The sequence below is a fragment of the Polynucleobacter sp. UB-Piko-W3 genome (assembly GCF_018881635.1).
Lineage (GTDB): Bacteria > Pseudomonadota > Gammaproteobacteria > Burkholderiales > Burkholderiaceae > Polynucleobacter.
Map to the genome: position 1 here is coordinate 862,967 of NZ_JACVPY010000002.1, position 56,962 is coordinate 919,928.

Here is a 56,962-nt window from a genome sequence, read left to right on the forward strand (position 1 = left end):
AAACCACTCCTGGCCAGCGCAGTACATCAGAAATACTGAGCTCTCGAGCATTTGCAAAGGTTTCCTGTGCCTTGGCTTGCATGATCTTGAGGGCTTCTAAGCGATCCTGATTTAAGGCCCCTAGGGCTTGGGGATTGGCTTTGGCAGCACCGCCACTATTATTAATCCGCCAGGCCGCTCTAAACTCGACTTTTCCCCGAGAAAGACTCTGGGTCACCATCTCCCGCAAAACAGGCTCAGCCCCTCGGCATTCGTCTGGAAGACGAAATCCCAAATCCAGAAAGCGGCTATTAACAGCCCGACATTCCACCTGCAGATCAGCAACTACACCAGCTCCTAGGGATACTTGGCGAGAAGCGCTGCCATAACCAGTCATGCTCGATATCATAGGGACATTGTAGATTCTTTATTTGTTCCAACCCAAACCTTTAGGCAAAATTTGATGAGCACCCAATCTATCACCCGTCCAAGCGGCCGCAAGCCAAAAGACCTGCGCCCTGTCACGATTTCCAGAGCCTTTACTAAACATGCTGAAGGTTCTGTCCTGATCGCCTTTGGGGATACCAAGGTACTGTGTACTGCCAGCATTCTAGATAAGGTGCCGCCACATAAAAGAGGTTCGGGTGAAGGCTGGGTTACTGCTGAATATGGCATGCTTCCCCGCTCTACTCATACTCGTAGTGATCGAGAGGCAGCGCGCGGCAAACAATCTGGTCGCACACAAGAAATTCAGCGCCTCATTGGCCGTGCAATGCGCAGCATCTTCAATCTGGAAATTTTGGGTGAGCGCACAATTCATTTAGATTGTGATGTCTTGCAAGCCGATGGTGGTACGCGCACTGCTGCAATTACTGGTGCTTACGTTGCAGCGCGAGATGCAGTCAATCATTTACTCAAAAGTGGAGTCCTGACTCAAGACCCGATCATTGATAGCGTTGCCGCTATCTCGGTTGGTATTTATCAAGGCACTCCCGTATTAGATCTAGATTACCCAGAGGACTCCTCTTGCGATACAGATATGAATGTCGTCATGACTGGCAAAGGCGGCATGATTGAAGTTCAAGGCACTGCAGAAGGCCCAGCATTCTCGAGGCCTGAACTCAATGCCCTTCTCGACTTAGCTGAACAAGGTATTGGGGAGCTAACCCAGCTACAAATAGAAGCACTAAAGTAAGTAATATTTTGGGGTTCATTGGTTAATGCAAAAGCTCGTTCTTGCCTCTAATAATGCTGGGAAGGTAAAAGAATTTCAGGCTCTCTTGGCGCCATTGAATTTTGAAGTCATCCCACAAGGAGTGCTTGGCATTCCTGCAGCGCAAGAACCCCATCACACTTTTGTTGAGAATGCCCTTGCTAAAGCGCGTCACGCAAGTAGCGCCAGCGGTTTACCCGCTTTAGCAGATGACTCTGGTATTTGCGCTCATGCCTTATATGGTAGGCCTGGAGTGTACTCTGCTCGCTATGCTGGTGAGCATGCCAATGATCTCGCCAATAATCAAAAGCTTATATCTGAATTAAGCAATCAATCCGATCGCAGCGCACATTATGTTTGCGCTCTGGTACTAGTCAATAGTGCTGATGACCCAAACCCGCTCATTGTTGAGTCTAGCTGGTATGGCGTGATTGTGGATGAAGCAAAAGGAATGAATGGCTTTGGCTATGACCCACATTTTTTCCTTCCCGAACTCAATCTGACCGCTGCAGAGCTCGATCCTACTCAAAAGAATTTAATCAGTCATCGTGGTCAAGCGCTACGCGAACTCATTAGCCAATTACAGTTGCACTCTTCATGACCGTGATCAATCCAATTGCACTAACCGCCTTGCCGCCTCTGGCGTTATATATTCACTTTCCGTGGTGTGAAAAGAAGTGCCCCTATTGCGACTTTAATTCACATCAAATTAAAGATGCCACAAATCTTGTAGGCGGCTTTGATGAGCAGCGTTATATCAATGCTCTCATTGCTGATCTTGAAACTGAGCTGCCTAATACTTGGGGGCGCCAAGTACACAGTATCTTCATTGGTGGCGGCACACCTAGTCTCTTATCTGCTGCAGGCATGGATCAGTTACTCTGCGCTGTACGTGCCAGAGTTAATCTAGAGCCGGATGCAGAGATCACCATGGAGGCTAATCCTGGTTCGGTTGAGGCGGATAAATTGGCTGGCTTTGCTAAAGCTGGGATCAATCGGGTTTCATTAGGCATTCAGAGTTTTCAAGATGAACAGCTCAAAGCTTTAGGGCGAATTCACAATGGGGCTGAAGCAAAACGTGCAGTCCAAATTGCATTGGATCACTTTCAGTCCGTTAATTTAGACCTAATGTATGGCTTACCCAATCAAAGCCTTGCTGCAGCAAGATCGGATATAGAGACTGCCCTTTCTTTTAAGACCCCTCACCTCTCTCTTTACAACCTCACGCTCGAGCCCAATACCTACTTTGCGAGCTTTCCTCCCAAGTTGCCAAGTGATGATGAGGTCGATGCCATTTTTGAGCAAAATTTAGAACTCCTCACCAAAGCAGGCTATCAGCGTTATGAAGTCTCTGCTTATGCCAAGAAAGATCAGGAATGTAAACACAACCTAAACTACTGGCGCTTTGGCGATTACATCGGCATTGGTGCTGGTGCCCATGGGAAGATTTCATATCCGGGGAAAATTACTCGCCAAGTGCGAGAACGTCATCCAGAGACCTATATGCAGGCCATAGAGACTAAAGGCAATGCCCTAATTGAGTCCCGTGACATTGCCTCCAAAGATCTCCCCTTTGAATTTATGCTCAATACTCTAAGACTGACTAATGGTGTTGATACCAATACCTTTAGCGAGCGCACTGGCTTACCTTTAAGTGTCATTAGCAAAGGACTGGAAGTAGCGAGTAAAAAAGGTTTGTTAGATGAGAACCCAAGTAAACTCAAAGCAACTCCTTTGGGTCTGCGCTACCTCAACAATTTACAAGAAATGTTCTTAGAGTAGCTTGCTGCTTTCTTTGGCTGCAGCTTATTGCTGGTTGATTTATTTACCAGTCCAAACAGGTGGCTCACCCTTTAAGAAGGAAGCGACACCGTTTTTAAAATCCGTACTGCCGTACGTTTCTCGAATCAGATCTTCGCAATCTGGCAGTTGGTTGGCAATGATTCTAGCCATAATGAGTTTGCTGGCTTTTTGAGTAATGGGCGCCAGCTTGGACAAGCGCTCTGCTAACGCATCCGCTTCTTTGCCAAGCTGTTCAGCATCGTAAGTGGCTAATAAGTAGCCTTGGGCCTTAAGTTCGCTTGCTGGAATCATTTCAGCCAAGAGCAGCATACGCCTTACGATATTCATACCCATATGAGCGACTAGCCAAGCGATATTACCGGGATAGAGGCAATTGCCAAGAGTTCTGGCGATCGGCACACCAAACTTGGCATCGGGCGTGGCAATCTTAAAATCGCAACAGGTCGCAATGGCAAGACCGCCGCCCACAGCCATCCCATCAATTACGGCAACCGTGGGGATCGGCAGTGTTGCTAGAGGATTTAAATAATCATGAATGGCTGCTTCATAGCGCACGCCATCTTCGCCATCCTGAAAACTCGTAAATTGCGCAATGTCACTACCAGAGACAAAAGACTTGCCGCCAGCACCACGGAAGATAGCCACCCGAATGTCAGGGTTCTTGGCAATATCCTGACAGATTGATTTCAGGCTTTCATACATGGCTACCGTCATGGCATTACGCGCAGCCACATGATCGAAGGTAACGTACGCAATCTTGCCGCGCAACTCAAGAACTACTTGCGCAACCTTACCCTCTGGATCTTTTTGTGTCATGTAGAAAACTTATTCAGCCTTAATGTTTAAGCTCTTGACTAAGCGCTGGTATTTAGCGAGCTCACCAGTCAAAAAGAGGCTAAATGCAGCAGGCGTTGCAGGACCCTCAGGTTGCAATCCCTGTGAATCCAATGTCTTTTTGATTTGGGGATCTGCCATCGCCGCTTTTACTGCTTGATCGATCTTGTTTACTACCGCTGGATCCATGCCTTTAGGTCCCATGATGGAGTACCAGTTAGTCACATCAAATCCAGTAATGCCGACTTCATTAAAAGTGGGTACGTTCGGCAGAATCGATAAACGCTTAGGAGTAGAAATCGCCAATGCTTTTAAGCTGCCCTCTTTGATCTGCTGCAAGTTTGGCGGCAAGGTATCAAAGTTCATTGTGATCTGGCCACCAAGCAAATCAATAATGGCTTGGCCACTACCCTTATATGGGACATGATTAATTTGAATACCAGCAATCTTGCCAAATAGCGCGCCAGCTAAATGCTGTGTACTACCGATACCAGATGAACCGTAGGTCATCTGCCCTGGATTAGATTTAGCAAGCGAAATTAATTGCGCTACTGAGTTCACTGGCAATGATGATTTAACAACCAATACGTTTGGCACATAACCTAAATAGGTAATGGGTGTGAAATCAGTTGCAGGATTGTAAGGAACGCTGCTTAAAACAAATGGTGCAATCGCATTGGAGTTAGAGTGGCCAACTAACAAGGTATAACCGTCTGGATTGGCTTTAGCGATCTGATCTGCAGCGATTGTCCCCGCAGCTCCAGACTTGTTTTCAACGATCACGCTCTGACCTAAAATCTCGCCCATCTTCGGTGCGATCGCTCTAGCCACAATATCCGTGCCGCCACCTGGAGCAAAACCCACAATCAGTCGAATTGGTTTGTTTGGGAAGGCTTGCTGAGCGAGCGCAAAAAATGATACACAACTCAGTGTTACAGCAATCAGGCTACGGAGTGCCCATTTTGGCAATTGAATCAACATACAGTCTCCAAATCTTGTTTTAGTTGTCTTTGATACTATTAGATAATCATTCTAATCATATAAAAACAAGCGAGACAATGAGCAAAACACCTATCCACCCTTCTTTGAAGGGGGCACCCAGACCTTTACCCCTAGCTGGGGTACGGGTACTAGATGTTAGTCAAGTCATGGCTGGTCCTTACTGCTGCATGCTCCTGGCTGACTTAGGTGCCGATGTCATCAAGATAGAGCCTCCGGGCACAGGTGATCAAACCCGAGGGGCCATGGGCTTCAAGATGAAGGGTTCAGATAGCATGGGCTTTTTGAACATGAACCGCAATAAGCGCAGCCTCACTCTTAATCTTAAAACCGAGGCTGGCAAAAAGGTCTTTTTTGAATTGGTGAAGACGGCAGATATTTTGGTAGAAAACTATCGCCCTGGTGTCATGAAAAAACTGGGGATTGATTACCCCTCTCTTCAACCGATCAATCCTGGATTAGTCTATGCCAGCATCTCGGGTTTTGGGCAAACGGGTCCTTGGGCAGATCGGCCTGGTTTTGATTTAATGGCGCAAGCCATGTCGGGTGTGATGAGTGTGACTGGCTATCCTGATAGTCCACCAGTTAAAGCCGGTGTTCCAGTAGCTGATATTGGCTGCGCGCTCTTTGCGATCTACGGAATTTTGTCTGCCTACATTGGTAAAACTAAAAGTGGTGAAGGGCAATTTATTGATGCATCTCTATTTGACTCTGCTTTAGCATTCTCAATCTGGGATACCGCTCAATACTGGGGTACTGGGGTGGAGCCCTACAAACTAGGTACTGCCAATCACATGAGCGCACCCTATCAGGCGATGAAGGCTTCCGATGGCTACTTCGTGATGGGTGCTACCAATCAAAAGTTGTGGAAATTACTCTGCGACAAAATTGGCCGTCCAGAATTATTTGAAGATGCCCGCTTCAAAACAAATCCCCTACGCCTAGCGAATCGATTAGAGCTCGCTACTGAACTTGAGAAAACCTTTGTCACTAGAACGAGTTACGAATGGGTAGATGATTTACTGGCCGCAGGCATTCCGGCTGGTCCCATTAATACTTATCCAGAGGCATTTGATAGTGAACATGGTCGCCATCGCAACATGCGGATGGAAATTGATCACCCGATTGAAGGAACCGTTCCCAATATTGGATTTGCAGTCAAGATGATGGGAACACCCCAGCAGGTACGCAAGCATCCACCCTTACTGGGCGAACACACTAGCGAAGTTCTTGCTGAACTTGGAATCGCTGGCGAGGAATTAAAGGCACTAGAGGCTGGAGGTGCGTTTACACCATAAACTATTCGGCCCCTCTGATATAAAGTAAAAGCTCTAAAGACAAATATCGCTCGAGAAATACTCGAAGTTACCCTCGGCAAGGCATTGCTAAGAACTTATTTTTTTGAAACCAGCAAGTGAGTCAAAATTTCACCGAGGCCCTTGCACTCCATTAAGCCGCCATCTTCCAAGACATATTCATTCTTGATAGCTTCATAGGTTACTGGCGATACCTGCACCCTACCGGGCTTAGAAGTAGATTCCATCCTGCTTGCAGTATTAACGGTATTGCCCCATAAATCGTATGAAAATTTTGTGTAGCCAATAACCCCGGCAACTACTGGGCCAGAATTCAAACCAATTCGCATATCCAACTCTTTGCCATTTTCTTGGTTAAATGCTTTCAGATCCTCAAACATACCCAAGGCTAATTCAGCACAGAGCAGAGCATGATCAGGCCTTGGAATCGGAAGACCGGCAACCGCCATATAAGCGTCACCAATAGTTTTGATTTTTTCCACACCTAAGCTATCAGCACGCTTATCAAAACGACTAAATAAGTCATTGAGTAACTTCACTAAATCTGTAGCGCTGGTTTGGGAAGACATTTTGGTAAATCCTACTAAATCACTAAATAAAATAGTGACGTCAGGGTAGCTACCCGAGATATTCTTCTCACCTCGTTTTAAACGCTCCGCAATAGGCCTTGGCAGAATATTGAGCATTAATTTTTCAGTCTTTAATTGCTCAACCTCTAGCAATTCCTTTTCTTGATTGAGCAATGCCATATTTTTCTGCTCAAGATCACGTAAACGCTTTTTTTCTAGCGAAGAAAAGATACGAGCGCGCAGAAGAATTGGGTCAAAAGGCTTTGGTAGATAGTCTTCAGCGCCTATTTCAATACATTTAATGGTCTTATCAAACTGCTCTGCCCCAGAAATAACAATGATTGGCAAGGATTTATAGGTCTCGTCCGACTTAAGCTCGGTTAATACTCCCAGACCGTCTAATTCTGGCATCTCCATATCCAGCAACATTAAGTCAATTGACTTAGATCGGACGATTGCAACTGCCTCTACCCCATCTGCAGCCTCTAAAATATTATTGAATCCAAGTGAATTTAATTCACGGATCAAAATTCTTCTTAGAGTACGACTGTCATCAACCACGAGAATGCAAAATTGAGAAAATGCAGGATCGATTGCAGACCCCGAAGGCGAATGAGATTCAGCAAGGGGGTTTGATTGTTCCATAAAAATCCTTTGGTGATTAATTCACTTTGTAATACGAAATTTTTTCTAAGGGCATCAATTTATATGAATCATTCATATAAATTGACTCTGAGGCACCTAGAATAAGAATACCGTTATCGTTATTAAGTTGCTTATGCATCTTATCTAGAACTTTATTTTTCGTATCTTGATTGAAGTAGATCAACACATTTCTGAGCATAATCAAATCAAACTTTGGATAAAATGGCCAAACACCAACTAAGTTATGAGGCAAGAAATTGATCATTGTCCTAATAGATGGGTTTATTTGGTAGGAGTCTTGTGTAGGTTTTGTAAAGTATTTATCCAGATAATATTGATCAAGGCCACGCTTAGCTTCAGTTGTACTATAAATTCCCGAGCGTGCTTTCTCTAAAATCAAGTCGGAAATATCGGTTGCCTGAATGAGAAGATTCCAGTCGTACAGCTCAGGAAAAGATTCGCGCAACATTATGGCTACACTGTAAGCCTCCTGCCCCGCCGAAACCGCTGAATTCCAAATGCGTAAAGTTTTCTCTTTCCTTCGACTAGCAATCAGTAACGGCAGAATATGATTTTTTAACCCCTCAAATACATGCTTATCTCGAAAAAATGAGGTTTCATTTGTAGTGAGCGACTCAAATGCTTGCCAATGCAAGGGGCCAATAGGAGTTTGAACAAGTGTCTTAATAAATGCATAAACATCTTGGTGACCCATTTTCTTACTTAAAGGCAAAAGACGAGACTCTATTAAATACTGTTTCGTATCATCTAATGCAATGCCAGTATGCTCTTCTAGAATTGCATAAAAGTTGGGTAGATATTCCTTTGACATGCTAGCGAGAAACTTCAACTCTTCTAGTTCTGAATGCAATTTCATCAGCAATCTTATCAATGGGCAGCACCGAGTCTGCGATTCCAGCTTGAACAATTGCTCCTGGCATTCCCCAAATCACACTTGTCTCTTCATCTTGTGCTACTACTTGACCAAATTTTGATTTGATAACTTGAGCGCCCTTAAGACCGTCATATCCCATGCCAGTTAAAACAACCCCTAATAAGTTACTGCCATATATGTCTGCAGCACTTCTAAATAATGGGTCTACTGCCGGCCTACAAGAATTTTCAGGGGGATCAGTGTTTAAGTTAATGATCGTATTTATGCCTGATTTAGATAAAACCATATGAAAACCACCTGGGGCAATATAGGCCATTCCAGGAACTGCTACCTCGCCATCCTCCCCCTCTTTAACAGTCATCAAACTAGTAGCACTTAGTCGAGCAGCCAATAAAGCAGTGAAGGTTGGAGGCATATGCTGGACAATAAACACTGGTACTTTAAGAGATGCCGAAAATTTTCCAAATACTTGCATTAATGCCATTGGCCCGCCCGTTGACACACCAATACAAACTGCAGTTGCAGGTCTAACTGGCAAAGATGTCCGAGCCTCTTGTTTTGTAACGGAATGAGGCGATGCGTATTGATTTCTTTCAACAATTGATGGCGATGGTGTGCCAGAGGCCTCATTTTGCCTAACAGAAGGAGGCTTGCGAAGTCTAGCGCGTCGTGAAAGACCGATTATCTTTGGAATCAGCTCAGTCTCTAAAACTTTGAAGGCGCCTTCGATGCTGCCAGCGGAAGTTGTAGGCTTTCCCACATAGTCACTAGCACCTGCGGTGAGGGCCATTACTGCTGCCTGCGCACCTTTATGCGTTAGGGTGCTAAACATGATAATTGGGAGAAAACGATTTTCTTTACGAATTTCCTTAAGCGCTGTTAAGCCATCCATTACTGGCATTTCTATATCCAGCGTTAAGACATCGGGCTTTAAATTTCTGACGGAGTCAATTGCCTGCAAACCATTAGTTGCAAAACCAATCACCTCAATAGAAGTTTCCTTCTCTAATGCGCTAATAATAATTTTTCGCATTACTGCAGAATCATCAACAACCAATACTCGAATTTTTGATTCCGCTTGATCCATTATGTGAATTTCTGACTTAAGCCAGAGCGGTCTCGATGCCAGAAATAATCTTATGAGGATCTAATATTAATAATAATTTTTGAGGCAATTTATGAACCCCAACAATTAACTCCCTAGAGGCTGCGGATATATTACTTGGCGGCTCTTCAAAACTAGTTTGGTCAAGCTCTAAAATATCACTCACATCATCAACGAGGAGTCCAAATAGAGTGCCTTGATCTTGAAAAAATAGGCTAATAGTCGTATCGGAATGTACTACCGAATTCAAACCCAAGCGCTTACGCATATCAATTGCCGTAACAATTTGCCCGCGCAAATTAATAAAACCGGACACGCCAATAGGACCCAAAGGTACTGGAGTAACCTCTAAGCCTTTGGTTAATTCAATAACATCGGATGTTAAAATGCCGAAATAGAGACCGTCGACATAAAAGGTTGAGTAGGCTTGGACGGAGCTCATTAGACAGCTCTCTCCACAGGTATGCTCGGGTTAATTTTCTCAGGACTATTAACAAAGCTTGGTTTTTCAAAATTGCTTAAGCCACTCAAGTTCAATATCTCTTCAACATTGAGGATGCTAACAACCGTTTCATTAACAATTGAACTTCCAACAATCCCTCGCTGAGGCGGTGAAATCATAATAATTTCAGATGGAACCGAAACTATGTCATGAATTTGCTTAACTACAAACCCTATTGGTTGTCCCTCATGGTAATGAACAACAACGGAGATTGACTCATCTCCATATAAACCCTTTTGAGAGGCTCCCTCTACATAATGAGATAACCAAATCAATTTCATGATTTGATCTCCATACAGAATAACCTCTTGATTGCCGCGATGCTCTATTCGCGATGCAGGAAATGTCTCAAGTCTATCAACATAATCTAATGGAATAGCAATACGCTCAAGATCTAATAAATCAAACAACAGCATGGTTTGACCGCTATCCACTCCTTCAACATCAACCGAAACATTCTCTTCAAACTGCTTATCAAGAAGTTTAGATACAAGTCCTGACCGAATTGCAAGTCCACCAATATCCAAAATCATCGCTACCCTACCGTCACCTAATATTGTTGCTCCACTATAAGTAGGGGTTCCTTTAAGTAATGGTCCAAGAGGCTTAACGACAACCTCTTGCATAAATAGAACCTCGTCAACTACAAGTCCAAAGCTAATTCCAGCGGCTTGAACAACAACGATATTTAGAATTGCATCTTGACCTGGTAAGGAATCGCTCAATCGCAATTCACGGTTTAAAAAAAGCAAGGGGATAAGTTGGTTTCGTAAACGAAAAACTGGTACACCATAGAAGTCTTCCAGACCTGTAACGCCCTCTTTAGGTTCGTGCCGAACCATTTCAAATAAATTATTTTGTGGAATAGCAAATCGCTGACCCATGCACCGAACAAAAACTGCCGGCATGATAGCTAGGGTTAGGGGTATTCGCAACCGTAACTTGGTGCCCTTAGGGGAGCTTGAGATATCAACTGAGCCACCAATTTTTTGAACGTTAGTCCTAACAACGTCCATTCCAACACCGCGACCTGATAGGTTTGTAATTTTTTCTTTGGTTGAAAATCCTGGCAAGTAAATAAAATCGATAATTTCCCGATCGGATAATTTAGAAAGCTTTTCTTGTGACACTAGTCCTTTTTCAAGAGCTTTTTTTCCAACCAAGCTAATATCAATTCCAGCACCATCATCAGTAATTTCAATTACTACCATGCCGTTTTCATGCATGGACTTCAGAGTCACAGTGCCAAGCTCTCGCTTACCACTAGCCAAACGAACTGAAGGCAACTCAATGCCATGATCAACACTATTACGAATGATGTGAACCAGAGGATCACGGATTCCTTCTAACAAAGTTCTATCTAATTCGGTCTCTGCACCAATTTGAACTAACTCTACTTTTTTACCGCACTCTTGGGATATATCACGTACCAATCTTGGAAACTTAGCCCATACCTGACTTATTGGCTGCATTCGGGTCTTCATCATGCGCTCTTGAAGTTCCAAGGTAACCATATCAATGGTTCGCACGGTGCTTGTAAAGTTAGCATCACCACCACTATTCATTGCAAAGGATAAAAGACGATTTCTAGCCAATACCATCTCACTGACTAAGTTCATTAATTTATCAAGGAGCTCAACGCTAACCTTTACGGGAGCAACAATTTCTCCAGACTTAACATTATCACTTGTGGAAACATCGGTAGTATTTGAATCGAGCTCAAGAGCCGGTAATTCTGGAGTAAATACTTCGACTTCTTGGGGCTTAACTTTCTCTTGAGGTGCCGCTTCTTGAATAACGGCTTGAAGAGGCGGAGTATTTGTTGAGCTATCATTTGCATCAGACTTGGAATGAAGGGGGGGGGCTCCTTCGGTCAACGACTTCAAATTTGCGATCAAATTAGAATCATCGCCAACAGATTCAATGCGAGACTTCTCTATACCAGCAACAATTTCTCTCAATCGATCGGAGGTCTCTAATAATGCATCCGTCATATCTGCATTCAAGATGAGAGCGCCATCACGGATTTTACTTAGCAAAGATTCGCCCGCATGCGCAACCTTTTCAAGCCGATGAAAAGCAAAAAAGCCGCTACTTCCCTTTAGGGTATGCATTGCCCTAAAAATATTCCCAACTAACTTTTTATCGTCCGGGGTTTGCTCCAGCTGAACAAAATCCAAATCAAGCTGATCGAAAATTTCTTGAGCCTCAATCAGAAACTCGGTCAAAATTTGGTCGTTGTTATCCATAAATTAAAGGCTATGATCTGATGGCAATCCAGTCATGACTGAATCTTGTCCTTACACTAGACTTTGAACGCATTCACTAAAGCTTGTAATTCTGAAGCCATTCTTGATAAATCTAATGCAGCCTGTTTAGAATTTGCAGCGCCCTCCGTTGTACTTCTAGAAACAGAAGATACAGAGCTAACATTTTTTGCAATTTCATTACTTCCCATGGCGGCCTCAGACACATTCCTACCAATTTCATTAGCAGTAGCAGCTTGCTCCTCAACGGCACTAGCAATAATTCCAGATATATCGTTGATTTTATTAATCGTATCGGCAATCGATGCAATTGAGGTAATAGCCCCCTGAACATCACTTTGAATAGCGCCAATCTTGCCGCCAATTTCTTCAGTAGCACGAGATGTTTGGCGCGCAAGTTCTTTCACTTCATTAGCCACAACTGCAAATCCTTTTCCTGCTTCACCTGCACGCGCAGACTCAATAGTGGCATTTAATGCTAATAAGTTAGTTTGTTCTGCAATGGACGAGATAACCTTAAGTACAGTACCAATTTCTTGGCTGCTTACGCCTAATTTGGCCATCGTTTCGTTAGTAGTTTTTGCCTCTACAACAGCTTGTGTGGCAACTGCTGATGCTTCAATCGCATTTGATGAGATTTCACGGATGCTAACACTTAACTCCTCCACACCTGTTGCGACAGTTTGCATATTGCTACTAACTTGAGTAGCCGCAGAAGCAGCTGTTCCTGCTTGTGCATTTGTTTCTTCGGCATTAGAACTCATTTGAACACTGACAGCCGACAACTCTTCTGAAGCAGCAGAAAGACTCGTTGCATTTTGAGAAATCGACTTAAACGCTTCACGTAAATTGTGCTGCATCATCTCTAATGCCTTAGCCATGCGGCCGATTTCATTGCTGTAATCAGTATCACTTATCGTGGTGTTGAGCCTTTTATCAGCTAATGCTGCCAAAGAACTATTAAGCCTATCGATTGGACTATTAATTGATTTACTGACAAATAAAATAGCAAAAATAGAAATCATCACTGAAACCAACAGCAAAATTCCGACCGTCCATTTTATGGTGTTGACATCAGAGATTTCCTGATCCATAGACTTTCTTGCGGTATCTTTTTTCTGCTTCGTTATTTCTTTTACTTCATTTTTAATTTTCGTTGCAGGGTCTCTAAAAGCTTTGTCAGAAGTTAGACGGTAGGCTTGATTAAACCCATCTCTTCCTGCAGCGAGAGTAATAGCCGTATCTACTTCCTTGAAAAAAGCTTCTACTTCTGGGCGTAGGTTGTGAACTCGCGCTCTCACTTCTGGGTTACGAATAGTGCCCTCTACCTCGCGTATATATTCAAGGATCTCTTCTTTAGCTTTACCAAGTGCTGGAAGATTTCGTTTTAACGTTTCCTGATCTTTTTGATCATACGCCATGATCACACGATTAAGATTTCGCTCTACAATCTGCAAGTCCTTATCAATTTGGCTCAAATAGTAAACGCCAAATAGATCTTTTTGATATAAGTCTTCTGCACCTTTCAATAATGTGCCAAAGGAAATCAGGGATGTAACAGAGATAACTAACATGCAAGCAATAACAGAAACAAAGCCAATAATGAGCTTTGTTCGAATTTCAAGCTTTTCAAATGATTTCGCCAATGACACGTTACTCTCCTTGTATATTAATTTTTATAGTGAAACTTTTTTACGCTACCATATTAATGAGTAGCATTTATTAATTGCCATCATAAACATAGTTCAGATGCTATGTTTATAAGATGCACTTTTTTGGTGATCCTTTGAAAATAGATCGTTCTGCTAATAAGCCAACTTTAGGGTTTTCCCTGCCGGAGATTGAAAGTTTCTTCTGTCGGTCACCCGGTATTGATACTGATTTTTTTACATTCATTACCGATTTACTTAATAGGCCTCCTTGGAACGAACTAATTGACCCATCGGCTTTCTATCGAACAATTTGCCTTGAGCTTGCTCAAGAGGTACAAAACCATAATAAGAGTATGGGATTATCTGAGCCCGCCTATCACAATCGAAGTCACTTCCAAGATGTGTGTATGTCACTTACTTTATTACTTAGTCAAAACGTAAGCAGCCAAAATATCTCAAGTGATTGGTATTTTCAATCAGATGATCTCTGGACGCTTCTATTGTGTGCAATTGGGCATGACTTTGGGCATGATGGGTCAATTAATAAATCGCCACAGGAACTAGAAAAGCGTAGTCTTGAAAAAATTAACGAGGTATTGAAGGCATGCAACCTGTCTTCTAGAAAGCTTCAAGACGTTATGAGAAGAATGGAGCCAATTATTTTGGCAACTGATCCAGCATTTTTTAATACTTTGGCAAATAAATTTTCTTCCAATCTTTTAAAATTTAACAAAACTGATTGTATGTGCATGCTTATGGTTGAGTCAGATCTGTTAGCAAGCGCTCTTCCAAATTACGGATACACATTAAGTGGATTGCTCGCCAAAGAGTGGAAAAAGAGTAACCCAAAAGCTGCTGATCTTGTTGCAAGCAATGATGGTAGGACTGGCTTTTTGAACTATATCCGTTTCATTAGTCCGCATTCAAATATGTTGGGAATGGAAGAGATTCGAAGAGAATCAATAAAACAACTTCAGAAAAAATAATGCCTGAAATTCAAAAAGAAGCTTCGATTGCTACTATCCCCTTTTTTAAAAGCCTGCCCGCATCAGATTTATTTGCAATCTTAGGTATCACTACAACGAAAAAAGTAGAAGCCGGTGAAAATTTATTTAGTCAAGATGATCCATCTGACGGTCTCTATGTTCTTTTATCTGGCAAGTTAGAGGTTTACATCTTTAGCGGGTTTTCTGGAGGCGCTCCTAAGGTTCTTGCTCAATTAAATCCCGGCCAATGCGTTGGTGAAATGGGCCTACTGGATGGACAAAACCGCTCAGCTTCGGTAAAGGTTCTCGAAGGCGGAGAGGTTATGTTTGTTCCGACAGTGGGGTTTGCAGTACTTTTACAAAGTCACCCACACATCGCTAAAGAAGTGGTCAACTCTTTATGCGACATGATCAATAATCAACCAAAGCTAATAATTCGATCTGAAAAAGCAGTCCTTATAAAAAATAAGCAATTGGCTCCAGCATTATCAAATATGAAAGCACTCTGCGCTATATTGCGTGAACACAATAAAAACGTTGCAATAGCAAGTAGATAATCCGAAGTTTTTAGATCAATCCAACTCAGCTTTTAAAGCATGATGGTCACTAGGTCATGGTTTACCTTTGGTGATGGCATCTCTAAATTCATTCTCGAGGGCTTTGGGATCAATGCGCAACTGCTCAGTAAAAGAAAAACCCAGTTAGCTAAAAGCGTTATTTCCAGAAACAGGATAAACGGCGATCTATTCCAGCTGCGTAGTCGTGATAGATCCACTGATTGCAAACAAGCTGATCAATTGTCAGAAAAACTGTGAGGATTAAAATTAAAGCTGCAAATAGCCACTTAATTGAAGCATTCATTTGGGTGCACCCACTTGGTTATGGTGACTCTATTTTTATGTATGCATTTGGCGGAAGAGGTGAGATTCGAACTCACGGAGGACTTTCATCCTCGCCAGTTTTCAAGACTGGTGCATTCAACCGCTCTGCCACTCTTCCATTTGTGTGAATCTTCCTGAGTTTAAGCCACAGATTATAAAGAACTTTTGATTTCTCTCTCTAAATACCTAGCAATCGCAATACTGGAGGTTAATCCTGGGGACTCAAAGCCATATAAGTTGTAGAGTCCTTGCAGGCCATGATCTTGCGGGGTATTGAAACAGAAGTCTCCTGCGGGGCTATTCGGTGGCACTATTTTGGCCCTTACGCCTGAATAATCTGGCTGCAAGGAATGATCTTTGAGCTCTGGCCAATAGCGTCGCACAGCCTCATAGAAGCTCTCGCCTCTTTTAGGATCTACGGTGTAATTAATTTGCTCTTCATTCTCAATATCAAGCCATTCCACATCAGGGCCAAACTTCGCTTGCCCACCCATATCTAAGGTGAGATGGACACCAAGACCACCCGGCTCTGGAATGGGATAAATCAAATGGGTAAATGGTGATTTACCAGAAAGTGAAAAGTAGTTCCCTTTTGCAAAGTAGGCTTTTGGTATCTGGTCTTTATTGAGGCCTTCAATCTTTTGGGCAATTGCGGGGGCACTCATCCCAGCACAATTAATCAGCAATTTCGTTTGCAATTGCATACCATCGGGACCGCCGATGCTTAATTCAAAACCACCCTCTGCGCTATGCCCAATAGGCTTAGCACTAATGAGAGGTGAATGGTAAGCAATCATGCCACCGGCATCTTCAAAGCCGCCCAAAAGTGAAAGCATATAAGCATGGCTATCGACAATACCTGTGCTTGCAGAAAGGATTGCTGCTGAACATTTTAATTTTGGTTCGAGTTGCCTTGCCTCTTCACCTGAAATCATCTTAATGTCAGGTACTCCATTGTTTTGGGCCTTGTAAAGAATCGCTTGCAAGTCATCAATCTGTGAGTCCTCTGCAACGATGAGCTTGCCATAAGGCCGAGTTCCTACTAGATGAGTACGACAATATTCATATAGGAGTCGATTGCCTTCAACGCAAAGCTTTGCTTTGAGTGAGTCTTTTGGATAGTAGATGCCGGCATGAATCACTTCGCTATTACGAGCACTGCTAATGGTGCCAAAAGAGCCTTCTCTCTCAAGCAGAATGGTTTCACGGCCTTGGAGAGCCATTTCTCGAGCGACAGCCAGGCCAACCACCCCAGCGCCGATTACGACACAGTCAACTTGCTCCATCTATTTGCCCATCTTTGCATTCATAACTAGGAATATACCGAATTCCTAGCAATTTCAGTGTTTTAGGGGATTTAGTAGCCCTTCTTGATAAAATCTAGCAATGTCTTCTAGACCCATGCAAAACCCAGAAAATACCGCTGCTAGCACCCATATAGCTGTCGATCTGGTGCTCGATACCGCCTACCAAAATATCAGCGCCCCTCAATGGGAAAAGTTATTCACGTTGGCCCGTAAATCCAAGCTAGAAGAATTTATTGCCGATATGTTTGCCGGTAAACATGTCAATCTGAGCGAAGATCGCCCTGCCTTACATTCTGCGCTACGCAATCTTTCTAAATTACCAGTGATGCTAGATGGCAAAGATGTGATGCCAGCTGTCACGGATGTATGGCGACGTATTGAAGCTCTGTGCAATAAATGGGTAGGCGTTACCGATGTCATTCACATTGGCATTGGTGGATCAGACTTTGGTCCTCGCTTGGCCATTGAAGCCCTAGCCCATGTTCCTGGCATTGAGAGTCGTGGCATGCGCATGCACTTCTTGGCCAATATTGATACGGCCGAGCTGGCACGCATTCTCGATCGCGCTCAGCCCAATAGCACTCGCGTCATCATTGTTTCAAAGTCATTTACTACCCTAGAGACAACGATGAATGCCAAGGCGGTAGTTAATTGGCTTAAAGATAAAGACTGCACCAAAGGGCAAATTGCGAATTCTTTATATGCTGTTACTGCCAATGTTTCTGCAGCCAGAGAGTTTGGTATCGAGCAAGATAATATCTTCCCATTTTGGGATTGGGTGGGTGGCCGCTACTCAGTATGGTCTGCCGTGGGTCTACCGATTGCCTTGCAATACGGTTTTAAGAATTTTGAAAAATTCTTAGCTGGTGCTCATGCGATGGATTTGCATTTTAAGAATGCGCCCTTAGAGCAAAATCTGCCAGTCATCATGTCTCTGGCTTTATTACATCAACAAGAGACGCTAGGTATTAAGGCCTATGCAGCTATTCCGTATGCCGATGCCCTAGATTGGTTTCCAAAGTGGTTGCAACAACTCGATATGGAAAGTAACGGCAAATCGATTGACCGTGATGGCAAGCCAGTGAAACACTCTTCACCCGTAGTCTTTGGTAGCGCTGGTAGCAATGCACAGCACTCTTACTTCCAGCTCCTTCATCAAGGCAGTGATGTTGTTCCCATTGACTTCATTGCCGTACGCAAGCCCATGAGTGATCGGCCCGAGGCTGTTGCACATCACCGCATTCTGTTATCGAACTGTTTAGCTCAAGCCCAAGCCTTAGCACACGGCAAAAAGGCTGAGAATCCAAATGATGTTTATCCAGGTAATCGCCCAAGCAACCTCATCCTTTTGCCAGAGCTCAATGCTTTTTATCTAGGAGCTCTCTTGGCTCTTTATGAAAACCGTGCTGCTAGTCTAGGTGCACTTTGGAATATCAATAGCTTTGATCAACCTGGAGTGGAATATGGCAAAGTGCTTGCGAAGCCGATTGAGAAAGCACTTCTAGGCGACTCACATGTAGAAGCCAATGACAATATTGATGCTGTTACCGCAGCGCGTATTAATTTATTAAATAGTTAGGATTTACCGTGCAGCTATCCCCTTCCATTTTTAAAGCTTATGACATTCGCGGCATTATTGATGAAACCTTAGATCCATCCATTGCAAAGCTTATTGGCCAGGCTTTTGGAACTGAGATGCGTGGGCTTGGTGAAACCGAGATTGTGATTGGTCGTGATGGGCGCTTATCTGGTCCCTCTTTAATTGAGGCATTAACCGAAGGTTTGCTCTCTACCGGTATCAATGTCATTGACTTGGGCATGGTTGCCACACCGATGGTGTACTTTGGAGCTAACCAAGTACTTGATGGTAAACAGCCTAAGTCGGGCATCATGATCACCGGTAGTCATAATCCACCAAACTACAACGGTTTCAAAATGGTTTTGGGTGGTGCCGCCATTTACGGTGAGCAGATTCAGGCTTTGCGCAAAAGAATTGAAGCAAAGAAGTTTATTTCCGGCCAAGGTAGCCGCTCTACCTTTGATGTCTTCCCAATGTATTTAGAGCGCATCGTTGGCGATGTGAAGTTGGCTCGTCCTATGAAGATTGCAGTTGATTGTGGCAATGGTGTGGGTGGCGCATTTGCTGGCAAATTATTTAGAGCTTTGGGCTGTGAAGTCCAAGAACTCTTTTGTGAAGTTGATGGCCACTTCCCCAATCACCATCCCGATCCTGCACATATTGAGAACTTGCAAGATCTCATCAAGAATCTACAAATTACCGATAACGAATTAGGTCTCGCCTTTGATGGTGATGCTGATCGTCTGGGCGTTGTGACTAAAGATGGACAAGTGATTTTCCCTGACCGTCAAATGATGCTCTTTGCTAAAGATGTGCTCTCTCGCAATCCTGGTGGCCAGATTATCTATGACGTCAAGTGCACCCGCAATCTAGCAACTTATGTGAAAGTGCATGGTGGTGAGCCTTTGATGTGGAAGACCGGTCACTCTTTAGTGAAAGCAAAACTCAAGGAAACCGGTGCACCACTAGCCGGTGAAATGTCCGGCCATATCTTCTTTAAAGACCGTTGGTTTGGGTTTGATGATGGCCTATACACCGGCGCACGTCTTTTGGAGATTCTTTCTAAAGAAAAAGACCCCAACAAAACCCTCAATGATTTACCTAACGCCATCTGCACTCCAGAATTACAACTCGCTTGCGCTGAAGGTGAGCCTTTTACATTGCTTGAGACTATCAAAGCGAATGCCAAGTTTCCTACCTCTGAGTCCATCAATACGATCGATGGCGTCCGCGTGGAATACGCCGATGGCTTTGGACTTGCCAGACCATCGAATACCACTCCAGTCGTGGTAATGCGCTTTGAGGCAGACAGTGAAGAGGCAATTGCCCGTATTCAGGCGGAGTTTAAGGCTGTTTTACTGGCAGCCAAGCCAGATGCGAAGTTGCCGTTTTAACTCTCTACATAAATACGAAGGTTCGATTAAGATTTCGTATGAATTCAACTGTTAGCGCCCCAATTGCCTTTGATTACCCCCAGCAAGATGCTGCAGGAGTCACCTGTACTGCCCAAGCATGGGCAAAGACGCCGCCCCATCTTCATGGTGCTGAAAAGGCATCTGTAATTGCTCGCATTAAACAATTACTGATTGAAAAAGATGCTGCCTTGGTCGCTCACTATTACGTCGACGGTGACATTCAGGATCTGACCATGGAGACCGGTGGTTTTGTTGCTGACTCTTTAGAGATGGCGCGTTTTGGTAAAAATCATCCTGCCAAGAACCTCATTGTTGCTGGCGTTCGCTTTATGGGCGAGTCAGCTAAGATTCTTAGCCCTGAGAAACGCGTCTTTATGCCTGACTTAGAGGCCACCTGCTCATTAGATTTAGGGTGTGATGCAACTGATTTTGCTAAGTTCCGTTCTTTGCATCCTGATCGTGTTGTCGTGGTTTATGCCAACACCAGCGCTGCTGTAAAAGCACAAGCCGATTGGATGGTCACTAGCTCCTGTGCATTAGCGATCGTGCATCAACTCAAAATGGAAGGTAAAAAGATTTTGTGGGCGCCAGATCGTCACCTTGGTAGATATATTCAACAGCAAACTGGCGCTGACATGTTGTTATGGAATGGTGCATGCATTGTTCACGATGAATTTAAAGCTGCTGAGCTAGAAATTCTGAAGGCTGCCCATCCCAATGCCATGATTTTGGTTCACCCTGAATCTCCACAAGCTGTCGTTGATTTAGCCGATGTAGTTGGCTCTACTTCAGCCATGATCAAAGCAGTAGTCGACGGTAGTGCTACTGAATATATTGTTGCTACTGATAAAGGTATCTTGCATCGCATGCGTCAGTTGGCTCCAAACAAGAAATTAATTGAAGCACCTACCGCTGGTAATAGCGCTACTTGTAAAAGCTGTGCCCACTGCCCTTGGATGGCCATGAATGGTTTGCAAGGAATCTTGGATTGCCTGGAGAATGCCTCTGGCGAAATCTTCATTGAAGAGTCGGTGCGTGCTAAAGCATTGACCTGTATTGATCGTATGCTCGATTTCACTAAGAATCACCCTGACCTTCTAGCCAAAGCCCAGCATGGCTTTGTGAAGAATATTGGCGCTGCTTAATTTATGTTTGATTACAACGAATCCCTAGAACAAGCTCGCCAACGCAATATTGCTGATGCACTAATGGAAGATATTGGTACTGGCGATTGGACTGCTAAGTTGGTACCCAGCAAAACTGTTCGGGCTCAACTCATCGTCCGCCAAGCGGCAGTTCTCTGTGGTGTGGATTGGTTTGAGGGCACCCTCAAGAAGCTCGATCCCAATGCCAAAGTGACCTGGTATTACCGAGAAGGCAATCTCATGAAAGCCGATACTAAGGTTTGCGATATCGAAGCTGATTCTCAAGCCCTGCTCTCTGCTGAGCGTACTTGCATCAACTTTCTGCAGACACTTTCATGGACTGCCAGCATCACTCGCCAGCATGTTGAGGCTATAGCAGGCGTTAGCCCAAACCCTAAAGGCTGTGCAGTACTAGATACTCGCAAGACGATTCCAGGCTTACGCCAAGCCCAGAAATATGCAGTACGTGTTGGCAGCGGTCAAAACCAACGCCTTGCCCTTTGGCATGGCATCCTCATTAAAGAAAACCATATTGCTGCAGCTGGCAGTGTCACTGCAGCGCTCAAGAATGCTCAAGCACTTAATGCCGGCGTTGATATTCAGATTGAAGTGGAAAACTTTTCTGAATTAGAAGAAGCCCTCGCTGCAGGTGCTAAAAGTATTTTGATTGATAACTTCACCACTGATCAAATGAAGCAAGCGGTAGCCTTAACAGCAGGCCGTGCATTGCTAGAAGCTTCTGGTGGCATTAATCTAGATCAGATGCGCTCTATTGCTGCGACTGGTGTTGATCGCATCTCGCTTGGGAAGTTAACCAAGGATGTTAGTGCAGTTGATTTTTCGATGCGCATTTTGTAATACCCCCCTTCGTTGGCGTTAGCTGACAAACTCTTCAAACCCCGCCGATATTCAGTGGGGTTTTTCATTTCTAGACTAAAGCCCATACATTTATTCGGTTAAGCACCTTTTATCCCTATTTTTGTATTGACATTAATTATTTTTGTAAATACATTAATTGGGTGGATGCGTGATTGAGTTTGATGAAAAGAAGCGAAAGGAAACCCTTTCACAAAGGGGATTAGATATGGCAAGGTCAATAGAGATATTTAGAAATGCACATACCGACCAAGTTGACACACGCAGACCTTATGGTGAAAAACGAATTATCACGATGGGCTACTTGGATAGCAGAGCTGTTGTTGTAGTTTGGACATACAGAGGAAATAAACGAAGAATTATTAGCATGAGGAAAGCAAATGCGCGCGAAATCTCCAGATACTAAAAAAGAATGGGTTGACCCTGATGATGCCCCCGAGCTTGACGAACAGTGGTTTCAAAATGCCCACGTCTATATTGGCGATACTCTTATTAAAAGAGGCGTTGGTCGTCCACCCATTAAGAACGCGAAAGAAATGCTAAGTCTTAGACTAGATTCTGATGTTCTGGAAAAATTACGTGCTAGCGGTAAGGGTTGGCAAACCCGCTTAAGCAAACATATCAAAGAGGCAGTTTTAAAAGGAGCTCTTTAAGTTGACTAAGTTTCTTTTTTACTTTCTGCACCCTCTGCTTGAGGGGTCAAGATAGTTGGGTACGAGACCGCCCAAGTACCAGGGTAATCGCGGCTGTAATGCAATCCCCTACTCTCTCTGCGCATGAGTGCTGATCTCACAATCAACTCGGCACACTCAAGTAAGTTGCGTAGTTCAATCAGATCTCGCGTCACTTTAAAGTTCGCGTAATACTCTTGCACTTCGTATCTCAGGAGTTTGATACGATGTAATGCACGCTCTAGCCTTCGATTGGTTCTCACAATACCAACATAGTTCCACATCAAAGAACGCAATTCATCCCAGTTATGAGCAATCACTACCTGCTCATCAGCATCCTCCACCTGACTTTCATCCCAAAGTGGAAGATTTGGCATCGCTGGTGTTTTAAGTCCAGAGATATCTTCTGCGGCGGCCTTACCAATGACCACACACTCCAACAATGAATTACTTGCTAGGCGATTAGCGCCATGCAATCCAGTATAGGTAGCTTCTCCGACTGCATATAACCCTGGTAGATCGGTTCTGCCCTTGAGGTCAGTCACCACGCCACCACAGGCATAGTGAGCAGCAGGCACTACGGGTATTGGCTCTTTAGTAATATCTAGACCAAGACTTAAGCAGCGCGCATAAATCATGGGGAAGTGTTCTTTGATGAAGACTTCCCCTAAATGGGTGGCATCAAGATGAACATAATCTAAACCGTGCTTTTTCATTTCAAAGTCGATTGCTCTTGCAACAATATCACGTGGCGCCAACTCCTTACGCTCGTCGTGCTCTGACATGAAAGGAGTACCATCTGGTAATTTTAAGAGTCCGCCCTCACCCCGCATAGCTTCAGTAATTAAGAAGGTGCGATCGTTAGGGTGATACAGACAAGTCGGATGAAACTGAATAAATTCCATATTGCCGACACGGCAGCCTGCACGCCAAGCCATCGCAATACCATCTCCCGTAGCGGTATCAGGATTACTGGTGTAGCGATATACTTTTCCTAGGCCACCAGTAGCAAGGACCACTGACTTTGCCTGAATCGTTTCTACACGATTATTTTTAATATCCAAGGCATATACGCCGTAACAACGATTCGGTTTAGTGCGCTGTGTCTTAGCATCAAGATGACGATTGGTAATCAGATCAAGCGCAATCCAATGTTCTAAGATCTGAATATTTTTATGGGCTCTTGCTTTATCTAAAAGAACTTCATGAATTGCCTTGCCTGTTGCATCTGCTGCATGTGCAATACGACGATGACTATGTCCACCTTCACGAGTTAAATGCAAACCCATCGGACCAGACTCATCAGTTGTAAATGGCACCCCCTGCTCTACCAACCACTTAATCGCTTCAGCACTTTCTTCGGCAATATAGCGTGCGGTAGATTCGACTACGAGTCCAGCACCTGCATCGATTGTGTCAGCCACATGAGAATCAACACTGTCATGCTCCTTATCCACTACTCCTACAATGCCACCCTGTGCCCAGGCAGTAGCAGCATCGCCTAGACCACGCTTAGCCATCAAAATCACTGGCTGGGACTCAGCCATATGCAAGGCAACAGTTAAGCCCGCAAGGCCTGCGCCAATGATCAGAACGGGTAAGTCAGCTTGAGCTTGTGAGGAGGATGGTTTTGAACTAGCCATGGATCATTCTACTGGGCAAATACAAAAAGGCTCCAACAGTGAAGCCTTTTTGGGTTTTAGTGCATGTAAAGCAAATACTTAGGTGGTGATTGCCGCCTGATTGAGCTTAGTATCATTCGTACCATAACCCATCACCTTAGCTGCCTGCCCACCCTTGGCCAGCTTGACTGCGCAATACTTAAATTCTGGAATCTTGCCAAATGGATCTAAAGCAGAATTGGTGATCAAGTTTGCTGCAGCTTCATAGTAAGCAAACGGAATAAACACTACACCTCTTGGAGTGCCATCATCTCTACGCACATGAATACCAACTTCACCACGACGAGATTGAACGGTAATCACATCGCCAGCAGTAACACCCAGCTGAGTCATATCTTCTCCATGCATCGAGACAGTAGCCATAGGCTCAATCGCATCAAGCACAGTAGCGCGTCTTGTCATACTGCCGGTATGCCAATGCTCTAACTGACGACCTGTAATCAATACAAATGGGTAATCGGTATCTGGACGCTCATTAGCAGGAATGATATCTGCTGGCACCAGCTTGACCTTGCCATCAGGAGTTGCAAAGGAGTCATCAAATACGATAGGGCGACCTGGATCTTCAGCAGAAAGGCATGGATAAGTAACGCTAGATTCTTTTTCGAGGCGCTCCCAAGTAATACCGTTTATGGCACCGTGCATCGCTTGACGCATTTCGTCATAGACTGCTGCAACACCAGCATCGGGTCCTTGATAATTCCAATTCAGGCCCATCCGTTTTGCGATTTCTTGAATAATCCACAGGTCTGGCTTGGCCTCACCAGGAGGGTCAATCGCTTTTTTACCCATCTGTACCATGCGGTCGGTATTACTTGCTGTGCCCACTTTCTCTGGCCAAGCGCTTGCTGGCAAAACAACGTCCGCAAGCAAAGCTGTCTCTGTCATAAAGATATCCTGAACAACTAAGTGTTCTAGGGATGCTAGTGCATGGCGTGCATGATTTAAATCGGGATCACTCATCGCTGGGTTTTCACCTTCGACATACATACCGCGGATCTTATCGGGATCACTATCAGGTGCGGTGATCTTATGCATGATTTCAACAACGGTATAGCCAGGTTTTTTATCTAATGGCGTACCCCAGAATTTTTCAAACCACGCATGCGCCTCTGGATTGTCTACACGTTGGTAGTTCGGGAACATCATCGGTATTAATCCAGCATCACTGGCGCCTTGCACATTGTTTTGACCACGTAATGGATGCAAACCAGAGCCGGGTTTACCAATTTGACCAGTAATACTCACCAGCGCAATTAAGCAACGCGCATTATCCGTACCATGAACGTGTTGGCTAACACCCATGCCCCACAGGATCATTGCTGATTTTGTAGTTGCAAATTCTCTAGCCACTTCACGCAAAGTTTCTGCTGAAATTCCACAGATCGGCGCCATCGCTTCAGGGCTATAACCCTTGATATTTTCTTTTAGGGCTTCAAAGTTATTGGCACGATTTTGAATGAACTCTTGATCAGCTAAACCTTCTTCAATGATCGTATAGATCATGGCATTGAGCATCGCTACATCGGTGTCGGGCTTGAACTGCATCGTACGCCAGGCATGTTTGCTGATCTCAGTCAAACGTGGGTCACACAATACAATTTTGGCGCCACGTTTGGCGGCATTCTTAAACCAAGTAGCGGCAACTGGGTGATTGGCAGTTGGATTTGATCCAATCAAGAAAATCATGCTCGAGTGCTCAACATCATTCACTTGATTGCTTACGGCACCAGAACCAACGCCTTCCAGCAATGCAGCTACAGAAGAGGCATGGCAAAGGCGCGTGCAATGATCGACGTTATTACTGCCAAAACCAGTACGTACTAGCTTTTGAAACAAGTAAGCTTCTTCGTTACTGCCCTTAGCTGAACCAAAGCCTGCCAATACTTTTAAGCCATGTTTGTCCTTCAGCTTCTTCAGGCCGCCGCCAGCAACTTCTAACGCTTCTTCCCAGCTTGCTTCTCGGAAGATGCTAGACCAATCCTGAGGATTCTGAGTAGCAGTCTCGTCTTTCGGGACGCCCGCCTTACGAATTAATGGCTTGGTAAGACGTTGTGGGTTGTGGATGTAATCCATACCAAAACGACCTTTAACGCAAAGACGATTATGGTTAGCAGGACCATCGCGGCCTTCTACACTCACAATCTTTTCATCTTTAACGTTGTAAGTGATCTGACAACCGACACCGCAGAATGGGCAAACAGAATCTACTTTGCGATCAACCGTTTGCGAACCAATTAAACCTTTTGGCATTAATGCACCGGTTGGGCAAGCTTGCACACACTCACCACAAGCAACACAGGTGCTATCCCCCATGGGGTCATTCAGATCAAAGACAATTTCGCTATGGGCACCGCGCATGGCGTAGCCGATCACATCATTGACCTGCTCTTCACGACAAGCACGCACACAACGATTACATTGAATGCAAGCGTCTAGGTTTACTGCCATCGCTGGATGAGATATGTCGTGTGCCACTTTCTCGCGACGTAATGCCTTTAACTCTGGGCGCACTGTGACATCCATGCGGGTAGCCCAAGTACTGAGCTCTCCATGTTGATTTTGTTGTTCTTCCGCTTTGTTATCCCCTACCCACTTAAAGCCTTCATCGGGCATATCGGAGAGGAGCATCTCTAGTACGAGTTTCTGGCTCTTAACAGCACGCTCGCTATTGGCCTTCACTTCCATCCCGGGGGTAGCACTTCTGCAGCAGCTCGGAGCTAAGGTACGCTCGCCATTAATTTCAACTACGCAAGCACGGCAGTTACCGTCAGGGCGATAGCCATCTTTGAAGCACAAATGCGGAATATCAATACCGTGACGTTTCGCAGCCTTGAGAATAGTTTCACCTTCGTAGGAAACAATAGTCTTACCGTCGAGCTTGAACTCTACAGTTGGTAATTCGAGTTCTTTTGGATTGGTTGGTGCGTTCATATTAGGCTATTTCGTTCGGGAAATACTTCGCAATACAACGAATCGGATTAGGTGCTGCCTGGCCGAGACCGCAGATAGATGCATCGATCATCACGGTTGCTAGATCTTCTAAAGTAGCTTGGTCCCATGATTTAGCTTGCATCAATGTTGCCGCCTTGCCAGTGCCAACACGGCATGGAGTGCATTGACCGCAGCTCTCATGCTCAAAGAAGTGCATTACATTGAGCGCCATATCACGCGCCTTATCTTTGTCACTAAATACCATCACCGCTGCAGAACCGATAAAGCAACCATAGGGCTGCAAAGTATCAAAGTCTAATGGGATGTCATTCATGGTGGCAGGCAAAATACCGCCTGATGCTCCACCTGGTAAATAACCGTAGAACTTGTGGCCATCCTGCATGCCACCACAGTACTCATCAATGAGCTCTTGAATCGTGATCCCCGCTGGAGCCAACTTCACGCCCGGCTTTTTGACACGACCACTAACGCTAAAGCTACGCAAACCTTTGCGATCATGCCTACCAAAAGAGCTAAACCACTCAGGGCCACGCTGCACAATATCGCGCACCCAATACAAGGTTTCAAAGTTATGTTCTAGTGTTGGGCGTCCAAATAAACCCACCTGAGCAATGTAAGGTGGCCGCATCCGTGGCTCACCGCGCTTGCCTTCGATACTTTCAATCATGGCAGACTCTTCACCGCAGATGTAGGCGCCTGCACCACGGCGCAATTCAATCGTCGGTAATGTAAATGGGGGATTTGCTTTAAGCTTAGCTAATTCTGCTTCGAGCAACTCACGGCAGCCGTGATATTCATCACGTAAATAGATGTAGCAAGCGTCAATGCCTACTACGCTTGCCGCAATGAGTAAGCCTTCTAAGAAACGGTGTGGATCGCGCTCTAAATAAGTGCGATCTTTAAAAGTTCCCGGCTCACCTTCGTCAATATTGACAGCCATCAGTTTTGGCGCTATTTGATCTTTAACAATGCGCCACTTGCGCCCTGCTGGGAAACCTGCGCCGCCAAGACCGCGTAAGCCAGAACTTTCCATTGCCTTGATGATGTTTTCCGCATCACGTTTACCATCGATAATTTCTTTGGCAAGAGCGTAGCCACCTTGCGCGCGATAAGCCTCGTAGCCAACATAGTCAGGAGACACTGCTTGATTTTCGCCTTGAGGTGAGATGCCCTGCTCTGCTAAAGATGCTGGATCAAAATTAGCATCATCTTTAGCCATGGGCTGAGTAGTCATATTATTTTTTACAGCAGCTTGTACTTTATCTGTTGTTGCAAATAACACTGGATACTGATGCACAACTGCCACAGGCGCCTGCTCGCAACGCCCAACACAAGGAGCTGCAATCACTTTCACTTTAGGGTTACCTAGAATCGCAGGTAACTTAGCCAACAGGTTTTGCGCGCCAGCCAATTCACAGGAAATACCATCGCATACGCGCACAGTGATATCGGCTACAGGATCGTTGCCGCGCACTACTTCAAAGTGGTGATAGAAAGTAGCTACTTCATATACTTCAGCCATCGGCAAATTCATTTCTTTTGCCAGTGCAACTAAATGACGATCATGCAAAGCACGGTACTCATCATTGAGTTGGTGGAGATTTTCAATCAACAAATCACGACGATGAACAGCATCCCCAATCAGTTGTCGCACTTCTGCTAATGAAGCATCGTCTGCTTGGCGACCTTTTAGCTTGCTCTTGCGTCGAATGGTCTCCCTTAAATCATCTGCAGTGGCAACCGCAACGGCTTTAACTGCATCGGAAGGCTTTGGGTGATTCATAGTATGTAATCTCTAATTTTTACTGGTATTGCATTAAAGCGTCTAGGCATCCCAAAGCGAGGCGAAAATGAACTTACCTTACTAGATATGCAAATAATCAATTGATTTTGGGTTATTTCACCCCTTAAGTCCTTGACGGCGCTCAAGGGAATGAATTAAGGGTTTACCCTAATCTATAAAAGAGATGGGGCTGGCTTGTCGCCTGGAGGTTTGGAGTAATCGAGCTTACGCTCATATACCCGAGCTTTAAAGCAGTCTTGATAGCCCTTGCTACCAACCACCCAGCCAATAGAAGTGCAATCGTCTTGGGCCGCAGATTCAATCGAGCCGCAGCCTGAGAGCATTGCAATCATGGTAGCTGCAAGGAGAATGGGTAGTTTTCTTAAATTCATACCTGAAGTCTACTGGATTATTGAATGGGGGTTAAGGGAAAGTATTGACTTGTCATGTTTTGGCAAACTCAGCAACAATAATCATTGGAGACAGCATTAAAAATAACAATATTCAACCGGGAGAACCTTATGAAATCGACCCAGCAACGGATTGCAGCAATTGTCTTTTCTTTTGCCAGCGCCCTACTTTCGATCAACACTGTAAATGCCCAATCGTCTAGTGGCTATACCAACCTCATTGATGGTGTGAGCTTAGAAGGCTGGAACATTGTTGGCAATGCAAATTGGGTGATCGGCAATGGAATCATCGAAGGCAATAAGCCGAATGGATTTTTAGTCAGCACGAAAAGTTATAAAAATTTTATTATTCGCGCAGAGTTTTGGGCAGAGTCCAATACCAATAGTGGCATCTTTCTTCGCTGCCAAGACCCTACTAAGATTGCCGCAGCAACTTCATATGAGGTCAATATTTGGGATACGCGCCCTGGTCAAGAATATTCCACTGGAGCAATTGTGGATGTAGCCAAAGTAAATCCAATCCACAAGGCCGGCGGTCGCTGGAATACGATGGAAATTGTTGCTAACGGCTCTGGGCTAAAAGTATCTATGAACGGCGCAGTAACCGTTGATGTGAAAGATAGTAAGTTTGCAGATGGGCCAATCGCTTTGCAATCTGCTGGCGGCACTATTAAGTTTAGGAAGTTAGAGATTAAGCCGATTTAAATTAGTGAAGTGTTATTTCGTAACGATCGCCACAGGCTACAGGCCTTAAGGCCTTAGCCTCCTGTAGCATTTTGACTAAACCATAATTCGACATTGTTTTTAATGTTCGAGATAAGTTCCCCTGTTTTCTGCCGGTAAGTTCTGCTAACTCAGAAATCGATACTGGCTTAGATGCACGTATGACATGTAACAAAGCTCTATTTTCATCACTCAAGACCTGCGCCAAAGAGCGCATCGAGGTAAACCATATTTTTGGATCGCCTGCTTTCGGCTTTAGATCGCCTTTAGCAATGGCGAGTATGCGCGCCCTAATATCTTTTTGTGATGCAATCCCTATTTTGATTATTTTCATATTTCTTTTTCCGCTGTTAAGGTCCTGTCAACGTCTTCAAAAAAATCACACAATAGTTGGTGTGCGTCCCTGAACTCATATGGAATCCCTGGATCTGTAGCACTACGATGCTTATGATCGTATGTCAGTCTTCTTCCAGAGTAACCCGATCTCATCTTCACAGAATGAGCATTGTCATAACCCAGAATTCTTAAACCCTTTGGGTTATGCAAAGTTAATGAATACCGCACTCCATGTGGCACTGCATAACTCGCCTGTACTTCCCAAGCCTCAATCTTGACCCAGTAACCATCACCCTGATCTATGACCTCTTGATGAAGATCTAAAAGAGTCGTAATCCCACGTTTTCGCATTCCTCCTAATATATCACTTGATGATATACCAAAAGTAACATCCCTGCTTAGACGATGGCCTTATTTCACTGGCGGAAATCCAACCTTTTGCTCCCACATATTATTAAAGACATGGATGATCGGTTTTTCATAAACACCTGCTTTGGTAAATGGCTCATCCTTCAACCAAGTATCGACATCTGCCCTACTTGGAAAATCCATTCCTAATAAGCTGCCTACAACGGTTTTACCATCCTCTGAGGTGAGCGGCCCAGCAAAAGCCATCCGCTCCGCCTGCTGAGCAAGATAGGCGCGGTGCTCCGGTCTTACCTCTACTCGTAATTGTGCGGTGCCTGGTCGATCCATTAATAAGATTGCAAAAATCATAGTGTCTCCATGTTGATTTTGTTTAATGAATTTCTAACTAGCATCTTACGGGAAGTAGAAATAAAGAAACCATCCGAAGATGGTTTCGATGCTACTTGGCGGAAGGGGCGGGATTCGAACCCGCGGTAGGCTATTAACCTACGCACGCTTTCCAGGCGTGTGACTTAAACCGCTCATCCACCCTTCCGGAAAGGAATGATTATACGTTTGCCGAAAGGGTTTTAGTCAGAAGCGCTTAAAGAGCCTCTTTGAGTTGCTCCAAAATCGCTGGATTCTCAAGGGTAGAGGTATCTTGCGTAATTTCCTCGCCTTTAGCGATCACCCGCAACAGGCGGCGCATGATCTTGCCTGAGCGGGTCTTCGGTAAGTTATCACCAAAGCGCACGTCTTTTGGCTTAGCAATTGGGCCAATTTCTTTACCAACCCAGTTACGCAGTTCAGTCGCAATCTTTTTAGCAGCGTCTCCAGTCGGGCGACCGCCCTTCAGAACGACAAAGACACAAATCGCCTCACCAGTGAGTTCGTCTGGACGACCAACTACTGCTGCCTCAGCAACCAATGGATTGGCAACCAAGCAAGATTCGATTTCCATGGTTCCCATGCGGTGACCAGAAACGTTCAAGACGTCATCGATACGACCAGTAATCGTGAAGTAGCCAGTGTCCTTATTACGGATAGCGCCGTCACCCGCCAGATATAAAGTACCACCCAATTCTTCTGGGAAATACGACTTCACAAAACGGTCTGGATCACCCCAAATATTTCGAATCATAGAAGGCCACGGACGCTTCACAACCAAGATACCGCCCTGACCATTGGGTACATCGGCGCCCGCCTCATCCACAATTGCCGCCTGAATGCCTGGCAGTGGCAAGGTGCATGAACCTGGAATCATTGGCGTTGCACCTGGCAATGGTGAAATCATGTGGCCACCCGTTTCGGTTTGCCAGAAGGTATCTGCGATGGGGCAACGTGAACCGCCCACATTTTCGTAGTACCACATCCATGCCTCTGGATTAATTGGCTCACCTACAGAGCCTAAGAGACGCAAGGAAGATAAGTTGTAACTCTTCGGATGCACAGCCTCATCATTGCTTGACGCTTTAATCAAAGAGCGAATCGCTGTTGGTGCTGTGTAGAAAATGGTTGCGTTGTGTTTTTGGATCATCTGCCAGAAACGGCCAGCATTGGGATAAGTCGGCACACCTTCAAACACAATCTCAGTGGCGCCAACTGCAAGTGGGCCATAGGTAATGTAAGAATGGCCTGTTACCCAACCAATATCTGCCGTACACCAGAACACGTCGTCTGGCTTGATATCGAAAGTCCACTTCATTGTCAAAATTGCCCACAAGAGATAACCACCAGTGGAGTGTTGTACGCCCTTTGGCTTACCAGTTGAGCCAGATGTGTAAAGAATAAATAGTGGATGCTCTGCACTGACCCACTCTGGCTCACAAGTAGTCGCCTCATTGGCAGTTACTTCATGCATCCAGGAGTCACGGCCCGCAACCATCGGAATATTGCCACCGGTACGTTTGTAGACGATCACGTTTTTAATTTTTTCGCATCCACCTAATGCAAGAGCCTCATCCACAATCACTTTGAGTGGCAAAGCTTTACCGCCGCGTAATTGTTCATCAGCAGTAATCACTGCGCATGCGCCTACGTCAACGATACGTTCTTGCAATGACTTGGCAGAAAATCCGCCAAACACGACCGAGTGAATTGCACCAATACGGGCACAAGCCTGCATCGCCACAATGCCTTCAATCGACATTGACATATAAATAATGACGCGGTCACCAGACTTGATGCCCATTTTGCGTAAGGCGTTTGCCATTTTGCAAACGCGCTCGAGCAGCTCTTTGTAGCTAACGTTGGTCACTGTGCCATCATCAGCTTCAAAAATAATCGCTTTTTTGTCACCTAAACCATTTGCGACTTGGCGATCCAAACAGTTATAAGAGGCATTAGTTGTGCCATCTTCAAACCATTTATAGAAAGGCGCTTTGGATTCATCTAATACTTTTGAAAAAGGTTGCTTCCAGTGGATATTCTCCTTGGCAAGACGACTCCAAAAACCGTCATAATCAGCATTCGCCTCTGCGCAAAGCTTGTTATAGGCATCCATGCCAGGAACTGCAGCACCCTTCATAAAATCTGCAGGTGGGTGAAAAACGCGGTTTTCTTGCTTTAATGGTTCCATACTTCACAGCCCTCAATCAAATAATCAGTCGTCTATTTTTGCCAAAATGTCGCAAAATGGTGGCATTAGACACTCACGACACTCCAAGATAAGTGAAAACACCCAGGATTTGCTCTATGGCAAACCCTTAAAATAGCGCAAACCTGAAAAATTAAGCAGAAAACCATGACAAATATCAAACAAAACGACCTCATTCAAAGCGTTGCAGATGCCTTTCAGTTCATTTCTTACTACCACCCCAAGGACTTCATTAGCGCCATGGGCAGGGCTTACGAACTTGAACAAGGTGCAGCTGCTAAAGATGCCTTGGCGCAAATATTGACCAATAGCCGGATGTGCGCTGAAGGCCACCGCCCGATGTGCCAAGACACTGGTATTGCCGTTGTCTTCCTCAAAATTGGTATGAATGTTCAGTGGCCTGATGCCACGATGAGTGTTTCTGATATGGTCAATGAAGGTGTGCGTCGCGCCTACCTCAACCCAGAAAATATGCTTCGCGCTTCGGTCTTAGCTGATCCAGCTGGCAAGCGTAAAAATACGGGTGATAACACCCCTGCTGTCATCCACTATGAAATTGTTCCGGGTGATGATGTTGAAGTGATTTGCGCCGCCAAAGGTGGTGGCTCAGAAAACAAAGCCAAGATGGTGATGCTCAATCCTTCTGACTCGATTGTGGATTGGGTAGTGAAAACCGTTCCAACCATGGGAGCTGGCTGGTGCCCTCCTGGCATTCTGGGTATTGGTATTGGTGGCACTCCTGAGAAGGCCATGTTGATGGCAAAAGAATCTTTGATGGGCCCAGTCGATATTCAAGAACTCATTGCCCGTGGCGCGAAGACTCGTGCTGAGGAGCTGCGTCTTGAGATCTATGACAAAGTAAACAAATTGGGTATTGGTGCGCAAGGCCTCGGTGGCTTGGCAACTGTCCTCGATATCAAGATCATGGAATACCCAACGCATGCTGCATCTCTGCCAGTGGCAATGATTCCGAACTGTGCGGCTACCCGTCACATTCATTTCCACTTGCATGGCGATGGTCCTGCTAAGTTAGAAAAACCTTCATTGTCTGATTGGCCAGACGTCACATGGACTGCTGATACTAAAAAATCGAAGCATGTCAATGTTGATACGCTGACCCCTGAAGAGGTAGCAAGCTGGAAACCAGGTGATACCCTGTTATTGAATGGCAAGATTTTGACTGGTCGTGATGCCGCTCATAAACGCATCCAAGATATGCTAGCTAAGGGCGAAGAATTGCCAGTGAGCTTTAAGAACCGCATCATTTATTACGTTGGCCCTGTTGATCCTGTGCGTGACGAAGCAGTAGGCCCCGCAGGCCCTACGACCTCTACTCGCATGGATAAGTTCACCGAGATGATGCTCGCCAAGACAGGTTTAATTTCGATGATTGGTAAAGCTGAGCGTGGTCCAGAAGCAATCGCAGCGATCAAGAAGCATCGATCTGCTTATCTAATGGCCGTAGGTGGTGCTGCTTACTTGGTATCAAAAGCCATTCAGTCTGCCAAAGTAGTTGGCTTTGCCGACTTAGGCATGGAAGCCATTTATGAATTCGATGTCAAAGACATGCCGGTGACCGTTGCCGTGAACTCTGAAGGCATCTCAATGCACGAGACTGGCCCGAAAGAATGGCAAGCAAAAATTGCCGGCATTCCGGTCAAGATTATCTAAGCTAGCACTGCATTGGCACTCATTGGGGTTTTTGATTCTGGCGTCGGAGGCTTATCCATATTGGATGAGGCTTTGCGCCAGCTTCCCCAGCATGACTATATTTATCTTGCGGACTCAGCCAATGCACCCTATGGAGAAAAATCTAGTGAGTGGATTGCAGCCCGCAGCCTGATCCTCTGTAAGTACTTAGCAAGTAAGGGCTGTGATGCCATTGTGGTCGCTTGTAATACCGCTACAGCCGAAGCAATCAAACAGATTCGTGCTGAGCTGAGCATTCCGATCATTGGGGTTGAGCCAGGAATCAAACCAGCAGCCATGCAATCTCAAAATGGCATCGTGGGTGTCTTAGCTACTGAGGCCACTCTGAACAGCGATAAATTTAATGCCCTATTAGCAACTCTTCCTAGTAACTGTCGTTTCATTAAACAATCTGGCGCAGGTCTAGTGCCCCTGATTGAAGCTGGCAAAGCCAATAGCGAAGAAACGCTCGATTTATTAGGCAAGCATCTTGAGCCCATCTTAGATGCAGGCTCAGATACCTTAGTGCTGGGCTGTACGCACTACCCTTTTTTAAGAAAATCTATTCGCAAGCTATTGGGTGACACCATCACCTTGATTGATACTAGTGATGCCGTTGTAAGACAGCTTGGGCGTCAACTCGAAAGCTTAGGTCTAAATACTGACTCTGAAGAACGTGGATCTGTTGCCTTCATCAGCAGCAAGAATGAGGCATCACTGCTAGCGATGGCTAAAGATCTACTATCAAGTGATTTGAATCTTCATTTCACTAGCGCTATGTTGTTGGGTGATGTGTCATGAGCACCCTCTTACAAAGATTGAGCTCCCGTCTGCCATTTACCAAATCAGAACGCATCATTATTGCGATTGTTTTGGTATTACATGCTTTGCCGGCTTTAGAGTTCATTCATCTCGGTGCTCGTCCACCCAAGATGGATGACGATCGGGTCATGGCAAATTTAGTAAGCCCTTCACCAGCGAAAAGCCAAGAGGCTCCAGCCGCAGCTAAAGCGCCACCGCCAAAGCCAAAAGAAGAGCCCAAGAAAAAGGCAGAAGAAAAGCCAACTCCAAAACCTGAGCAAGCAGAGTCCAAACAATCGACAGCCCCCCAAAAGCAAGCAGAGTCCAAGAGCGACACCCAGCCTCAAAGTGCTGCTGTTGCCCCCTCAACCAGTGGGGGCACGAGTGGCACACCGATTCAAACTGACATTGGTAAACTGGAGGTGCTCTATCAGCCTGATGCAGATGCTTACTATACGTCGTTCTCAAAGCGATCTGGCGAACAAGGTACCGTTATAGTGCGTTTGATTATTGATCAAAATGGTAATGTAGAAGATGTTGTCCTTTTGCAATCAAGTTCCTTCCCAAGACTTGATCGTTCAGCAACTGAAATCGGGAGACGTTATCGCTTTAAGCCTTATTTGGTGAATGGTTCACCACAAAGAATTTCCACCAATCTCTTAATTAAATTTAATCTTAAGTAAACATCATTATGAATACACCATTTGGCATAGCAAATCTTTGGCTTGAGGGCGATTTCGTTACCCGCTTTGTGGCTATTGCACTTCTCGTCTGCTCAATCATTACTTGGGTCATTTTGCTAACTCGCTTTTGGGAATTGCGCAACATTCGCAAACTGAAGCCTGAGTTAGATCAATTCTGGAGAGCGACATCGTATGAGCAAGGTCTGCAGTCATTCAGCAATCAAGGCCTAAACCCCTTCTATCATCTTGCCAAGTCTGCAGCTACCGCTTCTGCACATCATCAAAATCAAGCACATGATCATCGTGAGCTATTACAAACACTCAATTACTCCGAGTGGATGGCTAGAAGCTTAAAGAACAGTATTGATGGTATTGCTGCAGGTTTTCAGAAAGGGCTTACCTTTCTTGGATCGACTGGTGCGATCTCACCATTTATCGGCTTATTTGGGACGGTATGGGGCATTTATCACGCCCTCATTGCAATTAGCAGCTCTGGCAGCGCGCAGCTAGATCAGGTTGCAGGACCGATTGGTGAGGCCCTCATCATGACTGCTTTAGGTTTGGCAGTAGCGATTCCGGCGGTATTAGCCTTTAACACCATTAATCGCGCTAACAAATTAATGGTCGCTGATCTCAATCGCTTTGGAAATGACCTTCTGGCCTATTTTGCTACTGGTGCCCGTGTTAAATCTGGAGAATAAATATGTCTTTTAATATCCAAGATGATCGAAGTGATGACAGCATCATGTCTGAGATCAATATGACGCCGATGGTTGACGTGATGTTGGTCTTATTAATTATTTTCATCATCACCCTCCCTGTCATCCAGCAAGCAGTCAAGATCGAACTCCCTAAAGCCAATAGCGTACGTAATGAGGTAAAGCCAGAATCTGTACAACTAACGATTGATGATAAAGGTCAAATCTTTTGGAATAGTACTGCTATTGATTTAAAAACCTTTGATGGCTATGCGCAGAAAGCCGCTCAAAAAGAGCCGCAACCAGAAATAAACTTGCGTGCTGACAAATCGGTGAAATATGAGTATGTCGCTCAAGTGTTGGCCGCATCTCGTCGCGCTGGCTTGACGAAGTTGGGCTTTGTAACTGAACCTGATTAAGCCTTACCTAGGTTTTGAAGGTGCCTTGGCTGGGAAACAGGTTTCTTCACTCGTGTGAGTTCCGTTTCCTAAAGATGCGCCCAAGATACCGCCCTGTATTTTTTCAACCTTCTTTAATTTGCCGGTAGCTGGATCTAGGGTCATGTGGGTTAACACTGTGCCAGCGGGATATACAACGCCCATAATATCTTCGGGTGCAAAATTCGCCTCTATCACTATAAAAATATTCGGCTTGGCAAGTGTCACACTCTTAACGACTTGTGCCCCAAAGGAATCAGACTGATCCAAATCTCGGCCATCCAAATAGACTTTTGCTTTCTGGGTTTTAGAAGCAAGCGTCAGTTGCATTGAATACTCTTCAACATAATCTTTTTCAGATCTTTTGCAGTCAAAGAAAGCAGATTGCCCCATCACCGAAGTAACTGTGCAAGAAAGTAATGCGAGGAAGATTAAGTGTAATTTTCTCAAGATCTGAAAGAGGAAAAGACTGAATTGATGGTGCCCGAGGCCGGAATCGAACCGGCACGACTTTTTTGAGTCGGCAGATTTTAAATCTGCTGTGTCTACCGATTTCACCACTCGGGCTCGCACAAACAGAAACTGCTGCGCTAAATAAATCAAGACAAGGCGAATTTTAGCACGCAAGCCCAGAAAGCCACAGGAAGCAAGCCCTAGGCCGACTTGTGGCTTGGGCAAGCCAAAACCACTAAACTGTTGCCATGAAATTGGATAGTAAATTAACCGGACTTGGCAAGCTCTTGCGCCCAGTTTTTTGGATTATTGCTAGTGTCTTGGCGATCTGCTTAATCACTACAATGGCCTATTTGTATTCGGCCCAGAGCTCCCCTTCAGGCAAGCGTGTCATTAAAGGCATTGGTGACTCGGTAGTCATTACCTTTGATGAGTCTGACATTCCGCACATTAAAGCGAATTCACAAACCGATGCAATATTTGCCTTAGGTTATCTGCATGCTACCGAGCGCTCCTGGCAAATGGAGGTGAATCGACGCCTAGCTAGTGGCCGCCTCTCTGAAATTTTAGGGAACGAGACTGTCAAAATTGATCGCTTTATTCGCACGCTCGGCGTTAAGCGCGCCGCCGAGCGTCAATTTGATCATTACCCCGTTGCCACTAAACGTTTGCTCCAAGCTTATGCCGATGGCGTGAATACTGGCAACGCCCAACTAGGCTGGGCACTACCAGTAGAGTATTTCTTAACAGGTTCGAAGCCTGGACATTGGTCGCCTACTGATAGTGTTGCCTGGATGTTAATGATGGCCTACGATCTTGGCGGTAACTGGGATAAAGAATTGCAACGACTTGAACTGTCCCAGTTCCTTACGACTAAACAAATCTGGGAAATCCTGCCTTCATTCGAACCAGGCTCACCTGTAAGTAATATCGATTTCGCTAAGATGTACAAAGATCTCAATATCTTTAATCCTGCGGCAGGACCTGCTGAAGGTAAATCGAAAAATCTTCCCTCTACCGAGCTTGGCTCTTTCGAGCTTCCTGGTGGTAAAGAAGGTATTGGATCAAACAACTGGGCCTTGAGTGGCAAGCTCACCGCTAGCGGGAAGCCCTTGCTAGCGAATGACCCTCATTTGGGATTATCGGCCCCAGCAATTTGGTATTTTGCCCATCTCGATGCGCCCGGTATGAATGTGATTGGTAGCACCCTACCAGGCATACCAGCAGTTGTCCTTGGAAGAACGGATAAGTTTGCCTGGAGCTTTACCAATACTAATCCTGATGTTCAGGATTTATACATTGAGCAGATTGACCTTAATAATCCGAGCATGTATCGCGGTCCAGATGGGCTCTTACCTTTTAAGGTGCATCAAGAAATTATTGATATCAAAGGCGCTCCTTCTCTAACCTTCTTAGTGAAGGAAACACGTCACGGGCCCGTGATCTCTGATTCCCATGCACGCGCTAAAAGAAGTATCGATACCAAACGATTTGCTTTAGCCCTGCGCTGGACAGCATTGGATATTGAAAATCAATCCGTCGTAGGCCTTTTAGAAATGAATCGTGCAAAAGATCTTGATTCATTTAAACAAGCGCTTCGCAAAAACTATGCCCTAATGCAAAACGTTGTAATGGCAGATACCGAAGGCAATATCATCTATCAGGCAGCAGGTGTTGCGCCTAAACGCATCTTGCATCAGGGCTTATATGGTGTTGCCCCTGCCCTCGGGTGGGAAAAACAATTTGATTGGAACGGCTATGTTCCTTTTGAGCAATTACCAGCTAGCAATAACCCAGAACAAGGATGGCTTGCTACAGCCAATCAAAGAATTATTGCCACCAATGATCCAAATCCATTAACAGCTGACTGGGATTTGCCAACGCGTTACGACCGCATCGCTGAGCTCATTAAATCTAGAAATAGCCATGATCTTGATTACATGAAAACGATGCAGGCAGATACGCTATCGCTAGGGGCTACGCCACTATTAGGTTTATTTAAATCCAGTAAGCCAAGTCATAAGCTAGCTTCTCAAGCACAAGAAATCATTCAGAACTTTGATGGTGATATGAAAGTCGATAGTGCTGGCGCTCTCATTTTTAACGCCTGGGCCGATCAGCTTACTCGCAATCTATTCTCACGCTTAAGTTATCTCTTTACTGAGAGTTATGGTTCAAGGAGTTTTAGGCACCCTTTGTTACTGGCCTTACAAAATCCTGATAGCCTTTGGTGCGATGATCCCAAAACAAAACCTGTGGAATCATGTTTGGAGTCATCCAACAATGCCTTTGATAAGGCGCTGGAGTATTTAAGCAAAGAGTACGGTAATGATCCAAAAAGTTGGGCATGGGGCAAAGCCCATATTGCCGTTTCAGAACATCGTCCACTCAGCAAAGTTCCTGTATTGGGAAGTCTCTTTAATATTACAACGCCCTTCCCTGGTGATGCCTACACTATCAATGTTGGAAGGCCTGAATTTCTGAAATCTCAGAATCCGTATGAGACTGTCCAGGGCCCCAGCATGCGAGCTGTTTATGACCTATCTGATTTAGAAAAATCACTCTTTATCTATCAGACTGGCCAATCTGGTTGGGTTCAGAACAAGCTCTATCGCAATATGAACACTCTGTGGGCGAAGAGCGAATACCTACCATTACAAATGAAGCCTGAGACCACTAAGCGCCAGCTAGAATTGAATAACAAATAAGACCTCATAAAAGTACCGGCCAAGGCGTTTAGAATGTCTTATTGCTATAAATCAGTCACTTATTAGGATTCTTACTCATGAAAAAACTGACTTCATTATTCATTCCTACCGCTCTAGCGGTCCTAATGTCTCCATTTAGCAGTGCCTATGCTGAATGGAAAGAGCTGGGCTCTAACGAGGTGATGGTTGTTTATGTTGATTTAGATACTGTCAGAACTAGTGGCGAGAAGACACAAGTCATGTCAATGTTGGATTTAAAGAAGCCTGGAAGAAATCCAAGTAATAAAGAGACTGTAAATTCTATAATCGGCCTTAATGAATATAGCTGCCCTGAAATTAGCTATCGCCCAATTGCCTTTAAAGAATTTTCTGGAAACAAAGGTACAGGCAAAGTAGTTTCTGATAACAACACTCCTGATAGCAAGTTCGAACCGATCATTAATGAGTCATGGACAGCCGGAGTATTTAATGTTGTCTGCCAAAGAAAATAGCCCATATAGGCCGTCTCAATTCAATTTTGGGGTTTGCCTACTCCCCATCTTTTGTAGTCTAGGTTTACAGGCTTGTATTGCTCCACTTGCAGCTGTTGGCGCTTCTGGCACAACTGCCGCTAGTACAACTGGAAGTGCCGTAGCTACTGCTGCAGTTTCAAGCCCAGCAACAGCGGCAAGCCTTGCATCCACTGCAGCCACGGGTAAATCTCCCTTAGAGCATGCAGCGTCAGCAGCCACCAAAAAAGAATGTAGTTTTTTTAACCCGCTCTCAGGACAGCCCATCTGCATGGAAATATCCGTACCGAAGGTAACTGATAACAGCACACCCCTATTGGGTCCTGCAGATCAAAGTATGGAAGTAGTCAAGCAGTAACCCTCTGGCTAAGGCCTGACCCCTGGAGCCTCTAAAGGCATGCCCCTGGCTCGCCACATCAAGAAGAGTTCTAGCTGAGCCATTTCAGGCGAACCATACTCAAACTGCTGCGCCCTCACCCCGCTCATGCAATTACGTAAGCGGCGCTGCAAAGATCCCAAGGTTTGCCATTCCAAGCGATAAATAGGGTAAGCATTGGGGTGGCCCTGCGGTATCAGACTGCCACCCAGTTTTAATCCTGATCTATCCTCATGGCATTGGGCACAAGATAAATTAAGCTGCCCTATTCTTTCGTTAAACCACTGACGACCTTTTTTTAATTGCTCTTGATTGGCTGGCGTTTCTTTGACAGTAATTGGCATACCTTTTGACTGGACTGCAACATAGGCAGTCAATGCTAATAAGGCTTTGCTCTCATAAGCAAGTGCTGGTGCATTTTGTGCGGCAGATCGGCATTGATTGATTTGTCCTTCCAGGGTTTGCAGCTTACCTTTGACTATCTTCGGAAATTGGGTTGCCACACCACGCATTGATTTTTTGGCATCGCTATGACAACTAGTACAGGCCATATTTTTTGGGCCTAGTTTGGTTTGCCATAAGCTTTCGCCTTCTGCGACCCAAAACATTGCAGGGTTAAGAGACGGATCATCCTGCATCGCCTTGTTTTCAGCAGACATGAGCTCGTAACTAGATTGCTTGGTGTTGGCGGCTATAGAAGCTGGTGCCGCTAACAATACGGAGCAGCAAAAAGCCGTAAAACAAAGAGAAGTTGCTAGGCGCACAGAGCCCTTATACAACCGTAATACGGGCTTGATTAACCGCCGCATAACCATCATCGCCAAGCCACTTGAACTCGAGGGTTCCAGATTCCGTTGCAATGGTAGTAAAAATAATTAGTGGATTAGCGCCGATACCAGGATAGAAGTCGGCCTTAAATACTTCAACATTGTTATAGCTACAGGTAAAGACGCGAATAATATCTCTTGGGATTAATTTTCCAGATTCGGTATAACGAAATCCTGACTCCATGTCATGCTGGACAATCGCTCGGATCTCAATAATAGAATTCTTCTTGGCAGAAGCCGGTACTGTCACTTGGGTACGCGATGTTTTACTCATACCATCTCCGTGCAAGCAGATAGGGTCACCAAAGTTTCTGCCGAGCCTTGCCAAAAGCTGCCATTACTCATTTGCGCAATAGCCCAAACACGCTGACTATCGGCTAAGCGCACTCGGGTAGTGATATTGGCAGCTCCCGAACGTGGCGTTAAGTAAACAGTAAAGATATTAGGCAATGGATTGCCTTCCGCAATCACATGAATGGCCTTCACATAATCATTAGCAGTCATCGGACTTTCAACACTTACCTTTAAAACTACTAGATTACCGTTTTCAATCAAGGGTGGGATGGTCAAAGTAACGCGCCCATCCTGAATTTTTGCATTACCAGTAATTTTTTGAATGGCCTCATCTGCATCTTCTTTTTTAGCAAAAACGAATGAAGGGCTAAGCCAAGCGCCCAGAGTGAACAGGCCAAACTTTTGGAATCTTTGGAGCCAATAACGACGATGCATTTTGAGAGGGAAATTAATCTGTTTCTTCATTTTCAATTCTGGGGGTTAAGACTCACGAGAAAGGCTACAACATCTTCAATCTCTTGGTTATTTAAGATCGTTTGTCCTGCAAATTTTGAAGCAACTCGATTCAGGTGTCCAGTTTTGTAATAGGCCGGCATGATGGTGCTCGGATTAAAGTGACTAGCATCTACAATCCGCGCCCTTAACTGGGGTGCAGTGAGGCGAGCAACACTGATACTGAGCTCAGGTGCTAGGTTTCCCTGAAACCGCTCTTCCGGAAATGGTCCGCTATGGCACAAGAGACATAAACCTGTTTGACGACTCGCAACAATCGCTCTGCCTCGAGTGATATCGCCGGCGGTAGAAGAAAGAGATTCGGCAATCGAATCCCCTACAATGGTTTGAGCGTTTGCAAAACTGAGAGTGAGGAAGCCTAGCAAGCATGTTGCTAGTGCAAACCTCATTCTCATCGGTGCAATATCACAGTAGCTTTAAACCAGCTTGATGCCACTATTTTTTAATGGCACTGTACGCAAGCGCTTACCGGTTGCACGATAAAACGCATTGAGTACAGCTGGCGCTGCAACTGCAATCGTTGGTTCACCTACACCGCCCCAATCTTTACCGCCGCCTTGAATGACGATCGTTTCAACAGGAGGCATTTGAGATAGGCGAATGGAGCCAAAGGTATCGAAGTTCTTTTGAACTACCGCACCTTTTTCGATAGTGATCTCTTCTTCGAATAGAGCTGACAGGCCATAAACAAATGAGCCAGACACCTGACGTGCAACTTGCGCTGGATTAACAATATAGCCTGGGTCTGTAGCGGCTACGATGCGATGAATCTTCACTTCATTGCCATTTTTCACAGAGATCTCACAAGCAGCGGCTACATAGCTACCGAAAGAACGCATTTGCGCCACGCCACGGAATACGCCAGGTGCCGCAGGCTTGTTCCAGCCGATACCATCTGCAACCGCATTGAGTACTGCGACTGCACGTGGGAACTCTTTCATATGCTTACGGCGGAACTCTACTGCATCCATACCCGTTGCTTCAGCCATCTCATCCATAAACGTTTCAATGAAGACCGCATTCTGATTCACGTTAACGCCGCGCCAAAAACCCGGTGGTACATGGGTATTGCGCATAGCATGATCAATATTCAGATTAGGGAAGCTATAAGTAATGCCATGCTCTCCCGTTGGATCCAATCCTTGAAACACGACAGGGTCCTTACCTTTGTTAGCAGCAACAACAGCGGGACGTACTGCCGACAAAATAGACTGCCCTGATAGGCGCATGTTTAAGCCAGTGATATTTTTCTTATCATCAATGGCGGCTGTCATCTTGCACATCATGACTGGATGGTAACGGCCCTGAGTCATATCTTCTTCACGCGTCCAAATCAATTTGACTGGAGTACCTGGCATTTGCTTAGCGATATTGACCGCTTGAGTGGTGTAGTCCTGAAACGCACCACGGCGACCAAATCCACCGCCAAGGTTCACTTTGTAGACATTACACTTGTCTGCAGGTAAACCTGAGGCTGCAATCACTGCAGCAAGTGAAGCTTCACCATCTTGGGTAGGTACCCATGCCTCGCAAGAATCTGCCGTCCACTTAGCCGTGGCCGTTTGTGGCTCTAAAGTAGCGTGATTTAAGAATGGGTAGAAATAAGTAGCTTCAATCTTTTTAGATGCACTAGCGAGTGCAGCGTTCACGTCACCATTTGCATTACCCACAAATGTATCGCTCGCATTCAAGCCCTCCTCAAGCATCTTCTTAATGGAGGCGCTTGATACATTCTCATTAGGGCTACTTTCCCAAACAATATTGACTTGATCTAATGCAGTCTTTGCCTGCCAGAAAGTGTCAGCCACTACTGCAATCGCTCCATCCCCCACTTGAACAATCTTTTTCACGCCCTTCATGCTTTGGGCTTTAGCGGCATCGTAGCTCTTTACCTTGCTACCAAAGACTGGGGCCTCTTTAATCGTTGCCGTGAGCATTCCCGGTAGCTTTAGATCAATTGCATAAATTTGCTTACCCGTGACCTTGTCAGACGTACCATCAATACGGTTGACCGATTTACCAATCAACTGCCACTCTTTTGGATCCTTGAGTGGAACTTCTTTTGGGACATCTAATTGGGAAGCGGCAACCGATACCTTGCCGAAAGTAGTTTTACGACCAGACGGGGTATGGGTAATGACGCTATTTTTTGCTACACACTCAGAAGCAGGAACATTCCATTGGTTTGCTGCAGCCTGAACCAACATAATGCGCGCTGCTGCGCCACCCTTACGAACATATTGTTCCGAAGTGCGAATACCGCGGCTACCACCAGTTGAGTAACTACCCCAAACTTTATTACGCTTGAGGTTTTCTGCAGGAGATGGATAGTCATAGGAAACTTTTTTCCAATCACACTCTAATTCTTCGGCAACCATTTGTGCCAAGCCAGTAATTGTGCCTTGACCCATTTCTGAGCGAACGATACGCACCACTACATCATCATTTGGCTTAACCACTACCCACACACCAATTTCAGGTGATATGAGGGGTGCCATTGCTGTAGTACCAGTGCCCATCGCAGCATTTGCTTCAGACATGATTGAGAAATCAAAGCCAATTGCAAGGCCAGTAGCGATTGCGCTAGAGCCAACAATAAAGTGGCGACGGGAAGTATTTGTATTTGTAGTCATCTGTATCCCCTTATGCCTTGCTCACAGCATGAATCGCTGCACGGACTTCTTGGAAGGTGCCGCAACGGCAAATATTGGTCACTGCCGCATCAATTTGAGCATCAGTCGGTTTTGGATTGTTGCGAAGGAGTGCAGTGGTTGCCATCACCATGCCAGATTGGCAGTAGCCACACTGAGGCACTTGCTTATCAACCCATGCTTTTTGAACTTTAGAGAGTTGACCATTCTTTTCCAGGCTTTCAATGGTCTCAATTTTTTTACCTATCGCCGCTGATACGGGCAAGGAGCAGCTTCGGATCGCTTGACCCTCAAATAAAACAGTGCAAGCACCACATACACCAACGCCGCAACCATATTTGGTGCCAGTCAAGCCGACTTGCTCTCGTATTACCCACAGTAATGGGGTATCTAGATCTACGTCTACCTTGTATTTTTTGCCATTGACATTTAACTCAGCCATGCTTGCTCCCCTATCGTTTTTCTAATATTGAGGAATTCTCCAGATCGGGACGAATTCCAGCTTTTTATACCTTACTAATGTTGTGCCTATATTAAACAAGAATATATTTATTGCGATGCAATATAAATCTGGGTTTCAGACTGGTATCGCTATCAAGGGGATTGACTCTTCAAGAGCGCTTAGCATTCGCCCTAAAGAGAGTGCTTATGTAAGCCTAGCAATGGGCATGAATGGTGTTACTAGCGCCGTAGTAACACCAGTGATCTGTCATTGATAAGCAGCAAGAAGGCTGACTGGCATTACTCAGACTTGCTTAGGGCAGTCTTCACAATGGGGGAAAATCTGACTAGGTCCGCCTTTATTTGCTCGCCAAATTTTTCTGGGGTGCCAGGAGAAGGGGTAATGCCCATTACAAAAAGCCTTGCCTTACCTTCTGATGAATTCAAAATCTCATTTAGCGCTTGATTCAATTTGTCAATAATTGGCTTAGGTGTTTTTGCAGGAGCTAATAAACCCACCCAATCATCGATCACAAAATCTTTAACGCCGCCTTCAATAAAAGTTGGCACATCCGGCATGCTTGGACTTCTCTTTGCGCTCGATACTGCGATTGCTTTAATCCGTCCTGAACTAACATATTGGTTTGCTCCAGCAACTGCTGTGTAAACCAAGGGAATATTGCCTCCTAACAAATCAAGCAGAGCTTGACCCCCTCCTTTGTAAGGAACATGAACTAAGTTAGCTCCCGTTCTTTGCTTAAGCAATTCGCCAGCAATGTGAGGGGTACCGCCAGAGCCAGACGTCCCATACGAAAGGCCATTCGGATCTTTTTTTGAGAGCGCGATCACATCTGCCAGGGTCTTACCTTGAAAATTATTGTTGGCTACGAGAATCAAAATGGCATCGCCAATTTTTCCAATCGGCGCAAAATCTTTCACGCTATCAAAAGGAGTTTTTTCATTCAGCAATGGGTTAATGGATAAGGTGCCCGCATAACCTAATAACAAGGTATATCCGTCAGGCTCTGCTGCCGCAACCATTTGAGAACCAATATTTCCGGAGGCTCCAGGTTTGTTATCAGCAATAACCTGTTGGCCTAACTTTAAGGATAATTGCTCTGCAATAAAGCGGCCCGATGTATCGGTTACACCACCCGGCGTAAATGGAATAATGAGACGTATTGGTCGATTAGGATAGTTCGCTTGTGCGAAGCTGAGCATAGGAGTCAGGCCTGCAAAAAGAATGATTGCAGATACCAGGTAGCGATCCAATTTCATAGTCACCTCTTATTTAGTTTCGACAAAGCGTTTTTCAAACTCCCACACATCTTCAAAACCCATCAACTTAGATAAATCGGCAAAGTCGTACAACTCTACGGGATTATCAATCGATGATCCAGAATCTTTGAAGTGATCATAAACTTTGGTCATCGCCTGAACTGAAGCGAGCAAAGCGGTTACTGGAAAGATTGCGATCTTGAAACCCAATTGTTCTAGTGCTGCTTTGGGTAATACAGGGGTTCTGCCTTTTTCTACCATATTGGCAATTAACGGATGATCTGGAAACGTTTGACCAATACGTCTCATCTCTAACTCAGTTTCAGGGGACTCAATAAACAAGATATCAGCGCCAGCACGAGCATACGCCTCGCCGCGTCGTAGCGCCTCGTCTAAGCCTAAGGTTGTTCGAGCATCTGTTCTCGCAATAATTTTGAAATTGGGATCCGTACGCGATGAGGCTGCAACCTCAATCTTTTTGACCATATCCTCCATGGGAATCACCCTGCGACCCGGCGTGTGTCCACATTTTTTTGGGAACTCTTGATCTTCTAGCTGTATTGCAACAGCACCTGCTGCTTCATACCCTCGAATAGTATGACGAACATTTAATAAGCCGCCATAACCTGTATCGCCATCAGCAATCAAAGGCGTCTTTGCCATGCCAGCCATCGCAGTAACTCTACCAACCATCTCAGAATAGGTTGCTAAGCCCGCATCAGGCAAACCTAAAAGGGAGGCGACTGTGCCGTAGCCCGTCATGTAGAGTGCATCAAAATTCATGCGATCGGCAAGGCGCAATGAAACCATTTCATAAACACCAGGCGCAACAATTAAGCCGGGTTTATTTAGTCGCTCATTAAAAAGTGTTCTCTGGGTAGTCATTTATCTTCTCATTTCTATTGATTTTTTATTCTATTAATTTTCTAGGTATTGATTTCCATCGCAGCATCTACTGCCTCACCAAGCGCACTGCACAAGAACTCTACTTCTTCCGGCTTTGAAATAAATGGTGGGCCTACTGCAATACAGTCACCCGCTACCCGCACGAGAGCTCCCCGCTCAATACAAGCCTCTAGAACTTTCAATGCACGTAACCCAGGCTTTCCAGGAACGGGATCTAAATCAATTGCGCCAGATAATCCAAAGTTTCGAATATCCAGTATTCCGGATTTACCTTTGAGTGCATGAAGTCCATTTTCTAGAATGGGTTCTAGTGCCTTAGCTCGATTGACTAAATCATCTGATTCAAAAATATCAAGCACTGCATGCGCCGCTGCAGTGGGTATGGGATGTCCTGAGTAGGTGTAGCCATGAAAGAATTCAATCGACTGCTCTTGCCCGCCGTTATTGATGATACTGTCATAAATATCACCACGGACCAGTACGCCGCCCATCGGGATAACACCATTAGTAATGGCTTTGGCAAAAATCAGCATATCAGGCACTACACCAAAGCGATCAGCGCCAAAGTTCGCGCCTAAGCGGCCAAAACCCGTAATCACTTCATCAAAGATCAAGAGAATGCCGTGCTTAGTACAAATCTCACGTATCTTTTGTAGATAACCTTCTGGCGGAACAATCACACCAGTAGATCCTTGCACAGGCTCCAGAATCACTGCTGCAATCGTATTAGCATCCTGCAGAGCGACGATCTTTTCTAATTCATCGGCCAGATGAGCACCCCACTTCGGCTGGCCTTTAGAGAAAGCCATTTGAGAAAGATTTAAGGTATGCGGTAAATGATCTACGCCTGCAATCATTAAGCTGGTAAACATTTTTCGGTTAGCCACCATGCCCCCAACTGAGATGCCACCCATCCCAACACCGTGATAAGCACGATCACGTCCAATCATGCGCACTCGAGAAGCGTTGCCCATCACGCGATGGTATCCAATCGCAATCTTGAGTGCGGTATCGACCCCTTCAGAGCCAGAGTTGGTAAAAAACACTTTCTCCAATCCCTTGGGCGCCATTTTGACAATGCGACTTGCCAACGTAAAAGTAGCCTCACTTGCCATCTGAAATGCAGGGCAATAATCCATGGTTTCATATTGTTTATTAATGGCTGCACCAATACGTGGATCAGCATGCCCCAAGGGGGAGCACCAGAGCCCAGAGAGGCCATCAAAGAGCTTACGTGCATGGTTATCGTAGTAGTAAGCTCCCTTAGCAGACTGCATCACCTTCGGGTTCTGATGAAAGTAACGATTAGGAGTAAATGGCAGCCAATAAGCTGACATATCAATTTTGTTGGAATCGGAAGCTGCCATAGATCTTTCTACTGAAATGAATGAACTCATTCTAAATATCTAATACTATATAACTGATCATCCTTAAGAAACTGAATGGAACCCAAAATGAAAGCACTTCAATATCCAATAAGATCCCTATTCATTGGTTTTATTGGCCTTCTAGTGAATACATCACTATTAGCGGCCCCAGATACAGATTGGCCCAAGAAACCTATTGTTGCAATATTGTCCTTCCCCGCTGGTGGATCAACCGATGTATTTGCCCGAGCTGTCATGGCGCCACTTGGTGAGGCTTTAGGTCAATCCATTGTGATTGACAACAAACCGGGTGCAGGTGGCATGATTGGTCTACAAGCTGCAGCTAAAGCTGCACCTGATGGCTATACGATTCATTTCAGTGCACTGACTAATCAAGTCATTTCTCAAGCGCTCTTTAAAAACCCGCCTGCAGATTTGCGTAAAGACTATGCACCAGTTGCACTTGTTGGAACAGTACCGCACCTCATCGTCGTCAATCCGGGTGTTCCTGCTAAAAATCTTCCTGAGCTAATTGCTTTTATTAAATCTAAAAAGGGTGATTTCAATTACGCCTCTCAGGGTAATGGCAGCCTCTCACACTTAGAATCTACTTTATTCATGCAGCGCATTGGTGCTACCGGAACGCACATACCTTACAAAGGAAGTAGCTTTGCCCTGCCCGATCTCATCGCCGGCAATACTCTCATGATGTTTGATAGCGTAACTGCTTCATTGCCACATATTCAGAGTGGTAAGTTACGGCCAATCGCCATTGCCGCTGCAGAGCGCTCACCCCTGATGCCAAATGTTCCAACGCTGGGGCAAGATGGCATGAAGCAGTTCGATGTGGAGAACTTCTATGCCGTTTATGTACCAAAAGGTGTGCCTCCAGCCATCATCTCTAAACTAGAGCGTGAAATTCGCAAGATATTAACCAATCCTGATTTCAAAGCCCGCATGGCAACGCAAGGGATCCATCCCCAGTTTGCTAACTCCGAGAAATTGGCTGAGATCACAACGGAAGAACATAACAAATGGGAGAAGGTAGTAAAGTCAGCGAATATCAAAGTTGATTGAACCTTTTAATAACGCAGTAAATAAGAATAAGTAAATAAGTCCCTATGTTGATTTCCCCTCCCTTTGGCGGTGGTCGTGCGCCCGTTCTAGCTAAAAATACGGTTACCAGTTCTCAGCCCCTTGCAACACAAGCAGGCATTGAGGCACTTCAGAATGGCGGCAATGCAGTCGATGCCGCACTTGCTACTGCCATCACCTTAACGGTTGTAGAGCCAACCATGAATGGCATAGGCGGGGATAGCTTTGCCATTCTCTGGGATGGCAAGAAGCTCCATGGTTTAAATGCTTCGGGCCGTGCCCCTGCCGCCTGGACTCCAGCACATTTTGCTGGTAAATCCGCGATGGATCTCATTGGCTGGAATACCGTGACTGTTCCAGGCGTGGTTGCTGGTTGGGTTGAGTTATCGAAAAAATTTGGCAAGCTCCCTTTTGCGCAATTATTTAAACGTGCGATTAATTACGCAGAGAATGGCTTTCCAGTTTCTCCTGTGATTGCGCGCCAATGGCGTGAAGCTATTCCGATTCTCAAAGATCAACCAGGATTTAAAGAGTCTTTTCTGATTGACGGCAAATCTCCTCAAGTAGGGCAGATCTGGAAGTTTCCTGCTCAAGCAAAAACCTTAAAAGAAATTGCTGCCACTCAAGGCGAGTCTTTTTATAAAGGCCCCCTTGCTCAAAGCATGGTCGACTTTGCAAAAACTTCTGGCGGTTGCTTTACGATGCAAGACTTTGCTGATAACAAACCAGAATGGGTTGAGCCGCTCGGCTTTGATTATGGCGACTACACCCTCCATGAAATCCCCCCCAATGGTTCTGGCATTGCTGCGCAAATCGCTTTAGGTATATTGCAAGCTGCAAACGTGAATCAATATCCCGCTAACTCTGCAAAGCATATTCATTTGCAAGTCGAGGCAATGCGCATGGCCTTTGCTGATGCTTATGAGTGTGTTTCTGATGCACGCTCGATGACAATGCCGGTAAGCTCCTTACTCAATCGAGAGTATTTAGCTAGCCGTGCGGCACTCATTAATCACCATAAAGCAGGCTCTTATGGTCCTGGTGATCCACACTCTGGTGGCACAGTCTATCTTTGCGCTGCAGATCAATCTGGCATGATGATTTCGTATATTCAGTCGAACTTCAAAGGCTTTGGTTCAGGGGTGGTTGCGCCAGGTGGCATTGCTTTACATAACCGTGGCATGAGCTTTAGCCTGAAAGATGGACACCCTAATCAAGTTGCACCAGGCAAGCGCCCTTTTCACACCATCATTCCAGCCTTCTTAACAAAGGATGGCAGACCTACTATGGCATTTGGTGTGATGGGAGGCAATATGCAACCACAAGGTCATATTCAATTTGCCATTCGCTTTATCGATGAGCATCTCAACCCTCAGGCCTGCTCTGATGCACCCCGCTGGCGCATTGATGACTTAGGCAAACTGACTGTTGAAGCGGAGATGCCTGCGGATATTGTTGAGGGCCTCAAGAATATGGGGCATGAGGTCATGGTGATGCCTGCAGACAGCTTAGATTTTGGTAGTGCACAGGCCATTGCTAAGATCAGCGATGACGCTGACTCTGCCTACATTGCTGGTAGCGATCACCGCAGAGATGGTTTGGCTGCTGGGTTTTAATTAATAGATTGCTACTAAAGCTATTTAGAGGCTGGTAAGCAGTTCAGATAAAAGCGCTTAATTTCCTGATCGCAGCTCACATCTTTGGGTTGAATGGGTCTTTGAAGAGAGATGCCCTCAATCGTTTTACATCTACTCAGAGCCACGTAGACTTGGCCAGATGCAAATGCACCAGATGATAGATCCACTTTGACCTTATCGAGTGTCTTGCCCTGACTCTTATGAATGGTGACTGCCCAAGCAAGCATCAAGGGAATTTGCACATAAGTACCAATAATGCTGGGAGATATCTTGCCCGACATCATGTCGTGATCGTAGCGATAAGATTCCCATTGATGGCCTGTTACTTCCACGGTATTGGAATATGGTCCGTTCTTCACCATCACCTTTACTTTATCGGCAAGCATCTCTCGGACAACGCCAATCGTACCGTTCACCCAGCGTTTCGGAAAGCCTGGGTCTGTCGCAGTAAACATCACTTTCGCACCTACCTTGAGAGCGAGATTATTCGCGGAAGGTAAGTTGCGCTCATCGACATTGAACTTACCAGTCATTTTACCTGCATAGACTTTAACTTCATTAGTAATAGCTCGTAAGCCTGCGCCATTAATTTGATCTGCTCTCGCATTGGTAGTAGTGAGCGTGATGGTTTCTTCATCTACTTCTTGATTGGCTTGATAGCACTGGGCATTGAGAGTATCAATTGCTTCATCTACGTCTTGATTAATACGAATACGATTGAGAAGCTCAGCAAAATGCTCATCTTTCTGACGGAAGATCTTAGAAAGCTCGATCATGGTGACATCTTTACGATGCAAGGCCATTGCACAGAAGAAATAAGGACCCTCGTAACCACGATCAGCGAGCACTTGCATATCACTACTCGATACGACTGGCGGCAACTGAAATAAATCCCCCACAAACATCACCTGAATGCCACCAAAGGGCTTGCCCTTTTGAGGGCCGTTCTCGCGTAAGAATAAATCCATCGCATCGACTACATCAGCACGCACCATGGAGATTTCATCAATGATGAGTAATCGAATATCTTTATAGAGACGCTTATCCCGCAATGGCTTGATATCCTCCTCGGGAAAGATCAAGCGCGGCGGTAATCTGAAGAATGAATGAATTGTGACGCCCCTCACCTGAAGGGCAGCAACGCCCGTGGGGGCTACAACGACGACATTCCCAGGGATAGTTTCTCGAAGATAGCCAATGAGCGTTGTTTTGCCAGTACCTGCTTTACCACTAACAAAGATATAGGGGTCGTGACGCTCAATAGCCTCAATAACTGCCTGGTAATCAGGCGTAACTTCGATCTCGGATGAATCTACTACAGGACTAGTCATGCCCTATTGTTTCACGGCATCAGCCACACACCGAAATCCGATATAAACCACTGTGATATCGCTAGATTTAGATTCCACATCAGACTCTTGCTGTCTCTCTGGACCATACCACCATGAAGCGCCACGGGTAATGTACCCACCATTACGCTCTGTGGCCGTCCACTCCCAAACATTGCCACCCATGTCAAACATACCATTGACACCGGGCTTGGTCGTTTTGGTGGTGACATGCCCTGTGCCACGATTTAAGGCTCCAGCAGGAGCTAAACCTTTGTAGTCACCACAACCACTCAAGCAATGAGAAACCGCTGGAGTATTACCACCAGGGAATGGGTAACGCTGTCCTTTAACATAGCCAGCAGGAGGATTGGCTCTTTGCTCTAAGAATGCAGCTGAGGTCCACTCAGCATCCGTCGGTAAACGTTTGCCGTAGTACCGGCAGATAGATTCTGCTTCTTTTTGGTTAAGATGCACTGCAGGCTCAGAATCTCCAGCAGGAACACCATAAGGCGTCTTCCAAGTCCATCCAGGCTTTTGTACAAAACCACTTTCATAATTCAAACCACCGCCCTTCTTTTCAGCGGCGCTGACAAAGCCGGTAGCAGCAAAACCTTTGACATCACCAATGTTCATCTCGGTTTGGTCCCAAATGAGGCTACCGATTTGTACTGTGGCGATAGAAGACTTGGGAGCGCTTTGGCCCGTTGTTGGTCTGAGCATGAAATACGCTGCAATGGCAGTCAGCAATAGGCCAAATAGAATGGGAGTGAAATCAAACTTTTTCATGATGGGACAAACTCCAGGGAACTCAGTTGAATGATATCTATTCTAAAGATATCTATCCGCTTTTGCTTAGATGCTGACCTGATTTCTGCCAGCCTGTTTAGCTCGATACATAGCCTGATCACACAGAGTGAAATACTTCTTCAAGACAAGATTGGTATCTAATTCATGGTCTTTATGGGGGTCATAAATTGCAATGCCGATACTAATCGTAATAAAAATATATTTAAAAAATATAAGGAATAAAAAAGCGCCTCAATGAATATTGAAAGCGTTTATATAGAGTGTTTGATGGGGCGAACGACGGGGCTCGAACCCGCGACAACCAGAATCACAATCTGGGACTCTACCAACTGAGCTACGTCCGCCTCTGAAGGATTTGATTATAGCTTTTTGCTCAAAAACCTGTCAAAACGCTGTTTCTAGGCTCTTACTTCAGTTCTTTCATATTCAAAAGCTGCCCAATCTCCCAGGGTTAGGCTGGCATCAATGAAAAAATCTACAATCGCTGCTTTGCTCTGCACTTTAGCTAGAGCGTGATGATCAGAGAGACGTTGACGCCAATATCTTGACCCTGCTCTGCCATGGGCTAAGCCTAGGATATGTCTTGTGAAAGCGCCAATATAAAAAGGTTTTCCTTTAGCTTTGCATTCATCAAACCAAGCCTCTACTTGATTAACTAATCCAATCTGAATTCGGTGCCACTCGGTTTCACTAAAGAGATAACCAGCTGCATCACCATTCGTATTAATCAAATCATCCCAACCCAGTAGCATTGACGGAAAATGATATGCCGCCCTACCAATCATGAAGCCATCAAAGTCATCCCAATGACCAGCAATTTGTTCATTGGTTTCTAGGCCGCCATTCAGTAAGACCTTCAGATGAGGAAATTGTTTTTGTGCATCCAGTCTGAGTCTTGCAGCCACTTCATAACGTAGCGGCGGCTTACTGCGATTCTCTTTTGGTGAAAGCCCTTTGAGCACTGCATTGCGCGCATGAATGGTAACTTGGCTCGCACCGGCATCCGCTACCGCTAATATGAAATCTAAGACAAACTGATAATCTTTTTCTGAGCTAGCTGCATCCATAGAATCTAAGCCAAGGCGATGCTTTACTGAAATCGGAATATTGACTGCATCCTTCATTGCTTTGACGCACTCAGCCACTAAATTGGGCTCAGCCATCAGACATGCACCAAAGGCACCGCGTTGTACACGCTCTGATGGACAACCGCAATTGAGATCAATCTCATCGTAGCCCCACTGCTGAGCTAGCTCTGCTGATCTTGCTAAGTCATTGGGCTCTGAACCGCCTAGCTGGAGAACAACGGGATGCTGATCTTGCGAGTAATCTAAATGACGTGGCACATCACCATGCATTAGTGCGCCCGTTGTTACCATCTCGGTATACAGAACCGCATCTTTAGTAAGCGTGCGATGAAAAGAGCGGCAATGACGATCCGTCCACTCCATCATGGGGGCAACAGCAAGACGTTTCTTTGGGGTATTGGTCATAAACTTCTATTCATTAGCTATGACCGCTATTTTAAATGCATCAGGGCAAGCGAAGTTGCCCTGATCACTGATGAGCCAGAAAGAGTGTTAACGCATCTTATCTAGCTTAGCCTCCAACTCCACAGCGAGATCAAGAGCGCCCATGTAACCGGACTTCAGATGGGCAGGTAAATCAGGGTCTCCCACCATGCTTCCCAATGTTTCTACTAGACTGTAGACAATTCCTTTTGCTGCACTACTGGCAATTGATTTGCTAGCTACCGCCTCATCAATATGATGGACGGCATCCAAAAAATAGTCGTGTCCAGGTAGACCATCGAGGCCTAATTCTTGAGGTTCTTTAGGCATACTTGCTCCTTAATTCAGCACTTAAATCATTCGATCTACTTTATAGAAGAACTTACGGGCATGCGCCAGAATTTCTTTATCAGAAGGATGATCCACAGTTTCAACACCAACAATCTTTTCAGCTATCTTGGCGTCATGCTGATGGGCA

The 56,962-nt window shown here is 45.3% G+C and carries 58 protein-coding genes and 4 tRNA genes (2 of these 62 cut by a window edge); 24 read left to right on the forward strand and 38 right to left on the reverse strand.

The genetic code is table 11. The features are described 5' to 3' along the window. Positions 1–388, reverse strand: partial view of a YicC/YloC family endoribonuclease gene (locus tag ICN31_RS04705; RefSeq protein ID WP_216259056.1) — the start only. Its footprint begins 551 nt before the window's first position; 388 of the gene's 939 nt are visible here — the first part of the coding sequence; the start codon lies at positions 386–388; its stop codon lies beyond the left edge, outside the window. Between the two features lie 54 nt (positions 389–442). Between ICN31_RS04705 and rph the strand changes: the two genes are divergently transcribed. The 3 genes from rph to hemW are packed head-to-tail and all read left to right on the forward strand — an operon-like array spanning position 443 to position 2,974. Continuing rightward, positions 443–1,174: a ribonuclease PH gene (gene rph, locus ICN31_RS04710; RefSeq protein ID WP_216259059.1), complete on the forward strand. Its 732-nt coding sequence runs from the start codon at positions 443–445 to the stop codon at positions 1,172–1,174. A gap of 25 nt (positions 1,175–1,199) precedes the next feature. Next, positions 1,200–1,793, forward strand: a complete 594-nt coding sequence (rdgB, locus tag ICN31_RS04715; protein WP_216259061.1) for an RdgB/HAM1 family non-canonical purine NTP pyrophosphatase — start codon at positions 1,200–1,202, stop codon at positions 1,791–1,793. Further along, complete coding sequence (gene hemW, locus ICN31_RS04720) at positions 1,790–2,974, forward strand: radical SAM family heme chaperone HemW (RefSeq protein WP_216259064.1); 1,185 nt, start codon at positions 1,790–1,792, stop codon at positions 2,972–2,974. The genes rdgB and hemW overlap by 4 nt, the downstream gene beginning before the upstream one ends. A 39-nt stretch (positions 2,975–3,013) precedes the next feature. Here hemW and ICN31_RS04725 read toward each other — a convergent pair whose 3' ends face one another. Further along, the gene (locus ICN31_RS04725; RefSeq protein WP_216259065.1) at positions 3,014–3,811 is read right to left on the reverse strand and encodes an enoyl-CoA hydratase/isomerase family protein; all 798 of its coding nucleotides are present in this window, start codon (positions 3,809–3,811) and stop codon (positions 3,014–3,016) included. 9 nt (positions 3,812–3,820) lie between these two features. Beyond that, positions 3,821–4,810, reverse strand: coding sequence for a tripartite tricarboxylate transporter substrate binding protein (locus ICN31_RS04730; protein ID WP_216259067.1), 990 nt, complete (start codon positions 4,808–4,810; stop codon positions 3,821–3,823). A gap of 77 nt (positions 4,811–4,887) precedes the next feature. Between ICN31_RS04730 and ICN31_RS04735 the strand changes: the two genes are divergently transcribed. Further along, a complete protein-coding gene (locus ICN31_RS04735; RefSeq protein ID WP_216259069.1) occupies positions 4,888–6,126 on the forward strand; it encodes a CaiB/BaiF CoA-transferase family protein in 1,239 nt (412 codons plus the stop codon). Between the two features lie 95 nt (positions 6,127–6,221). Here the strand turns inward: ICN31_RS04735 and ICN31_RS04740 are convergent, their stop codons facing one another. The 6 genes from ICN31_RS04740 to ICN31_RS04765 are packed head-to-tail and all read right to left on the reverse strand — an operon-like array spanning position 6,222 to position 13,779. Then, on the reverse strand, positions 6,222–7,358 hold the full coding sequence (locus tag ICN31_RS04740) for an adenylate/guanylate cyclase domain-containing protein (RefSeq protein WP_216259071.1): 1,137 nt from the start codon (positions 7,356–7,358) through the stop codon (positions 6,222–6,224). Between the two features lie 16 nt (positions 7,359–7,374). Then, positions 7,375–8,235 carry a protein-glutamate O-methyltransferase CheR gene (locus ICN31_RS04745; RefSeq protein WP_216259073.1) on the reverse strand — a complete coding sequence of 287 codons (861 nt, stop codon included), beginning with the start codon at positions 8,233–8,235 and terminating at the stop codon, positions 7,375–7,377. Beyond that, the gene (locus ICN31_RS04750; protein ID WP_216259074.1) at positions 8,192–9,340 is read right to left on the reverse strand and encodes a chemotaxis response regulator protein-glutamate methylesterase; all 1,149 of its coding nucleotides are present in this window, start codon (positions 9,338–9,340) and stop codon (positions 8,192–8,194) included. The genes ICN31_RS04745 and ICN31_RS04750 overlap by 44 nt, the downstream gene beginning before the upstream one ends. 16 nt (positions 9,341–9,356) lie before the next feature. Beyond that, positions 9,357–9,800, reverse strand: a complete 444-nt coding sequence (locus ICN31_RS04755; protein ID WP_216259076.1) for a chemotaxis protein CheW — start codon at positions 9,798–9,800, stop codon at positions 9,357–9,359. After that, a complete protein-coding gene (locus ICN31_RS04760; protein WP_216259079.1) occupies positions 9,800–12,109 on the reverse strand; it encodes a chemotaxis protein CheA in 2,310 nt (769 codons plus the stop codon). The genes ICN31_RS04755 and ICN31_RS04760 overlap by 1 nt, the downstream gene beginning before the upstream one ends. A 56-nt stretch (positions 12,110–12,165) precedes the next feature. Further along, entirely contained in the window at positions 12,166–13,779 is a 1,614-nt protein-coding gene (locus tag ICN31_RS04765) for a methyl-accepting chemotaxis protein (protein ID WP_216259081.1), read from the reverse strand. 134 nt (positions 13,780–13,913) lie between these two features. Here ICN31_RS04765 and ICN31_RS04770 point away from each other — a divergent pair, with 134 nt between their 5' ends. Together ICN31_RS04770 and ICN31_RS04775 are read left to right on the forward strand one after the other, a co-directional pair. Then, positions 13,914–14,765 (forward strand): 3',5'-cyclic nucleotide phosphodiesterase, encoded by an 852-nt coding sequence (locus ICN31_RS04770; protein ID WP_216259082.1) that lies wholly within the window; start codon positions 13,914–13,916, stop codon positions 14,763–14,765. Continuing rightward, a complete protein-coding gene (locus ICN31_RS04775; RefSeq protein WP_216259084.1) occupies positions 14,765–15,322 on the forward strand; it encodes a cyclic nucleotide-binding domain-containing protein in 558 nt (185 codons plus the stop codon). Before ICN31_RS04770 ends, ICN31_RS04775 begins: the two co-directional genes overlap by 1 nt. 352 nt (positions 15,323–15,674) lie before the next feature. On the opposite strand, the gene ICN31_RS04780 is transcribed toward ICN31_RS04775, so the two are convergent. Together ICN31_RS04780 and ICN31_RS04785 are read right to left on the reverse strand one after the other, a co-directional pair. Further along, positions 15,675–15,764: transfer RNA gene (locus tag ICN31_RS04780), tRNA-Ser, on the reverse strand. Between the two features lie 34 nt (positions 15,765–15,798). Further along, entirely contained in the window at positions 15,799–16,932 is a 1,134-nt protein-coding gene (locus ICN31_RS04785; RefSeq protein WP_216259085.1) for an NAD(P)/FAD-dependent oxidoreductase, read from the reverse strand. Between the two features lie 100 nt (positions 16,933–17,032). On the opposite strand from ICN31_RS04785, the gene pgi reads away from it, so the two are divergent. The 6 genes from pgi (at position 17,033) to ICN31_RS04815 (ending at position 22,621) form a co-directional block, all read left to right on the forward strand. Then, on the forward strand, positions 17,033–18,532 hold the full coding sequence (gene pgi, locus ICN31_RS04790) for a glucose-6-phosphate isomerase (protein WP_255530911.1): 1,500 nt from the start codon (positions 17,033–17,035) through the stop codon (positions 18,530–18,532). A gap of 8 nt (positions 18,533–18,540) precedes the next feature. Then, entirely contained in the window at positions 18,541–19,926 is a 1,386-nt protein-coding gene (locus tag ICN31_RS04795) for a phosphomannomutase/phosphoglucomutase (protein ID WP_216259088.1), read from the forward strand. 38 nt (positions 19,927–19,964) lie between these two features. Then, complete coding sequence (gene nadA, locus ICN31_RS04800; protein WP_216259090.1) at positions 19,965–21,092, forward strand: quinolinate synthase NadA; 1,128 nt, start codon at positions 19,965–19,967, stop codon at positions 21,090–21,092. 3 nt (positions 21,093–21,095) lie between these two features. After that, entirely contained in the window at positions 21,096–21,950 is an 855-nt protein-coding gene (gene nadC, locus ICN31_RS04805) for a carboxylating nicotinate-nucleotide diphosphorylase (RefSeq protein ID WP_088525939.1), read from the forward strand. A 226-nt stretch (positions 21,951–22,176) separates the two neighbouring features. After that, positions 22,177–22,374, forward strand: coding sequence for a BrnT family toxin (locus ICN31_RS04810; protein WP_255530974.1), 198 nt, complete (start codon positions 22,177–22,179; stop codon positions 22,372–22,374). Further along, positions 22,349–22,621: a BrnA antitoxin family protein gene (locus ICN31_RS04815; RefSeq protein ID WP_216259096.1), complete on the forward strand. Its 273-nt coding sequence runs from the start codon at positions 22,349–22,351 to the stop codon at positions 22,619–22,621. Before ICN31_RS04810 ends, ICN31_RS04815 begins: the two co-directional genes overlap by 26 nt. Before the next feature lie 5 nt (positions 22,622–22,626). On the opposite strand, the gene nadB is transcribed toward ICN31_RS04815, so the two are convergent. From nadB to ICN31_RS04835, 4 genes are all read right to left on the reverse strand, one after another. After that, on the reverse strand, positions 22,627–24,282 hold the full coding sequence (gene nadB / locus ICN31_RS04820; protein ID WP_216259098.1) for an L-aspartate oxidase: 1,656 nt from the start codon (positions 24,280–24,282) through the stop codon (positions 22,627–22,629). Between the two features lie 78 nt (positions 24,283–24,360). Beyond that, positions 24,361–27,255, reverse strand: coding sequence for a formate dehydrogenase subunit alpha (fdhF, locus tag ICN31_RS04825; RefSeq protein ID WP_216259100.1), 2,895 nt, complete (start codon positions 27,253–27,255; stop codon positions 24,361–24,363). Between the two features lies 1 nt (position 27,256). After that, positions 27,257–29,059: an NADH-ubiquinone oxidoreductase-F iron-sulfur binding region domain-containing protein gene (locus ICN31_RS04830; protein WP_216259101.1), complete on the reverse strand. Its 1,803-nt coding sequence runs from the start codon at positions 29,057–29,059 to the stop codon at positions 27,257–27,259. Positions 29,060–29,232: 173 nt separating this feature from the next. Then, on the reverse strand, positions 29,233–29,451 hold the full coding sequence (locus tag ICN31_RS04835; RefSeq protein WP_216259103.1) for a hypothetical protein: 219 nt from the start codon (positions 29,449–29,451) through the stop codon (positions 29,233–29,235). 129 nt (positions 29,452–29,580) lie between these two features. Here ICN31_RS04835 and ICN31_RS04840 point away from each other — a divergent pair, with 129 nt between their 5' ends. Next, positions 29,581–30,174 (forward strand): DUF1080 domain-containing protein, encoded by a 594-nt coding sequence (locus ICN31_RS04840; RefSeq protein WP_216259105.1) that lies wholly within the window; start codon positions 29,581–29,583, stop codon positions 30,172–30,174. 1 nt (position 30,175) lies between these two features. Here the strand turns inward: ICN31_RS04840 and ICN31_RS04845 are convergent, their stop codons facing one another. The 5 genes from ICN31_RS04845 to acs all read right to left on the reverse strand — a co-directional run bounded on the left by ICN31_RS04845 (position 30,176) and on the right by acs (position 33,454). Further along, positions 30,176–30,526, reverse strand: coding sequence for a winged helix DNA-binding protein (locus ICN31_RS04845; protein WP_088525946.1), 351 nt, complete (start codon positions 30,524–30,526; stop codon positions 30,176–30,178). After that, positions 30,523–30,879 carry a DUF6516 family protein gene (locus tag ICN31_RS04850; protein ID WP_216259107.1) on the reverse strand — a complete coding sequence of 119 codons (357 nt, stop codon included), beginning with the start codon at positions 30,877–30,879 and terminating at the stop codon, positions 30,523–30,525. The genes ICN31_RS04845 and ICN31_RS04850 overlap by 4 nt, the downstream gene beginning before the upstream one ends. 60 nt (positions 30,880–30,939) lie before the next feature. After that, a complete protein-coding gene (locus tag ICN31_RS04855; protein WP_216259110.1) occupies positions 30,940–31,245 on the reverse strand; it encodes a YciI family protein in 306 nt (101 codons plus the stop codon). A 96-nt stretch (positions 31,246–31,341) separates the two neighbouring features. After that, a tRNA-Ser gene (locus ICN31_RS04860) sits at positions 31,342–31,432 on the reverse strand. Positions 31,433–31,480: 48 nt separating this feature from the next. After that, positions 31,481–33,454, reverse strand: a complete 1,974-nt coding sequence (gene acs, locus ICN31_RS04865) for an acetate--CoA ligase (RefSeq protein WP_088525949.1) — start codon at positions 33,452–33,454, stop codon at positions 31,481–31,483. 165 nt (positions 33,455–33,619) lie between these two features. Between acs and ICN31_RS04870 the strand changes: the two genes are divergently transcribed. From ICN31_RS04870 to ICN31_RS04890, 5 genes are read left to right on the forward strand one after another with little or no spacing between them, the layout of a single operon-like run. Beyond that, entirely contained in the window at positions 33,620–35,143 is a 1,524-nt protein-coding gene (locus ICN31_RS04870) for a fumarate hydratase (protein WP_216259111.1), read from the forward strand. 12 nt (positions 35,144–35,155) lie between these two features. After that, on the forward strand, positions 35,156–35,962 hold the full coding sequence (gene murI, locus ICN31_RS04875) for a glutamate racemase (RefSeq protein WP_216259114.1): 807 nt from the start codon (positions 35,156–35,158) through the stop codon (positions 35,960–35,962). Continuing rightward, positions 35,959–36,645, forward strand: coding sequence for an energy transducer TonB (locus ICN31_RS04880; RefSeq protein WP_216259115.1), 687 nt, complete (start codon positions 35,959–35,961; stop codon positions 36,643–36,645). Before murI ends, ICN31_RS04880 begins: the two co-directional genes overlap by 4 nt. A gap of 8 nt (positions 36,646–36,653) precedes the next feature. Then, entirely contained in the window at positions 36,654–37,346 is a 693-nt protein-coding gene (locus ICN31_RS04885) for a MotA/TolQ/ExbB proton channel family protein (RefSeq protein ID WP_088525953.1), read from the forward strand. 2 nt (positions 37,347–37,348) lie between these two features. After that, positions 37,349–37,762 (forward strand): biopolymer transporter ExbD, encoded by a 414-nt coding sequence (locus ICN31_RS04890; protein ID WP_216259117.1) that lies wholly within the window; start codon positions 37,349–37,351, stop codon positions 37,760–37,762. 3 nt (positions 37,763–37,765) lie between these two features. Here the strand turns inward: ICN31_RS04890 and ICN31_RS04895 are convergent, their stop codons facing one another. Continuing rightward, positions 37,766–38,110 carry a hypothetical protein gene (locus tag ICN31_RS04895; protein WP_255530913.1) on the reverse strand — a complete coding sequence of 115 codons (345 nt, stop codon included), beginning with the start codon at positions 38,108–38,110 and terminating at the stop codon, positions 37,766–37,768. Between the two features lie 148 nt (positions 38,111–38,258). Next, positions 38,259–38,347, reverse strand: a tRNA-Leu gene (locus tag ICN31_RS04900). 134 nt (positions 38,348–38,481) lie between these two features. Between ICN31_RS04900 and ICN31_RS04905 the strand changes: the two genes are divergently transcribed. The 3 genes from ICN31_RS04905 (at position 38,482) to ICN31_RS04915 (ending at position 41,808) form a co-directional block, all read left to right on the forward strand. Next, entirely contained in the window at positions 38,482–40,941 is a 2,460-nt protein-coding gene (locus ICN31_RS04905) for a penicillin acylase family protein (protein ID WP_216259122.1), read from the forward strand. Positions 40,942–41,018: 77 nt separating this feature from the next. Beyond that, a complete protein-coding gene (locus ICN31_RS04910) occupies positions 41,019–41,432 on the forward strand; it encodes a surface-adhesin E family protein (RefSeq protein ID WP_216259124.1) in 414 nt (137 codons plus the stop codon). Next, positions 41,383–41,808 (forward strand): hypothetical protein, encoded by a 426-nt coding sequence (locus ICN31_RS04915; RefSeq protein ID WP_216259126.1) that lies wholly within the window; start codon positions 41,383–41,385, stop codon positions 41,806–41,808. The genes ICN31_RS04910 and ICN31_RS04915 overlap by 50 nt, the downstream gene beginning before the upstream one ends. Before the next feature lie 8 nt (positions 41,809–41,816). Here ICN31_RS04915 and soxA read toward each other — a convergent pair whose 3' ends face one another. The 6 genes from soxA to ICN31_RS04945 all read right to left on the reverse strand — a co-directional run bounded on the left by soxA (position 41,817) and on the right by ICN31_RS04945 (position 46,553). Next, positions 41,817–42,485: a sulfur oxidation c-type cytochrome SoxA gene (soxA, locus tag ICN31_RS04920; RefSeq protein ID WP_255530915.1), complete on the reverse strand. Its 669-nt coding sequence runs from the start codon at positions 42,483–42,485 to the stop codon at positions 41,817–41,819. Positions 42,486–42,597: 112 nt separating this feature from the next. After that, positions 42,598–42,927: a thiosulfate oxidation carrier complex protein SoxZ gene (locus ICN31_RS04925; RefSeq protein ID WP_216259131.1), complete on the reverse strand. Its 330-nt coding sequence runs from the start codon at positions 42,925–42,927 to the stop codon at positions 42,598–42,600. Continuing rightward, entirely contained in the window at positions 42,924–43,412 is a 489-nt protein-coding gene (locus tag ICN31_RS04930; RefSeq protein WP_216259132.1) for a SoxY-related AACIE arm protein, read from the reverse strand. Before ICN31_RS04930 ends, ICN31_RS04925 begins: the two co-directional genes overlap by 4 nt. Positions 43,413–43,414: 2 nt before the next feature. Further along, complete coding sequence (gene soxX, locus ICN31_RS04935; RefSeq protein WP_088525962.1) at positions 43,415–43,855, reverse strand: sulfur oxidation c-type cytochrome SoxX; 441 nt, start codon at positions 43,853–43,855, stop codon at positions 43,415–43,417. 21 nt (positions 43,856–43,876) lie between these two features. Next, a complete protein-coding gene (locus tag ICN31_RS04940) occupies positions 43,877–46,093 on the reverse strand; it encodes a xanthine dehydrogenase family protein molybdopterin-binding subunit (RefSeq protein ID WP_216259134.1) in 2,217 nt (738 codons plus the stop codon). Positions 46,094–46,103: 10 nt separating this feature from the next. After that, on the reverse strand, positions 46,104–46,553 hold the full coding sequence (locus ICN31_RS04945; protein WP_216259136.1) for a (2Fe-2S)-binding protein: 450 nt from the start codon (positions 46,551–46,553) through the stop codon (positions 46,104–46,106). Between the two features lie 82 nt (positions 46,554–46,635). On the opposite strand from ICN31_RS04945, the gene ICN31_RS04950 reads away from it, so the two are divergent. After that, complete coding sequence (locus ICN31_RS04950) at positions 46,636–46,827, forward strand: LrgB family protein (RefSeq protein ID WP_370624272.1); 192 nt, start codon at positions 46,636–46,638, stop codon at positions 46,825–46,827. Between the two features lie 25 nt (positions 46,828–46,852). Here the strand turns inward: ICN31_RS04950 and ICN31_RS04955 are convergent, their stop codons facing one another. Genes ICN31_RS04955 through ICN31_RS04965 form a run of 3 tightly spaced genes read right to left on the reverse strand, consistent with a single transcriptional unit; the run spans position 46,853 to position 50,133 of the window. Continuing rightward, positions 46,853–47,830: a tripartite tricarboxylate transporter substrate binding protein gene (locus ICN31_RS04955; protein ID WP_088525965.1), complete on the reverse strand. Its 978-nt coding sequence runs from the start codon at positions 47,828–47,830 to the stop codon at positions 46,853–46,855. Between the two features lie 9 nt (positions 47,831–47,839). Then, a complete protein-coding gene (locus ICN31_RS04960) occupies positions 47,840–48,715 on the reverse strand; it encodes an oxaloacetate decarboxylase (protein WP_216259140.1) in 876 nt (291 codons plus the stop codon). A gap of 41 nt (positions 48,716–48,756) precedes the next feature. Further along, positions 48,757–50,133: an aspartate aminotransferase family protein gene (locus ICN31_RS04965; RefSeq protein WP_255530916.1), complete on the reverse strand. Its 1,377-nt coding sequence runs from the start codon at positions 50,131–50,133 to the stop codon at positions 48,757–48,759. Between the two features lie 57 nt (positions 50,134–50,190). On the opposite strand from ICN31_RS04965, the gene ICN31_RS04970 reads away from it, so the two are divergent. Further along, positions 50,191–51,180 carry a tripartite tricarboxylate transporter substrate binding protein gene (locus ICN31_RS04970; RefSeq protein ID WP_216259142.1) on the forward strand — a complete coding sequence of 330 codons (990 nt, stop codon included), beginning with the start codon at positions 50,191–50,193 and terminating at the stop codon, positions 51,178–51,180. 44 nt (positions 51,181–51,224) lie between these two features. Further along, positions 51,225–52,814, forward strand: coding sequence for a gamma-glutamyltransferase family protein (locus tag ICN31_RS04975; RefSeq protein ID WP_216259144.1), 1,590 nt, complete (start codon positions 51,225–51,227; stop codon positions 52,812–52,814). A 20-nt stretch (positions 52,815–52,834) separates the two neighbouring features. Here ICN31_RS04975 and ICN31_RS10670 read toward each other — a convergent pair whose 3' ends face one another. The 7 genes from ICN31_RS10670 to ICN31_RS05010 form a co-directional block, all read right to left on the reverse strand. After that, on the reverse strand, positions 52,835–54,166 hold the full coding sequence (locus ICN31_RS10670) for an ATP-dependent RecD-like DNA helicase (RefSeq protein ID WP_216259146.1): 1,332 nt from the start codon (positions 54,164–54,166) through the stop codon (positions 52,835–52,837). A gap of 3 nt (positions 54,167–54,169) precedes the next feature. Then, a complete protein-coding gene (locus ICN31_RS04985; protein WP_216259149.1) occupies positions 54,170–54,952 on the reverse strand; it encodes an SUMF1/EgtB/PvdO family nonheme iron enzyme in 783 nt (260 codons plus the stop codon). 66 nt (positions 54,953–55,018) lie between these two features. Then, positions 55,019–55,186: a diguanylate cyclase domain-containing protein gene (locus ICN31_RS10695; RefSeq protein WP_216260789.1), complete on the reverse strand. Its 168-nt coding sequence runs from the start codon at positions 55,184–55,186 to the stop codon at positions 55,019–55,021. Between the two features lie 55 nt (positions 55,187–55,241). Further along, positions 55,242–55,317: transfer RNA gene (locus ICN31_RS04995), tRNA-His, on the reverse strand. 54 nt (positions 55,318–55,371) lie between these two features. Next, positions 55,372–56,466 carry a tRNA dihydrouridine(20/20a) synthase DusA gene (gene dusA, locus ICN31_RS05000; RefSeq protein ID WP_216259151.1) on the reverse strand — a complete coding sequence of 365 codons (1,095 nt, stop codon included), beginning with the start codon at positions 56,464–56,466 and terminating at the stop codon, positions 55,372–55,374. An 87-nt stretch (positions 56,467–56,553) separates the two neighbouring features. Next, the gene (locus ICN31_RS05005; RefSeq protein WP_216259153.1) at positions 56,554–56,814 is read right to left on the reverse strand and encodes a hypothetical protein; all 261 of its coding nucleotides are present in this window, start codon (positions 56,812–56,814) and stop codon (positions 56,554–56,556) included. 21 nt (positions 56,815–56,835) lie between these two features. After that, positions 56,836–56,962: the 3' end of a translational machinery protein gene (locus ICN31_RS05010; protein ID WP_216259155.1), read on the reverse strand. It continues 257 nt past the right edge of the window; only the last 127 of its 384 coding nucleotides appear in the window; its start codon lies beyond the right edge, outside the window; its stop codon occupies positions 56,836–56,838.

What these genes read in the sequence shown, in the direction of transcription:
- ICN31_RS04725 (WP_216259065.1), bottom strand. Translation starts at nt 3,811, where the DNA reads ATGACACAAAAAGATCCAGAGGGTAAGGTTGCGCAAGTAGTTCTTGAG.
- ICN31_RS04735 (WP_216259069.1), top strand. Translation starts at nt 4,888, where the DNA reads ATGAGCAAAACACCTATCCACCCTTCTTTGAAGGGGGCACCCAGACCT.
- rph (WP_216259059.1), top strand. Translation starts at nt 443, where the DNA reads ATGAGCACCCAATCTATCACCCGTCCAAGCGGCCGCAAGCCAAAAGAC.
- ICN31_RS04750 (WP_216259074.1), bottom strand. Translation starts at nt 9,340, where the DNA reads ATGGATCAAGCGGAATCAAAAATTCGAGTATTGGTTGTTGATGATTCT.
- ICN31_RS04965 (WP_255530916.1), bottom strand. Translation starts at nt 50,133, where the DNA reads ATGAGTTCATTCATTTCAGTAGAAAGATCTATGGCAGCTTCCGATTCC.
- ICN31_RS04835 (WP_216259103.1), bottom strand. Translation starts at nt 29,451, where the DNA reads ATGAATTTAAGAAAACTACCCATTCTCCTTGCAGCTACCATGATTGCA.
- rdgB (WP_216259061.1), top strand. Translation starts at nt 1,200, where the DNA reads ATGCAAAAGCTCGTTCTTGCCTCTAATAATGCTGGGAAGGTAAAAGAA.
- ICN31_RS04810 (WP_255530974.1), top strand. Translation starts at nt 22,177, where the DNA reads ATGGCAAGGTCAATAGAGATATTTAGAAATGCACATACCGACCAAGTT.
- ICN31_RS04775 (WP_216259084.1), top strand. Translation starts at nt 14,765, where the DNA reads ATGCCTGAAATTCAAAAAGAAGCTTCGATTGCTACTATCCCCTTTTTT.
- ICN31_RS04830 (WP_216259101.1), bottom strand. Translation starts at nt 29,059, where the DNA reads ATGAATCACCCAAAGCCTTCCGATGCAGTTAAAGCCGTTGCGGTTGCC.
- soxX (WP_088525962.1), bottom strand. Translation starts at nt 43,855, where the DNA reads ATGAGAATGAGGTTTGCACTAGCAACATGCTTGCTAGGCTTCCTCACT.
- ICN31_RS04960 (WP_216259140.1), bottom strand. Translation starts at nt 48,715, where the DNA reads ATGACTACCCAGAGAACACTTTTTAATGAGCGACTAAATAAACCCGGC.
- ICN31_RS04815 (WP_216259096.1), top strand. Translation starts at nt 22,349, where the DNA reads ATGCGCGCGAAATCTCCAGATACTAAAAAAGAATGGGTTGACCCTGAT.
- ICN31_RS04850 (WP_216259107.1), bottom strand. Translation starts at nt 30,879, where the DNA reads ATGCGAAAACGTGGGATTACGACTCTTTTAGATCTTCATCAAGAGGTC.
- ICN31_RS04880 (WP_216259115.1), top strand. Translation starts at nt 35,959, where the DNA reads ATGAGCACCCTCTTACAAAGATTGAGCTCCCGTCTGCCATTTACCAAA.
- ICN31_RS04845 (WP_088525946.1), bottom strand. Translation starts at nt 30,526, where the DNA reads ATGAAAATAATCAAAATAGGGATTGCATCACAAAAAGATATTAGGGCG.
- ICN31_RS04895 (WP_255530913.1), bottom strand. Translation starts at nt 38,110, where the DNA reads ATGCAACTGACGCTTGCTTCTAAAACCCAGAAAGCAAAAGTCTATTTG.
- dusA (WP_216259151.1), bottom strand. Translation starts at nt 56,466, where the DNA reads ATGACCAATACCCCAAAGAAACGTCTTGCTGTTGCCCCCATGATGGAG.
- ICN31_RS04930 (WP_216259132.1), bottom strand. Translation starts at nt 43,412, where the DNA reads ATGAAGAAACAGATTAATTTCCCTCTCAAAATGCATCGTCGTTATTGG.
- ICN31_RS04745 (WP_216259073.1), bottom strand. Translation starts at nt 8,235, where the DNA reads ATGAAATTGCATTCAGAACTAGAAGAGTTGAAGTTTCTCGCTAGCATG.
- ICN31_RS05005 (WP_216259153.1), bottom strand. Translation starts at nt 56,814, where the DNA reads ATGCCTAAAGAACCTCAAGAATTAGGCCTCGATGGTCTACCTGGACAC.
- soxA (WP_255530915.1), bottom strand. Translation starts at nt 42,485, where the DNA reads ATGTCTGCTGAAAACAAGGCGATGCAGGATGATCCGTCTCTTAACCCT.
- ICN31_RS04975 (WP_216259144.1), top strand. Translation starts at nt 51,225, where the DNA reads ATGTTGATTTCCCCTCCCTTTGGCGGTGGTCGTGCGCCCGTTCTAGCT.
- ICN31_RS04955 (WP_088525965.1), bottom strand. Translation starts at nt 47,830, where the DNA reads ATGAAATTGGATCGCTACCTGGTATCTGCAATCATTCTTTTTGCAGGC.
- ICN31_RS04870 (WP_216259111.1), top strand. Translation starts at nt 33,620, where the DNA reads ATGACAAATATCAAACAAAACGACCTCATTCAAAGCGTTGCAGATGCC.
- ICN31_RS10670 (WP_216259146.1), bottom strand. Translation starts at nt 54,166, where the DNA reads ATGACTAGTCCTGTAGTAGATTCATCCGAGATCGAAGTTACGCCTGAT.
- acs (WP_088525949.1), bottom strand. Translation starts at nt 33,454, where the DNA reads ATGGAACCATTAAAGCAAGAAAACCGCGTTTTTCACCCACCTGCAGAT.
- ICN31_RS04755 (WP_216259076.1), bottom strand. Translation starts at nt 9,800, where the DNA reads ATGAGCTCCGTCCAAGCCTACTCAACCTTTTATGTCGACGGTCTCTAT.
- ICN31_RS04905 (WP_216259122.1), top strand. Translation starts at nt 38,482, where the DNA reads ATGAAATTGGATAGTAAATTAACCGGACTTGGCAAGCTCTTGCGCCCA.
- fdhF (WP_216259100.1), bottom strand. Translation starts at nt 27,255, where the DNA reads ATGAACGCACCAACCAATCCAAAAGAACTCGAATTACCAACTGTAGAG.
- ICN31_RS04840 (WP_216259105.1), top strand. Translation starts at nt 29,581, where the DNA reads ATGAAATCGACCCAGCAACGGATTGCAGCAATTGTCTTTTCTTTTGCC.
- ICN31_RS04740 (WP_216259071.1), bottom strand. Translation starts at nt 7,358, where the DNA reads ATGGAACAATCAAACCCCCTTGCTGAATCTCATTCGCCTTCGGGGTCT.
- nadB (WP_216259098.1), bottom strand. Translation starts at nt 24,282, where the DNA reads ATGGCTAGTTCAAAACCATCCTCCTCACAAGCTCAAGCTGACTTACCC.
- ICN31_RS04910 (WP_216259124.1), top strand. Translation starts at nt 41,019, where the DNA reads ATGAAAAAACTGACTTCATTATTCATTCCTACCGCTCTAGCGGTCCTA.
- ICN31_RS04760 (WP_216259079.1), bottom strand. Translation starts at nt 12,109, where the DNA reads ATGGATAACAACGACCAAATTTTGACCGAGTTTCTGATTGAGGCTCAA.
- ICN31_RS04945 (WP_216259136.1), bottom strand. Translation starts at nt 46,553, where the DNA reads ATGGCTGAGTTAAATGTCAATGGCAAAAAATACAAGGTAGACGTAGAT.
- ICN31_RS04940 (WP_216259134.1), bottom strand. Translation starts at nt 46,093, where the DNA reads ATGACTACAAATACAAATACTTCCCGTCGCCACTTTATTGTTGGCTCT.
- nadC (WP_088525939.1), top strand. Translation starts at nt 21,096, where the DNA reads ATGTTTGATTACAACGAATCCCTAGAACAAGCTCGCCAACGCAATATT.
- ICN31_RS04890 (WP_216259117.1), top strand. Translation starts at nt 37,349, where the DNA reads ATGTCTTTTAATATCCAAGATGATCGAAGTGATGACAGCATCATGTCT.
- ICN31_RS04925 (WP_216259131.1), bottom strand. Translation starts at nt 42,927, where the DNA reads ATGAGTAAAACATCGCGTACCCAAGTGACAGTACCGGCTTCTGCCAAG.
- pgi (WP_255530911.1), top strand. Translation starts at nt 17,033, where the DNA reads ATGTCTTCTAGACCCATGCAAAACCCAGAAAATACCGCTGCTAGCACC.
- hemW (WP_216259064.1), top strand. Translation starts at nt 1,790, where the DNA reads ATGACCGTGATCAATCCAATTGCACTAACCGCCTTGCCGCCTCTGGCG.
- ICN31_RS04785 (WP_216259085.1), bottom strand. Translation starts at nt 16,932, where the DNA reads ATGGAGCAAGTTGACTGTGTCGTAATCGGCGCTGGGGTGGTTGGCCTG.
- ICN31_RS04985 (WP_216259149.1), bottom strand. Translation starts at nt 54,952, where the DNA reads ATGAAAAAGTTTGATTTCACTCCCATTCTATTTGGCCTATTGCTGACT.
- ICN31_RS04855 (WP_216259110.1), bottom strand. Translation starts at nt 31,245, where the DNA reads ATGATTTTTGCAATCTTATTAATGGATCGACCAGGCACCGCACAATTA.
- ICN31_RS04730 (WP_216259067.1), bottom strand. Translation starts at nt 4,810, where the DNA reads ATGTTGATTCAATTGCCAAAATGGGCACTCCGTAGCCTGATTGCTGTA.
- nadA (WP_216259090.1), top strand. Translation starts at nt 19,965, where the DNA reads ATGAATTCAACTGTTAGCGCCCCAATTGCCTTTGATTACCCCCAGCAA.
- ICN31_RS04915 (WP_216259126.1), top strand. Translation starts at nt 41,383, where the DNA reads ATGAGTCATGGACAGCCGGAGTATTTAATGTTGTCTGCCAAAGAAAAT.
- ICN31_RS04970 (WP_216259142.1), top strand. Translation starts at nt 50,191, where the DNA reads ATGAAAGCACTTCAATATCCAATAAGATCCCTATTCATTGGTTTTATT.
- ICN31_RS04885 (WP_088525953.1), top strand. Translation starts at nt 36,654, where the DNA reads ATGAATACACCATTTGGCATAGCAAATCTTTGGCTTGAGGGCGATTTC.